Source organism: Phocaeicola faecicola (genome assembly GCF_013618865.1).
Classification (GTDB): Bacteria; Bacteroidota; Bacteroidia; order Bacteroidales; family Bacteroidaceae; genus Phocaeicola; species Phocaeicola faecicola.
The window spans coordinates 1-41134 of record NZ_JABSOE010000039.1; the positions used below are offsets into that span (position 1 = coordinate 1).

Annotated in this window: 44 protein-coding genes and 1 pseudogene; 41 read left to right on the plus strand and 4 right to left on the minus strand. The window is 44.4% G+C overall.

The features are described 5' to 3' along the window. The 4 genes from H3001_RS11425 to H3001_RS11440 all read left to right on the plus strand — a co-directional run. On the plus strand, positions 1 to 995 hold a 995-nt coding region (locus H3001_RS11425; RefSeq protein ID WP_449578835.1), incomplete at its 5' end, for a TraM recognition domain-containing protein. Positions 996 to 1212: 217 nt separating this feature from the next. After that, on the plus strand, positions 1213 to 1479 hold the full coding sequence (locus H3001_RS11430) for a hypothetical protein (RefSeq protein WP_181214979.1): 267 nt from the start codon (positions 1213 to 1215) through the stop codon (positions 1477 to 1479). Beyond that, positions 1472 to 1726 (plus strand): DUF6926 domain-containing protein, encoded by a 255-nt coding sequence (locus H3001_RS11435; protein ID WP_181214980.1) that lies wholly within the window; start codon positions 1472 to 1474, stop codon positions 1724 to 1726. The genes H3001_RS11430 and H3001_RS11435 overlap by 8 nt, the downstream gene beginning before the upstream one ends. Positions 1727 to 1737: 11 nt before the next feature. After that, the gene (locus H3001_RS11440; RefSeq protein WP_032945885.1) at positions 1738 to 2235 is read left to right on the plus strand and encodes a hypothetical protein; all 498 of its coding nucleotides are present in this window, start codon (positions 1738 to 1740) and stop codon (positions 2233 to 2235) included. 170 nt (positions 2236 to 2405) lie between these two features. On the opposite strand, the gene H3001_RS11445 is transcribed toward H3001_RS11440, so the two are convergent. From H3001_RS11445 to H3001_RS11460, 4 genes are all read right to left on the minus strand, one after another. Beyond that, positions 2406 to 3281 (minus strand): Abi family protein, encoded by an 876-nt coding sequence (locus tag H3001_RS11445; protein ID WP_229033879.1) that lies wholly within the window; start codon positions 3279 to 3281, stop codon positions 2406 to 2408. A 756-nt stretch (positions 3282 to 4037) separates the two neighbouring features. Then, a complete protein-coding gene (gene tnpC, locus H3001_RS11450) occupies positions 4038 to 5663 on the minus strand; it encodes an IS66 family transposase (protein WP_181214981.1) in 1626 nt (541 codons plus the stop codon). 74 nt (positions 5664 to 5737) lie between these two features. After that, a complete protein-coding gene (gene tnpB / locus H3001_RS11455; protein WP_181214982.1) occupies positions 5738 to 6097 on the minus strand; it encodes an IS66 family insertion sequence element accessory protein TnpB in 360 nt (119 codons plus the stop codon). 14 nt (positions 6098 to 6111) lie between these two features. Beyond that, on the minus strand, positions 6112 to 6939 hold the full coding sequence (locus tag H3001_RS11460) for a hypothetical protein (protein ID WP_165859012.1): 828 nt from the start codon (positions 6937 to 6939) through the stop codon (positions 6112 to 6114). A gap of 219 nt (positions 6940 to 7158) precedes the next feature. Between H3001_RS11460 and H3001_RS11465 the strand changes: the two genes are divergently transcribed. The 37 genes and pseudogenes from H3001_RS11465 (at position 7159) to H3001_RS11640 (ending at position 41021) form a co-directional block, all read left to right on the plus strand. Beyond that, on the plus strand, positions 7159 to 8931 hold the full coding sequence (locus H3001_RS11465) for a DUF3945 domain-containing protein (RefSeq protein ID WP_181214983.1): 1773 nt from the start codon (positions 7159 to 7161) through the stop codon (positions 8929 to 8931). 36 nt (positions 8932 to 8967) lie between these two features. Next, positions 8968 to 9228: a DUF4099 domain-containing protein gene (locus H3001_RS11470; RefSeq protein WP_181214984.1), complete on the plus strand. Its 261-nt coding sequence runs from the start codon at positions 8968 to 8970 to the stop codon at positions 9226 to 9228. A gap of 106 nt (positions 9229 to 9334) precedes the next feature. Then, a complete protein-coding gene (locus H3001_RS11475; RefSeq protein WP_181214985.1) occupies positions 9335 to 11431 on the plus strand; it encodes a type IA DNA topoisomerase in 2097 nt (698 codons plus the stop codon). A 196-nt stretch (positions 11432 to 11627) separates the two neighbouring features. Further along, the gene (locus tag H3001_RS11480; protein ID WP_181214986.1) at positions 11628 to 11864 is read left to right on the plus strand and encodes a hypothetical protein; all 237 of its coding nucleotides are present in this window, start codon (positions 11628 to 11630) and stop codon (positions 11862 to 11864) included. Positions 11865 to 12250: 386 nt separating this feature from the next. Next, positions 12251 to 12469: a hypothetical protein gene (locus H3001_RS11485; RefSeq protein ID WP_032945891.1), complete on the plus strand. Its 219-nt coding sequence runs from the start codon at positions 12251 to 12253 to the stop codon at positions 12467 to 12469. A 107-nt stretch (positions 12470 to 12576) separates the two neighbouring features. After that, the gene (locus H3001_RS11490) at positions 12577 to 13581 is read left to right on the plus strand and encodes a PRTRC system protein E (RefSeq protein WP_181214987.1); all 1005 of its coding nucleotides are present in this window, start codon (positions 12577 to 12579) and stop codon (positions 13579 to 13581) included. Positions 13582 to 13584: 3 nt separating this feature from the next. Further along, positions 13585 to 13806 (plus strand): PRTRC system protein C, encoded by a 222-nt coding sequence (locus tag H3001_RS11495; RefSeq protein ID WP_181214988.1) that lies wholly within the window; start codon positions 13585 to 13587, stop codon positions 13804 to 13806. Positions 13807 to 13810: 4 nt separating this feature from the next. Beyond that, entirely contained in the window at positions 13811 to 13981 is a 171-nt protein-coding gene (locus H3001_RS19495; protein ID WP_246368566.1) for a hypothetical protein, read from the plus strand. Between the two features lie 38 nt (positions 13982 to 14019). Continuing rightward, complete coding sequence (locus H3001_RS11500; RefSeq protein ID WP_246368567.1) at positions 14020 to 14928, plus strand: hypothetical protein; 909 nt, start codon at positions 14020 to 14022, stop codon at positions 14926 to 14928. A 5-nt stretch (positions 14929 to 14933) separates the two neighbouring features. Then, positions 14934 to 15635: a prokaryotic E2 ligase family D protein gene (locus tag H3001_RS11505; RefSeq protein ID WP_181214990.1), complete on the plus strand. Its 702-nt coding sequence runs from the start codon at positions 14934 to 14936 to the stop codon at positions 15633 to 15635. Then, positions 15632 to 16420: a PRTRC system ThiF family protein gene (locus H3001_RS11510; RefSeq protein ID WP_181214991.1), complete on the plus strand. Its 789-nt coding sequence runs from the start codon at positions 15632 to 15634 to the stop codon at positions 16418 to 16420. The genes H3001_RS11505 and H3001_RS11510 overlap by 4 nt, the downstream gene beginning before the upstream one ends. Positions 16421 to 17299: 879 nt before the next feature. Continuing rightward, entirely contained in the window at positions 17300 to 18973 is a 1674-nt protein-coding gene (locus H3001_RS11515; RefSeq protein ID WP_246368568.1) for an energy transducer TonB, read from the plus strand. Positions 18974 to 19070: 97 nt separating this feature from the next. Further along, complete coding sequence (locus tag H3001_RS11520; RefSeq protein ID WP_246368569.1) at positions 19071 to 20576, plus strand: energy transducer TonB; 1506 nt, start codon at positions 19071 to 19073, stop codon at positions 20574 to 20576. Between the two features lie 8 nt (positions 20577 to 20584). After that, positions 20585 to 21235 (plus strand): hypothetical protein, encoded by a 651-nt coding sequence (locus H3001_RS11525; protein WP_181214993.1) that lies wholly within the window; start codon positions 20585 to 20587, stop codon positions 21233 to 21235. Further along, on the plus strand, positions 21232 to 22482 hold the full coding sequence (locus H3001_RS11530; RefSeq protein ID WP_181214994.1) for a TPM domain-containing protein: 1251 nt from the start codon (positions 21232 to 21234) through the stop codon (positions 22480 to 22482). Before H3001_RS11525 ends, H3001_RS11530 begins: the two co-directional genes overlap by 4 nt. A 35-nt stretch (positions 22483 to 22517) precedes the next feature. Next, positions 22518 to 22661, plus strand: a complete 144-nt coding sequence (locus H3001_RS11535) for a hypothetical protein (protein ID WP_229105980.1) — start codon at positions 22518 to 22520, stop codon at positions 22659 to 22661. Between the two features lie 12 nt (positions 22662 to 22673). Then, a complete protein-coding gene (locus tag H3001_RS11540) occupies positions 22674 to 23543 on the plus strand; it encodes a helix-turn-helix domain-containing protein (protein WP_181214995.1) in 870 nt (289 codons plus the stop codon). A 24-nt stretch (positions 23544 to 23567) separates the two neighbouring features. Next, on the plus strand, positions 23568 to 24629 hold the full coding sequence (locus H3001_RS11545) for a hypothetical protein (RefSeq protein WP_181214996.1): 1062 nt from the start codon (positions 23568 to 23570) through the stop codon (positions 24627 to 24629). Between the two features lie 84 nt (positions 24630 to 24713). Next, positions 24714 to 25412 (plus strand): hypothetical protein, encoded by a 699-nt coding sequence (locus H3001_RS11550; protein ID WP_181214997.1) that lies wholly within the window; start codon positions 24714 to 24716, stop codon positions 25410 to 25412. A gap of 218 nt (positions 25413 to 25630) precedes the next feature. Beyond that, on the plus strand, positions 25631 to 26278 hold the full coding sequence (locus H3001_RS11555; protein WP_246368570.1) for a hypothetical protein: 648 nt from the start codon (positions 25631 to 25633) through the stop codon (positions 26276 to 26278). Continuing rightward, positions 26275 to 26928 (plus strand): hypothetical protein, encoded by a 654-nt coding sequence (locus tag H3001_RS11560; RefSeq protein WP_007570426.1) that lies wholly within the window; start codon positions 26275 to 26277, stop codon positions 26926 to 26928. Before H3001_RS11555 ends, H3001_RS11560 begins: the two co-directional genes overlap by 4 nt. A gap of 83 nt (positions 26929 to 27011) precedes the next feature. Continuing rightward, a complete protein-coding gene (locus H3001_RS11565) occupies positions 27012 to 28058 on the plus strand; it encodes a hypothetical protein (protein ID WP_181214999.1) in 1047 nt (348 codons plus the stop codon). 119 nt (positions 28059 to 28177) lie between these two features. Then, entirely contained in the window at positions 28178 to 29260 is a 1083-nt protein-coding gene (locus tag H3001_RS11570; RefSeq protein ID WP_181215000.1) for a hypothetical protein, read from the plus strand. A 41-nt stretch (positions 29261 to 29301) separates the two neighbouring features. Then, complete coding sequence (locus tag H3001_RS11575) at positions 29302 to 30093, plus strand: hypothetical protein (protein WP_181215001.1); 792 nt, start codon at positions 29302 to 29304, stop codon at positions 30091 to 30093. A gap of 77 nt (positions 30094 to 30170) precedes the next feature. After that, positions 30171 to 31097, plus strand: coding sequence for a hypothetical protein (locus H3001_RS11580; RefSeq protein ID WP_181215002.1), 927 nt, complete (start codon positions 30171 to 30173; stop codon positions 31095 to 31097). Between the two features lie 56 nt (positions 31098 to 31153). Continuing rightward, complete coding sequence (locus H3001_RS11585) at positions 31154 to 31990, plus strand: DUF7738 domain-containing protein (RefSeq protein WP_181215003.1); 837 nt, start codon at positions 31154 to 31156, stop codon at positions 31988 to 31990. A 14-nt stretch (positions 31991 to 32004) separates the two neighbouring features. Further along, positions 32005 to 33177, plus strand: a complete 1173-nt coding sequence (locus tag H3001_RS11590) for a hypothetical protein (RefSeq protein ID WP_246368571.1) — start codon at positions 32005 to 32007, stop codon at positions 33175 to 33177. A 57-nt stretch (positions 33178 to 33234) separates the two neighbouring features. Continuing rightward, positions 33235 to 33495, plus strand: a complete 261-nt coding sequence (locus H3001_RS11595) for a hypothetical protein (protein WP_246368572.1) — start codon at positions 33235 to 33237, stop codon at positions 33493 to 33495. Between the two features lie 72 nt (positions 33496 to 33567). Further along, positions 33568 to 34533, plus strand: a complete 966-nt coding sequence (locus H3001_RS11600) for a hypothetical protein (protein WP_246368573.1) — start codon at positions 33568 to 33570, stop codon at positions 34531 to 34533. Positions 34534 to 34679: 146 nt separating this feature from the next. Beyond that, positions 34680 to 35654 (plus strand): hypothetical protein, encoded by a 975-nt coding sequence (locus H3001_RS11605; RefSeq protein ID WP_181215006.1) that lies wholly within the window; start codon positions 34680 to 34682, stop codon positions 35652 to 35654. A 73-nt stretch (positions 35655 to 35727) separates the two neighbouring features. Then, positions 35728 to 36063, plus strand: a pseudogene (locus H3001_RS11610) (hypothetical protein); the annotation flags it as partial. A gap of 42 nt (positions 36064 to 36105) precedes the next feature. Next, complete coding sequence (locus tag H3001_RS11615; RefSeq protein ID WP_181215007.1) at positions 36106 to 37077, plus strand: hypothetical protein; 972 nt, start codon at positions 36106 to 36108, stop codon at positions 37075 to 37077. A 71-nt stretch (positions 37078 to 37148) separates the two neighbouring features. Next, the gene (locus tag H3001_RS11620; protein ID WP_181215008.1) at positions 37149 to 37691 is read left to right on the plus strand and encodes a hypothetical protein; all 543 of its coding nucleotides are present in this window, start codon (positions 37149 to 37151) and stop codon (positions 37689 to 37691) included. Positions 37692 to 37942: 251 nt separating this feature from the next. Next, complete coding sequence (locus H3001_RS11625) at positions 37943 to 38914, plus strand: hypothetical protein (protein WP_181215009.1); 972 nt, start codon at positions 37943 to 37945, stop codon at positions 38912 to 38914. Between the two features lie 62 nt (positions 38915 to 38976). Then, positions 38977 to 39462: a hypothetical protein gene (locus H3001_RS11630; RefSeq protein ID WP_181215010.1), complete on the plus strand. Its 486-nt coding sequence runs from the start codon at positions 38977 to 38979 to the stop codon at positions 39460 to 39462. Further along, the gene (locus tag H3001_RS11635) at positions 39444 to 40313 is read left to right on the plus strand and encodes a DUF7738 domain-containing protein (RefSeq protein WP_181215011.1); all 870 of its coding nucleotides are present in this window, start codon (positions 39444 to 39446) and stop codon (positions 40311 to 40313) included. The genes H3001_RS11630 and H3001_RS11635 overlap by 19 nt, the downstream gene beginning before the upstream one ends. A 12-nt stretch (positions 40314 to 40325) precedes the next feature. Beyond that, positions 40326 to 41021: a DUF7738 domain-containing protein gene (locus H3001_RS11640; protein ID WP_181215012.1), complete on the plus strand. Its 696-nt coding sequence runs from the start codon at positions 40326 to 40328 to the stop codon at positions 41019 to 41021. The last annotated feature ends 113 nt before the right edge of the window (positions 41022 to 41134 follow it).

Consider the following 41134-nt stretch of genomic DNA (forward strand, 5'->3'; position numbering starts at 1 on the left):
GGAAAGTTAGACTGAATGAGAAGGTGGAGAGCCGTGTACGGGGAGACCTGTATGCACGGTTCGGAGGCGAGTGCTTGGAAACCTACCACTGTAAAAAGTGGCAAGGCGCTGGGTGCTTAGCCTATGGCCAGATAGCAAGCGCGAAAATCCCGCTATCGAGGATGATTTCACCGCAGCTTTACTGGGTCATGACAGGCGATGACTTCACGTTGGATTTGAATAATCCTGAACATCCGAAAATCCTATGCGTGGGAAATAATCCGGACAGACAGAATATCTATTCGGCGGCATTGGGGCTGTACAACTCTCGTATCGTGAAGTTGGTAAACAAGAAAGGACAACTCAAGAGTTCCATCATTATTGACGAGCTTCCGACCATCTATTTCCGTGGTATCGACAACCTGATAGCCACAGCACGAAGCAACAAAGTGGCGGTGTGTCTCGGCTTTCAGGATTTCTCACAGCTTACCCGTGACTACGGTGACAAAGAGGCGAAGGTAATCCAAAATACGGTCGGAAATATATTCTCAGGGCAGGTGGTCGGGGAAACGGCAAAAAGCCTGTCAGAACGTTTTGGCAAAATACTCCAGCAACGACAATCCATCTCTATTAACCGGCAGGACACATCCACTTCCATTAACACGCAGTTGGATTCGCTGATACCTGCATCCAAGATTGCCAACCTCTCGCAGGGCACATTCGTGGGCAGTGTGGCGGACAACTTCGGGGAAGAAATTGACCAGAAGATTTTCCACGCACGGATTATTGTCGATAGCGAAAAGGTAGCGGCGGAAACAAAGGCTTACAAGAAGATACCTGTCATCAACGAGTTCAAGGACGAGAATGGCAACGATATCATGCAGCAACAAATAGACCGGAACTATTCCCAAATAAAGGCGGATGTGGTGCAGATAATCGAGGATGAGATGTTTAGGATAAAAAATGACCCTGATTTGAAACATCTGATTCCACAAGATGAAGGCGATAAGGAATAATATAGACCGCTTTTTTATTTCAGCCTGCAAAGGTAGCCCCGTGCCTGTCTGGATTGAGCAAGGCCGGGCCCTTACGGGTTTCCGCAAAAATCTTCCGCGCTGCGCTTGCGGTATTTTTCCGGAAAGCCTTGCACAATCCGGCACGGGACAGCGAGGCAAGCAAGAAATAAAAAATCGGCTCAAGAGCCGTGAAATGTTTAACTTAAAAATAAAAGATATGAGCAGAAGCAACTTCACCCCGATGAAAAGATTCCACGAAATCATTGGCCGTTATGGTCTGAGACTGACGGAAGTCGGAACAAATCACCTGAGAGTATTTTCCGGAGGCCGGAAACTTTTCGATTACTATCCGCTGCGTATGAAACTCTTCGATTACCGGCAGTGGCAACAACTGACCTACCCGTCAATCATTGAGGGGACGGACAAGTGGGAAACGGAGCTTGACGAAATTATAAACAGACTTAATCAGCAGGACTATGAATGACAACAACAGTAAAACGCTCATTTGGGATAATATTCCCGAATGGGCGATTTATTCATTGGAATATGGTGTTGAAGAGGATTTGTTTCTTACCGACGAAGACAAAAAAATGATAACCAAATTTATCGGTGAAAATTTTCCAAACGGATATGCCATGTCAGTGGATTGGGAATCATATAAGGAGTTCGACCGTTTTCCTGCATTCGGGAAACCGTGCAAGACTTATACGGTCAGGTTCTGCAACCTATAAATCAGAAAAATATGAGAAAGATAACATTGAGCGAATACAATGCCATTCCGGAAAACTATCGTGGGATTTGGACTGTCGAACGTTGGGATTTGCCTGATTGGGCAGAAATACGCAAAAGACATATCGGCAAACGTACCATGATGGTTTATGATAAAGGTACATGCCTGCTGGTAGAGGGAATCGGCTTTGAAATCGTGGATGATTCCGGCTGGAAAAAGCCGGATGAAATCAGAAAAGACATAGATATGCTTTACCAAGAGTTCTGTAACATGCGTAAATGCGAACCGCATTATGCAGATTGCATCATACGTTGGCAGGACACTCTGGATACATTGGAAACAAGAATTGCATTGTCCATGGATTCCGATACGGAATGGGATGAAGAAATCTTCTATTATTGCAACAGCCGGAACGAATTGAAATCACTCACAGAAAAAGGTTGCTCAGATTTTGTCATTGCTGATTGCTTCGGCTTCGGAATGTATGAAAAGCCGATGCAGGAAATCTGAACATATTGAAAAAAGTAATGAAATACCAATAAAAACAAGAAATCTCAGCCATAATGACCGAGATTTCTTTTCTTCCTTTTTATAGTGCAGATGCGACGACTAAGCTCGCACGGGCACTTTTAGTATTGCAAAGGTAAGGATTCTTTTTTATTCAACCAAATAATATGAATTCAACTTTCTATTTTGGAAACCTGCGCTATAACTTTTTGGGCTTCGGGAGTCTGAATGGAACTGACAAGATTTTGAATATCATTCTCCAAATCCTTTTTCCGCGATTGTGAGATACACCCCAGCATATACCTAACAACATCTATGCCACCTTTAATATTGTGTCTGCATTCGGCAGAAATGTCAGCAGGCAGACGTTTGATTCCTTTAGGAAAGTCCATACGGTAAATACAACCTCCGTGTGCACATTTGTTACGAAGTACACGTATAGTTTCCATATAGTTATAAAAAACACCTCTTGAACAGCCATAGGCATTAGCGACCAGATCTTTCGCTTCCGCTTCTTTCAGCGAATCATATAATGTTATGATATTGCCTATTGTCATAAACTCGATGGTTTTCCATGCAGGAGCATATATCCCCGGATGGTTGGCATGATGACGTTGGATAATGGGGTTTTTACGCATAACCGCATATACCTGTTCTTCAAAATCGTTAACGAATTTAGAGGTTACATACTTACGATTGACAAACCAACAGGGGTCATCAATGTATTTCAGCGATATGTTGTAGATGAGTTTTGTACGGATATTGACCTCAATACGGTCAAGAGCATTGAGCAACAATCTCCTGAGTCTGGTATCAAACTCATAAAGGTCATAGACACTTTTAAATGTAGTACCCGGTTTTAACTGATGGTCACGATGTTCCAGACATGGGAACTTTATTTCGTATGGAAAAGAATAGAATCCAAGTCGGTAATAACCCACATCAAGGAGAATCTCTTTCGCTTTCTCCTCATCATCAAATGTCATTCCATTTGATTTCAGTCTGGCTATTTGTTGGTCTATCGTATATGCTTTTTTCATTGAATTCATTGAATATTTATTTTAAATGCGAATTTACTCATTTTTCTTAAAACATATATCCAATGTGCTGATTGATTTATAGAAAGATAAATCGTGCCAAGCATTATTCCATATTCCTCCATAAAATTCCATCATTATTCCGCTTCACTTGGCAAGTCCCTTCGAGAAGATAACTCGGAGGATGATACCTTCCACGTTCAAGCCTCCGGTTTTCGGGACACAAAATTCCCTTTGGTAATTTTCCGCCCGAAAAAACGCTCCGGTATCATCGTCCGAGTTGGGGGAAAAGGTCCGGGACTTAGCAAGCGAAGCGACCTACGACGCATAGGACAAAACCAAAAAGACGGATGACGGCGGTCTTTTGCCGGTACCGATGTTGCAATGGATAACGCTGTCGATATCTTCCATACAAAAACAATCAGCCGGTCTTATGGAGCAAAAGAAGGAAGTAGGGACTAAAGACAGCTCGCTCTCCACTCTGCATAATACTATTTTTCTTTATCGCTTTTGTTTGTGGCTTTCCTACCGTTTCCCTTTTCCTCTTTCCTACCATGTGTCCATCCTCTTTTTCTTTTATCATCCGGGTAGGTTCTTCTCACTTTTATCCCTGATTCTTCCGTTTTTCTGCCTTTCGTCTGTAAGCGTCTCCGCGATGACGCAAAACAATGTAAAATAGTCCTATTAAGATACGCAAAAGCACTTGATAACATTATCGTTATCAAGTGTAATTAGGTCAGACAAGAGTAATCCTGCTGAAAAGTATAATTATGATTTATGCCACTTGTCAGGCAAAAGTTCCCGATACGCTTCAATAGATGCAGTAGGTGGTAATGTTGCCGAACGATTCATTATATCAGAGATATACTCGAAGAAGTTTATCCCTCTTTGGCGGCATGAACATGCCAGTGAATAATAAATAACAGCCCGGTTTGCCCCGGCGTGGCTTCCGAAGAACAACGAATTGTGCCGCATAAGTGATATGCAACGATTAACCCGCTCGATGGCATTATTATCAAGTTGGTAATTTGGTGAGGTAAATATATTCCATATATCCGACATTTCGTTCTGCATATACGTAACGGCTTCATAAATATCGGTATCAGGAATGTAACCGGGGCGTTTTGTAATTTTGGAAAGCTTTTCTTGAATCTCATCAAGTATCGGCGGAGCGTATTTTTGTCGGAAACGTAGTTCTTTTGCCTCGGTCCACCCATCCACTCCAATTGTATGAAGGTGATTGTTGTGATAAAGCCGGTTAATGAGACTTACAATCTCCTCCGCATCGGGATCTTTTTCGCAATCCTTGAATTTTCTTTTTATATGTTGGAGGCATGGCAGCCTCATTATATTCGGAAATCCTTGTTTCCCCAGTTTACGATAAGCGGTCAGTCCGTCACTTTGAATAGTTCCTTTATAGTCCTTCAAAAAATCAAAGATAATTTCCTCTTTTCTGGAACCGTCTTCATAGAAAAAATAAACCAGTCCCAAATTATGAGCTACCGCCACCCAGACATAACCTTTTTTGACATGTAGACCGTTCTTACCGGGTTCTTTAATGAGGACTTTGGCGTAGGTCTCGTCACATCCCATATATTTGTCTGATAAGACAGCCATGCGCATAGTATTGTAAAGATTGTCAAGAAGTACTGCCGCTTTCTTGAGCAGGTTATGCGCAGTCGACATGGGCAATTCAAATCCGTTGTCCTTGAAATATTTAACGATACGCTCCACCGGCATTGTGTACATATAGCGTAACTGCGCCATTCCCGCAATGAACGAACCGTCATAGTTGGAATTGAATAATGGCTTGGCCGGAAGCTTACCGGAATATACCGTACCGTTCTGGCTGTAGAAATATTGCCGACGTATGCGCTTGATGAATTTCCCCGGTATATATTCATAGGATATGGAATCCCTGAATTTCATTAAACGGGCCAATACCGGATTAAAATCCTTATCTATGGGATACAATTCCTCCATGACAGTCTCAATATCGAAATATTCCTTACGTTTTACGCCGTTGTTCCCTCTTTCTTTGGGAGCATAGGCACTCTTGGTCGGAGAAGAGGAGGGCATGGTTTTATTTTCAACTTCCGAGGAGGTCATAACGGATGGTTTGTGCTTTTCAGACTTATTGGATATAAGCTTTGACAGTCCCTTGTTTATCCTCTTCTGCTTGTTTACGTCCGCATCCTTTTCCAATAATGCTTCCTGCATGGATGTTATGGTCGACATCAGTTCCTCGCGTTTAAGATTGGCTATGGCGAGTTCAGTCCGGAGTTCCTCTATGGTCTTTCCCAGGTCGTCAATGCGCGCCAGCAAGACCCGGTTGGTCTCGTTGGCGACATCCAACTGTTGTTGTAGAACCAATGTAAAATCAGAACTTTTCATACCATAAAAATAATGAAAAAATCTGATTTTACCAAGTGATTTTTGATATTATTTCTTTGTATATCAAATAATTATCAGCTGTTACAGGCAATTCTAAAGCGTTTTTTAAAACGGAGTTCTTGAGCAGTTATCCCTCGCATTATGAAATAAAACGTGTACCAGTCAAGTTCGTACACGCCTTTTTCCGTGCTATAACGAGGAAGGTCAAAAGTGCCTCTTGTGAGTCGTTTATAATATAGGATAAAACCGTCTCCGTCCCAACGAAGAAGTTTTATACGTTTCCGGTCATGGGAAAAGAATACAAATATATCTCCTGAAACCAATGAAAGTGCAGGATGGGCATAAACCAGTTTGGAAAGGCCGTCAATACCATAACTCATACGGACAGGTTCCGGAAAGAAAAAGTACCGGTTGTTTTCTGATAGTTCAAACATGGTGTCGGGAGTATTTATTTTCGTCTTTGGTCTTTATCATAAGTATACAGGAATGTACACAATTCTATGACAGAGCATTCCTCCACATGAATGCTCTTCCCGTCAGGACAGCTAATAGTCACTCCTCTGAACATATCAGAGCGGGTCCCACCATTGGGCCGGAACTGAACCATGACCATGGAAGACTGCCGGGGAATCTTCGCATTGAGGCTTGCTGCCTTTTGCAATTGTCTGACGCTAACCTTCATAAATCTCATCCAGCGTAACATGTCATAATAACTTGTTCCCATTCTGGCGCAATGAACTTTCAACGAATAACGTGGATTGGAATCCAGCTCTTTCCGGTATGTATCCAGTGTCTTTCCGAATCTTGCTTGTGCCTTGTCCCCGTTGGAAGGGTGCGGAATATAAGGCTGTCTGCTGCCTTTGGGAACCTCTATGCCTTTGGCTGCACATATTTGCGCCCGTATGGAGAAAAAATCCATATTGTTAATTGCCAGCCAATTCGCCATTCCCCTATAACTGATATTGTGCCTTTCACAAAAATCAACGAAACGTAGATTAATATCATTATCAAGTTCAGTCTTCAAGAGTCCGAGGCTGTTTAAGTACAATTCATTTGAATTTTGAGGCAGACCGGTCTTCAGGCGTACTTCATTGCATAGTCTGGTGAAGCTTCTTCCGGTGGTTCGGAGCCATCTGTTAAAATGGTCATAATTGATTGAATGCTTTTCGCAGAACGATACTAAGGATTTTTTAGGATCTTGAGCCAGTTCTTTTTTTAGAACTTCCAACAATGTAGGATATTCCAAGGGAATCGGGTTGGGATTTTCTATTACCATGATTCGTTTTTTTATTGATTTATGCAAAAGTAAAAGTCGTTTTTGAGATGCGCTATACGTCATCGCGGAGACGCTTACCTTCGTCTTCTTCCCTGTGGTGAAACGTGATGACATACGATGAAACGGATAGCCCAACGCATTGAGATATAATGTTTTATCAAAATTATGCCTATATATTTGCGGTGACAACAATAGTTTTCAACTCTAAAAATTACAGTTATGGCAAAGAAAAATGTAAGGGACGAACCCATGAAAACACAAGTCACCGAGAATGACCAGCTGAGTGACATTGTCTTTATTCTCGACAAGATGGAACTGCTGTTGCAGGCTATATCCGAAATTGACAAGAACGGCAGGTACAAGACGGTTCCGGCAGACAAGGAACACCGGAACTCCTTTCTGAAAATAGACCGCTATGCCAGCATGTTCGAGAATTTTCTGAAAAACTTCTGGAGCCAGCTCAAGGACCCGACCCGTTTCGGACTGCTCACCATCAAGGAGGACACCCTGGACAGCCCTGAAGTCAGACAGGCGGTGGAAGACATAGCCGCAGGCAGGAAGTCGGATGCGGTGGATGAATTTCTGAAAAAATACGAGATTGTACCACGCACCAAGGAAAACCAAAGTATAAACAATCAAAATCAAGAAGAAATGGCAAAGAAAGACCAGACACAGCAGCAGGCCGCCCCGGAAACCGGGCAGCAGCCCAAGTACCGCTACAATGAATCAATGATCAACTGGGAGGAACTGAAACACTTCGGACTGTCCCGGGAGGAACTTCAGGAGCGCGGACTCCTTGACCAGATGCTCAAGGGATACAAGACCAACCAGGTCGTACCCATCAGCATGAATTTCGGCTCCGCCGTATTGCGTACGGATGCCCGATTGTCATTCCAGCAGTCCGTGGGAGGTCCCATCGTATTGGGTATCCACGGTATCCGTCAGAAACCCGAACTTGACCGCCCTTATTTTGGACACATCTTTTCCGATGAAGACAAGAAGAACCTGCTTGAAACAGGCAACATGGGGCGTGTCGTGGAACTGAAGGGACGTAACGGGGAATACATCCCTTCCTTCGTGAGCATAGACAAACTTACCAACGAGGTGGTTGCCATGCGTGTGGAAAATGCGTTCATCCCGAAGGAAATCAAGGGGGTAAAGCTGACCGAACAGGAACAGAACGACCTGAGGGAAGGCAAGAAGATATTCGTTGAAGGGATGATTTCCAACGGTGGAAAGGAATTCGATGCCCATATCCAGATCAATGCCGAGCGCAGGGGTATCGAATACATCTTTGAGAATGACAAGCTGTTCAACCGCCAGTCGCTGGGTGGCGTGGAGCTGACTAAACAGCAGATTGAAGACCTCAATCAAGGAAAGGCCATCTTCGTGGAGGGGATGGCACGCAAGGACGGTGAGCTATTCTCCTCTTATGTAAAGCTGGACGAAGCCACCGGCAGACCATCTTATACACGTTACAACCCGGACTCTCCGGAAGGCGCACGTGAAATCTACATCCCGAACGAAATCAACGGCGTGAAGATTACTCCGGAAGAACAGCAGCAGCTCCGGGAGGGCAAGGTCATCTTCCTCAATGACATGGTCAACCGCAAGGGCGAGGAATTCTCCTCATTCATCAAGGCAGACCTGGAAACCGGACGGCTCAGCTATTCACGCACACCGGACGGCTTCGAGCAGCGTGCGGAGTTCAAGATTCCGGACAAGGTGTGGGACGTGCAGCTGAACCGCCAGCAGCGTGCCGACCTCCAGAGCGGCAAGGCCGTGTTGGTAGAGGGCATCAAAGGCTATGACGGAAAGACCATCTCCCAGTATGTCAAGGCGAACTTCAACCAGGGCAGGCTGGACTTCTACAACGAGAATCCGGACCGCAAGCGTGACGCTTCACAGCGGAATGTCGTGCCCAACGCCCAGAAACAGGGACAGGAGGCAAAACAGAGCGGCCGCAGGTCCAAAGGTGCAAGCATGGCCTGAAGTAAAATGAATGTATAATCCAAAAGAATCTGAAACATGAAAATGAACAATGGAAACAACGCGCCTTTCAAGGCGGAAGACGTGAACTGGGAAGAACTGGCCGGAATCGGCATTCTCAAGGACGAACTGGAAATGTCGGGAGAACTCGAAACGCTGCTCAGCGGGGCGAAAACGAAAGTAATCTCACTCAGCCTTGTACTTCTCGGTGTGGACGTGGTGATGGATGCCACTCTGCAGCTGATACGCAAGGACGGTGAACCGCTGATGGAAATCCTTGGCGTAAAGCCGGTGGCATAGCATCCGCTTTTCACCCGATACGACGATCAACCATCAAATGTCAAACCGCCGTTCCCCGTCATCCATGGCGGTCACGGGGAACGGCTTTAAATTACAGGAAATGAAAATGAAAGCAATCATAGCAGAAAAACCGAGTGTGGGAATGGATATAGCCCGTGTAGTCGGGGCTACTGAAAAGATGGAAGGCTACTGTACAGGCAACGGATACATGGTGACCTGGGCTTTGGGGCACCTCGTGCAACTTGCCCTGCCCGGCACGTATGGCTATACGAAGACAACTGCCGCTGACCTTCCGATGCTGCCGGACCCGTTCCGGCTTGTTTCCAGACTGATCCGCACGGACAGGGGTACGGTGACAGACCTGGCCGCTTCCAGGCAGTTGAAAATCATTGAGGGGGTATTCTCCAGATGCGAGAGCATCATTGTGGCAACCGATGCCGGCCGTGAGGGTGAACTGATATTCCGTTGGATATATGACTATCTGGGATGCACCAAGCCGTTCATGCGTCTGTGGATTTCATCGCTGACGGACGAGGCTATCCGGGAAGGTATGGCCAATCTCAGGAACGGCAGCGACTATGACAGTCTCCATGCGGCCGCTGACTGCCGGGCAAAGGCTGACTGGCTGGTGGGCATGAACGCCAGCCGAGCGTTGGCGATAGCCACAAGTTCGGCCAATAATTCCATCGGACGGGTGCAGACTCCGACACTCGCCATGATATGTACCCGTTTCAAGGAGAACCGGAATTTCGTGTCCGTCCCTTATTGGCAACTGCATATCACGCTGACACAGGGAGAGGCGCACCGGCAATTCATCCATACGGAGGAATTCAAGGACAAGGCAGCAGCAGAAGCGGCATTCGGCAACATCGGCACCGGTTCTCAGGCGACAGTCACACGACTGGAACGCAAGAGGGTCTTCCGGCAGCCACCGCTTCTCTACGACCTGACATCCCTGCAGAAAGACTGCAACACCCATTATGACCTGACGGCAGAAAAGACCCTTTCCATAGCCCAGTCCTTGTATGAGAAGAAACTCATTTCCTATCCGAGAACCGGCAGCCGCCATATTCCGGAAGATGTCATGCGGATCATTCCTTCCCTGCTGGAAAAAATCACATCCATATCGGATTTCAAGGCATACGGGGAATCCTTCGACTTGTCAGACCTCAATACCCGGTGTGTGGACGGTACCAAAGTGACGGACCATCATGCACTGATCATTACCGGTATCATCCCGAACGAACTCTCCGAAGCGGAATCGGCGGTCTATACCCTGATAGCCGGCAGGATGCTGGAATCCTTTTCGCCCCCCTGCGAGAAAGAGCAGCTGACCATGGAATGCACTTGTGAGGGAATGGTCTTCCGTTCACGTTCCTCTTCCGTCATCCGTCCGGGATGGTGTGGCGTTTTCTCACGGAGCGAGGAAAGAGACGGTAACGAACCGGAAGGGAAAGTCGGTACGGCCGTGTTTGCTGAAGGAGAAGCCCTTCCCGTCATGGGCCGGGGACTGGCGCAGAAGAAGACCATGCCCAAGCCGCTCTACACGGAAGCGACCCTGCTGGGTGCCATGGAGACTTGCGGAAAGGACATTACCGATGAAGAGGCGAAAGAGGCCGTAAAGGATTCCGGAATCGGTACACCTGCCACACGGGCAGCCATCATTGCCACCCTGTTCAAAAGAGATTATATTGAACGCTCCGGAAAGAGTATCCGTCCTACGGAAAAAGGGCTCTATCTGTTCGAGGCCGTAAAGGATATGCAGGTGGCGGATGTGGAAATGACAGGCTGCTGGGAGAAAGCACTGGCTCAGATTGAAGGGCATACGCTCGATACGGAAACGTTCATGCGTTCTATCCGTGACTACACGCACAAGGCAACCGGTGAAATACTCCGTCTTGAATTTCCTCTGCCTAAATCACGTTCCTTCACCTGTCCCAAATGCAAGTGTGGTCATGTCATCATCCGGGGGAAGGCAGCCAAATGTGACAAGGAAGGTTGCGGACTGATGGTATTCCGCCGTTTTCTGAACAAGGAACTGACCGACCAGCATCTGGAACAGCTTTTTTCTTCAGGCTCCACCCGGTTCATTAAGGGGTTCAAAGGGAAAAAGGGGATCTCATTCGATGCCATGGTCGCCTTTGACGAGAGCTTTAACCTGAAACTTGTTTTTCCAAAGCCCAAAGGTGGAAAAGGGAAATGATCCAGTCATTCCATTTCCGAGACAAAGGTAGCGGACCGCCGGTTTCCACCTGCAAGGTCGGGCCTTGCAGGTTTCGGGGAAAATCATCCTCGCCGGGCTCCGGTATTTTCCCCGAAAACCTTGCCTGTGAAGGCGGTCCGCTTTCCGGCCCCCGAAATAGGAAATGACATGTTTCACCGATTAACACTGTACGGTCATGAAAACAAGAGAATTTATCGCGAGGTTGAGAACAGACAAACGGATCAGGATGGCGGCATTGGTGCTTGTTGCCTTTGCCGTATTCAGTTATCTGTATTCACGGGGAATATCCCCCGTATGGGCAGCAGTAGCCATCGTCTGCTTCAGGGGATTCTTCAGATTCCTGTATAAGATAGCCTGCCTGCTGGTGGCCGCTATCATACTTTTCTGCATCCTCAGTTATCTGGTCTTTTAGCAAACAGGAGGAAACATGAACCGGATATGCTTTACCTATTATAATATAAGATTCCGACAGAAACAGTGTACGGAACGGAGCTGCCTTGGGGGCGGCTCTTTTTGTATCTGCCATGTCCGTCATATCGGAAAAGTAGAAACAGCAGGAACAGGAAGGATGGAAATACAGCCATTGACAGACCGAAGAACTACAGGGCAAAGATGGCAAATGCTTCTGTACGGACGACAAGGTCAGGCCCCTTGCGGGGTTTCCCGGGAAAAATCATCCTCGCTCTGCTGCGGTATTTTTCCCGAAAACCTTGTCTTTCCGGAAGCATTTGCAGTAAAGGCCCTTGTAGTTCAACGGGCTGCCAAAGCCCGGATATTCACAATTTAAATAAAAGAAGTATGCAACAGACAATCATCGCAAGACAGTCACCGGCTCCGGCATGGATTCCGGTGATAGAGAAAAAGAGAAAAATCCGGATGCCGGAACCGCACATCAAGCTGCCCGGCAGGGGAGCGACAGGTCCCGTACCTGTCTCCACGCTGTTGAATCCGGTATTGGAAATCTGCAACCATCCCGACAGGAACAGACTTTTGGCTGAATTTTTCCGGGAATATTAGACATTATATAGAATAAGATTTTAGGGTACTGATAATCATAAGCCCTGTTTCTTATTCTGTATAAACTCTATTGAAACAAATCGTTTTACCATTAAATAATTTAAGTTATGTTTTTCACAGCAATTCACCAGATGATGACAGAAAACGTGGATCTCACGATTGTCATCCGCAAAGCGAACGGACAACTGACCGTTGCCACATTACCCAAGTCAAACGGGCTCAAGGACGAGGCTCAGAACCAGATTGTACCGCTGACCGTTACAGGTACACCGCAGGAACTTGACGCAGGATTCCTTCAGACCGTCACACGGCCGATACAGAAAGCCAGTGGTCTGATTGCGAACATGGTTCAGTTCGAGGCACAGGCGGACAAGGCGGCAGCCAACAGCAAGGTCGCCAAGGAAGCAAAGTCCAAGGAGTCAAAGGAAGAGAGAGAAAAACGGGAAAAATACGAGAAGCTGATGAAGAAGGCGGAAGAAATGACTACCGCCAAGAATTATCGGGAAGCCCTCAACCTGCTCGGACAGGCAAAAGCCCATGCAAATGAAGCACAGCTGAAAGGGATTGAAGAAAAGATTCAGGCTGTCGACAAGGAAATGAACAAGGGAAGCCTCTTTGACCTGATGGAGCAGCAGCCCCAACCGGAGCAGCAACCGGTAGTACAGAACCGTACTCAACCGCAACCGCAGCAGGTCATGCAGCCACAACCGGCTTATGCTCCGGCCCGGCAAGCTCCAGCAAGCAGGCAACCGCAAAGACAGGCCCCAATGCGACAGCCGGAAAGACCGGAATTCGGACAGCCTCCTGTACAGCAGACACAACAGACCGGGCTGTGGCCGATACAGCAACCGGAACAGCAGCCGGTACGCCAGCCCTTGCAACCGCATCCTCACTATGCTTCACAAAATACGGGAGCGGGACAGGATATGTATGGAACGCATCCGGCAACGGGAGGATGGCAGGATGAATCCTTCCCACAGGAGGATGAACAGCAGCAGCCTTACTTCTCCGATTCTGAACAACCGGCCTACAATCCGAAAGACTACGAAGATTACATAGACTTTCCGCAATCCATGCTGGAACCGAAATATTCACCTTATCAAACCCGATAAACTATGGCACTTCAAATCAAAGGGATGTCACGTACATTCAAATTCAAGAAAGGAACAGAGTATGTAACCCTTCAAGACCCGGATCCGAACCTTTCTCCGGACATGGTCATGAGTTATTATTCGAACTTCTATCCGGAACTGACTACGGCAACCGTACATGGTCCTGTCATCCGGGATGACAGGACGGAATACGAGTTCAAGACAACCATCGGGACAAAAGGCTGACGGTATGGATAAAGACAACAACAAGAAACAGAAGAAATCATGTGTACCATTGGACGAACAGCAGGCGGAACGGCTGGCAAGGCTCATCATCGGACAGACCGTGCGCAATATCCGGTATGGAACGGACAGAAAAGAAAGGATAACGGCGCCAAGCGGTGCCGTTCCTCTTTTCTGAACACCACGTTTCTGCCCAGACCGCTGCCGAGTCTCTTCATGGAAGACACCGGAGGAAACAGGTACAATCTCATCACGCAGGAAAATTACGAATTCCTGCGTGATTCTTATTTCAGGTATGCCTGCCTCTTGGGAAAGGAAGCGGTACATACTCCGGGACGTACATTCGGAGAAGGAATCGCAAAACTGCACGAAGAAATGGAAGTCCTTGTCGGAGAAGAACTGAATGTCAATATAGAAGAGCAAAACGGACGGTTGCTGTTCAGGCTCTGGAAAACCCATCGTTGGGGTGTACTGACATTGTATTATTTCCCGGTGAAATTCCTGGAAGCTCTCGACCCGGAACTGAGACGTATCTCCATCACGTTTATCCATAAACTGATGAAGGCAAACGGAATACAGACCGTGCTGGACGAGGATGACACGGACTATGTGCTGATTTGGCTCTCGGAAGAAGTTCCGGACGAGACAGCGGAGGAAAGGAGAAAACGGCTGAAACTCCTGCGCTCCTACGAGAACGGCAAGGTACAAGCGTTGCTCCGGAGGGTGGAAAACAGGTGTTACTACAAGAACCTTCCGAAAGCACTTGACCGGTATGAGCCCCAAAACGACTATGAGCGGTCGCTGGTCTCCGCCATGAAGGAGGGATTGGACTTCCTGTCACCGGAGCATGGCATCATGGAATACAGTTACGACCCTTTCTATGAAGAGGAGCCTGAATGCCTGCCGATGTATCTCCACCAGCAGATTCGTGTAGTCTATGACAGCAACGATATGGTGACAGACTACCTGGTAGATTACTACAATTCATACAGCAGGGAGACCTACGACATCATACCTGCAACGACACTCGCCCTGTCACCGGAAACTGAAAAGTTGTTCTACATGGATGACTATCCGGAGCGATTTCTCCAATGGGCGGACAAATTCATCAACATAATCATTTGAAAATCATGATAGAGACAAACGAACTTACAAGGACCTTAAAGAGCTTGCTTATTCCCAAGGCGGCACTGATTGCCTACGCCTCGGAAAATGAGAGGAATTTCTTTCTGGAGGTACGGGATATAGACGAACGGGGGAATATGACGGAAGGAAGACCGGTGACCCTGGAATTCATGAACGAACTGGTGAAGGGGTATTCGGAAAGGCACGGCAGCACGCCCTACGGAAAAATACCGTCCAACCTGATGTATTGTGATTCACGCAAGGGAAGCGAACGCTATGTATGGTACAATCCTCCGGGTAAAAGGATGATGTTCTTCGGTCCGGAGCTTAAAATCGACAATGCGGAATACAACCTGCCTGGAGTGATTTACGAGGCGGGGGAACACGGGATGAATATATATGCCTACAAGGGCGATACACCCGACAAGGATACGCCACTATATGCCGCACCGTTCTTCAACGTGACCGGATCCGGCGTCTGCCTGGGTTCTGCCAATTTGGAGAAACCGAAAGATATGACCTACGAAAAGCTGCTGCAATACTGGGAAAAGAAATTCTGGCTGACGGAGTTCTCCCACTTGGGAGGCAACGGAAACCCGACCCGATCAAACCTTGTATTGGTGACGAAAGCAGCCAGGAACAGACCTTTCGACCTCGAAGAGTTAAAACCATTTAACAACCTGAAACTTAAAGACATCCTGAAATGAAAAGAGTACACTATATTGACAACTATCTGGTAAACCCGCAGCATCCGGTAACGGTAAATCTGATTGGAGCGGGAGGAACAGGCTCGCAGGTACTAACCTGTCTGGCCCGGCTTGATACTGCATTGAGGGGACTCGGACACCCGGGACTGTTCGTGACCCAGTATGACCCCGACATCGTGACGGAAGCCAACATCGGCCGTCAGCTTTTCGGTCCGTCTGATCTGGGACAGAACAAGGCGCAATGCCTTGTCTCCCGGATAAACAATTTCTTCGGCAACGACTGGAAGGCGCAGCCGGACATCTATCCGACCGTATTGAAGGATGCCCGACGGGATAATCTGGCCAATATCACAATCACTTGTACGGACAACATCAAATCCCGGATAGACCTGTGGAACCTGTTGAAGGCTTTGCCACAACCGACATATTGCACTTACGAAACCCCTTTGTATTGGATGGATTTCGGAAACACGCAGACCACGGGACAGGTCGTTATGGGTACGGTGCCGAAAAAAATAAAACAGCCGGCATCCAAACTGTATGAAACTGTCAGTTCCCTGAAGGTAATCACCCGTTTCGTGCGATACTCTCGGGTAAAGGAAGAAGAGTCCGGTCCAAGCTGCTCGCTGGCGGAAGCATTGGACAGGCAGGACCTGTTCATCAATTCCACGCTGGCACAACTCGGCTGCAATATCCTGTGGAAGATGTTCCGCAACGGGATAATCGAGCATCACGGGCTGTACCTGAATCTGGAAACGATGAAAGTGAATCCGATTGGAATATAACTGGAAACTATGAACAGATTTTCGGAAAATAAAACAGAAAGCGTAAGGATACAAATAAAAATAATCTCTAACTTTGAAAAATTACAGTACCCAAATAGCTGCTATATCGAAAAACAGACTATCTTTGTAAAGTCGTGCAAACGACAGACATATATAGTTGATGTGTTTCGCTAACACCTTGTATTAGAAATCTGGTAAATTTCAAAATGGAAGCAGGGCTGAGCAGTAACACTTGTCACATGTATCCGTATGCGAATGACATGCGATATAGGTGTGGGGTACTGTTTTCATTTATTTGCTTCCGGGTTTTACCAGAACCTCTAATACAAATAAGTAAACCGGCTCCACACTTTCTTGTCAGATAGTGTGGCATTCAAGTCCGATGGCGAAAATCGGAACAGTCCGAATGTCAATTTTCAATAAGGGAATCCATGTGTGTTGGATAATTGACGGATATGAACAGAAATCCGTAAAATTTATCAGCATTCATAACTCTCATATGTAGAATATAGCTATTTTTATGCAGAAAAAACGGATAAGATTATGAAAAACGTAATTGCTATAATAAAAAACGCTTGGGGTGAGAGTCCGCCACCGAAAGTCAAAACCGGATTTATCCCCAATCTCTGTGATTGGGAGAAGAAAAATTATCTGACGAATCCCGGCTCTTACTACCGGCAAAAGGCATCGGTCGGATATATAGCCATGAAAGGATGGCTTTTCACTATTTTGCGTTTGCCGAACTGTACCTGTGCTAACCAAGTGTTTTCCTACTTCCCTTTTCCATTCTCTATCCTGAATAATCAGATTCTCGCAATATATAAATTCTACAATCACCTTTGGAATGATATCAAGGTGTCTTATCCTGTAAAATCTGCTATGAGAAAAACAGCATTCATAGCATTGTTCTCAGGCATGGTATTGTCAGCCGGAGCTCAGAATACGAACCGGATAACCGAAGAGGAGCCTGATATAAAGGTGACAAATGATACGGTATGGAATATGGCGACTGAAAAGAAAGCGGCACCCAAGGTACAATTCCCACAACCGGGAGACAAAATTGATGTACTGGATCCTATCGTGTACAGTTTATGCTATACCACCGCCTATGATAGGCTCGCCCGAAAATCCGTCAAGGTGAAAACTTACAGGAAAGAGTACGCCCCGTATATCCACGCCGGCTATGACTTTGGCGTAAAGCATTGGAAAGAAATCGTTCTACAAGACTATTCCTCGCTCCGGAAACAATTGCGGGGCATTGCAGAGAGTACCGGAATGGAAAGGATCTGCTTCCGCAACGGAGCCCTTATGGGAGCATACTCAACAAATCCCTATCCGGAACTGGATTATATCGATGCCGCAATTTCCAATGTGCTGAAACAGGTAAGGAAGCATATCGCTTCTGAAAATGAGATATCCCGGCACTATTACACCTTATCTGATAAATGGTTTTCTTTTTTCAATGGAGAGAAAGAACGCTATTACGACATCGCAAATCACAACAGACCTTATTTCCTGTGTCAAGAGCATGCCGATGATGCCCTTATTCTTCCAGAGTGGATAGATACCGCCACAGCAAGCAATGACATCACCCAATCGGAAGCCCTGGCTTCGGCAATTGCAAAATTTGATTCTCCTGCAGCCCCGGACGGCATCCACAAACTGAAAGACAACATGAAGCTTACACCCGACGAACGGAATGCCTTGCTGGCACCTAATGATATGATTTCGTATGCAGTGGGAGTAGCACAGGCTGGCTGGATTATGGAATATAAGTGGTTTATAGGAGAAACTCACAGAGAGGAGTTTGATGCAATGCTACTTTCCCGGGGTAACAGTCCTGCCATCATGGCCGCTTTTGGAGACGGACTGAGGAGTGCCATGGATATAACGGAACGTTTTAAAAATGCGATTCTGTGTCAGGACTGCGACTCGATATGTCTTATGAACAAAGTCATCAAAGCAGAATTGAACAAAGCATACAGACAAAATGTAGTTTATGGTTATGTCTTTATGAACGGAATGGATGCCGTTGAAATATACAGGGCCGGTGCCGAGTGGGATATTCCTGAAAAACAATCAGCCAGCGGATTGCGGCTTGATAAGGACCGGGTGCTTGAAGGTTTCAGGGATTATCTGGAGGGACATTTGAAAATGGGTGTCGAATATGCCCGGACACTGACCAAGGGGCGCAATGCCATTGACTGGCATTTATATGAAAAAGATACGGAGACAATAGACTTGTCCGAAAACGGATTCCAGCCTGCCATTCCGCTTAATTTAGAAACTGGCTCTCAAAGTGAATTAAGTGCAGAACTGTCGCAGATGCTTACACTCCCACAAGAAGTTGCCGGGCAGAACATTACGGGCAAGGTAATGGCTACGGTGGTAATTGAGGCCGATGGTGCTGTCAGCAAAGTGGAAATTACAAGCTCGCCGCATCCGGCTTTGAGCGAAACTGTAACGGATTGCATCTACCGCATGCGGTTCATGCCGGCAAAATATGACGGAGAATGCGTCGCATCCGTTGCCATTATTCCTGTATTATTCTAATGAAAACACAATATCACCATTCACCATGAGAAGAATATTATCAACCGTACTGCTTGCATGTCTCGTACTGGGAGCATGGGCACAAAACAAGACGAAAATGACAGAAGAAGAGAAAAAAAAGACCATGGAAGGACTTGAAGCGCTCTATCAGTTAGAGACAGGAGCGGCATTCGGCGAACTTGGTTCATTGTCAGGAAACAAAGAGTTCAAACTGTATAGACTCCCTTGGGAGGAATGGGCGGGCAAATTCAAATACGCAACAGGAGGTCTGCTAGTATTATTAAGGTGCTTTAACAAGGCATTCATAGAGCCTAACAAGGATTCTTCTATCTTCTGTAACCTAATGCTAAGAGGCAAATTTGAAGATTTATCTTCAAATTTCGACATTCGGAAAGAATCCGAACTGTGGATGTTTGATCATCAGGATGAGAACGGGAACTTCACGGGATTCCGCAAATACCTTTTCTTCGACCTGGAGACTGATTTACAGATTCATCTGACGGATAAGCAGGGTAAACCGGTCTATATACACCCGGATGAAAATCTCTATCTGCTTGAGGGCGGATACAAAGTCCAGAACAAAGATACATTAAATATATGGTACGGGTTGCAGATACCGTTAACTGCCCCTTATCAGGAAATTGCAGGAGGACACATCTCCTTGTCTTTCTATATGCCTGAGAAATACAACCGCATCACAGTACCCATTAAGGAATTTGGAAACAAACCTGTACAGGTGACTTGGGGCAGCATGACTTTTTCCATAGAAAAGGTTGACAGCAACGGCTTCATCATTTCCACAGACGCAGAGAAGATCGACAAACTGAGACGCATGGGTTGCCTTTATCACAGAGACGGTAACTGGTACGAGCCGTCCTCTCAAACAGCCATAACAGGAGATTTGGACAAGATTCTGAAAAATAGTATAAGGAAAATCTCGTTTGAAGAGTGGTTGAAAAGAAAAAACATTGACCCGAACAACCTTGAAGAGACTATGGAACACTATATGGAAGATGAAGTTTCAGAGGTAAATGACGGAACAGACGCTACCGGAGTTATGGGAAAGCACTACACGGTTGCCTTGCAGGGGGATAGTCTGTTGCTCTATATGCCGGATGAAAAGAAACGGAAAATTGCAGAGATAACTGCATTTGCCCCATCGGAAGGCAAAGCATCGCGATTATTAATCAACCACGAGCGATGTAGTGAACTTATAGAATGGTTGTGCTCAGAGAAATCACCTGACAATACAAAACAGACCGAACCGGAAGAGATGGAGGAAGTGGATTATTTCAGTCCTGATTTACAGCCAGCCAAGCCCATCAACCCGCAGACAGGAATGCCGGACGATTGGAACATGGTCTTGGAACAATTGCTCAGGAAGCCCGAAGAGGCCGTCGAGCAAGGAATTACAGGAAGTATGACGGCGGAAATAACCATCGGAACTGACGGCGTTGCCAGCAACGTAAAAATAGACGGAGACCCCCACCCGCTATTGAAAAAAACGGTCTGCGACTGCCTCTACGGCATAAAGTATGTCCCGGCAAAATGGAATGGAAAGGCGATCCCCTTTGTCTTTACACTCCCAGTCTTTTTTAACTGACCGAGCCTATGGAAGGATATATCCTGATTGTACTACAGATTCTGATAACCGGACTGATTATCTGGAGAAGGAAGCAGGACTCCAAAGAGCCGTCAGGCTGTCTGGCAGCGGGTGTTATTTTCATGATTGTATTTGCTCTGACCACCGCACTGTTCAGTCTGGGGCATCTTATCATCAGTGAAGGACTGTTTGCCAATATCTTTGCAGAGAGCAGAGGGTCGCTCGCCGCCGCTTCACCAATGAAATGGCTGATGGCTGGATTTATCTGTCTGATAATGATACTGGTATCTGCCACCGTTTGCTCTTTGGCTGGCTATGCTGTCACAGGCCGTCACCCCAAATTCTGCAAACTGATATGGAAAACACTGGCAATAATCCTGCTGTTTCCCGTCATGGCATTGGGAATATTGGTTGCGGCATTTGGGTTTGCCTATATTATCTGCATGAGGTTTGCCTCACCCATGTTTGACAATATCGGCTGGGGCTGGATGCTTCTGCTCTTATTTTTCAGTGTGATGTGCCTGCTTGGATTTTCCGGATTCGTCGTTTACCTGTTGGAAATGAACAGCGAAAAATTAAAAAAATACGATGAAAAGGACAGCAGACGTTCTTTCAGACCGGTCGATATGAATAACCATGAGAAAGGAGGCACTATATGATACGAAAACTTATAATCTGCATAGCCGTTCTGGTGGGTTTCTGCCCGATGGCATGGGGAACGGTCGATGATGTACCTAATCCCAAGACATACGATGCGGACAATTGGGTATCCGACCCTGACCATATATTGGACAGTGAAACGAAGAATAAAATCAACGATATATTGCAACAACTGGAGGACTCACTGACCATAGAAGTGGCAGTTGTCGCCTTGAACAGCATCGGAGAAGAGGAACCGCATAAATTTGCCGTTACGCTGTTCAACCGGTGGGGTGTCGGCAAGGCGGAAGATGACAACGGACTGCTGATTCTGCTGACCCGGGATATACGGGATATCACCTTCAAGACCGGGTATGGTCTGGAAGGAGTATTGCCGGATGCCATTTGCAAAAGAATACAGATGGAAACCATGGTGCCACATCTTCGGGAAAATGACTGGAATACAGGAATGCTTGAAGGTGTCAAGGCGGTGGCGGCAGTTCTGTACGGAAGTGACTATCAGGCAGCACCGCCGGAAGCATGGATAAAAAAGTTCCGGCGTACCACCCCCTCCCTGGTCTTTATCGTGTTTGCCCTGATGCTGATACTTATAAACTGGCTTGTCTGGAAATCGGCGGTACACAGGATGACGCCCAAAGACGAAGGGACGGAAGCCGCACTAACCTTGCTGGCGACCCGAAACCCCTTTACTGTACGCACCCTGCTCGGACTGTGCTGGCTGGTACCGGTGTGGCCCGCCATGCTGGGTATTGCCTGCTGGTATTTCGGCATACAGAAACAAAAGACCCTCAGGCGCAGCCGGACATGCCCGAAATGCAACCGGGAAACCCTCCGGGAGATTCCTTTGCACGAGTTGATACAGGATACGAAACGGCTGACTGAAAGCGAACGCAAAGAAACAGAACTGAAGACGGCCTACATCCGCATCTACCGGTGCTCCGCTTGCAGCGAAGAGGTGAAAATCCGGATACCGCTTGAAAAGGACGGCTATGAATGCTGTCCCTCCTGCGGGCACATGACGCTGCACAAGGAAGAAAAATATCGGACTATAATTAAAGCCACCACTTTATCAGAAGGACTGATGGAGGCTCGCCATCGATGTATGCATTGCGATGCCGAATACATGGTAGGCTATACAATACCGAAAATCAACACCTCTTCCAGACGTTCGGGAGGCTCAGGCGGTGGCGGAGGCAGTTTCGGAGGAGGATCGTCCGGAGGCGGAGGTTCATCCAGCCGTTTCTAATACAGTATATCAATATTAACAAAAACATGCAAATCATGAAAACTATTTTTATCATGGGAATCTTGAGTTTCTTTTGTGGCATCAGTGCCGCACAGCCTCAATACTGGGGTGAGGAAACATACGATTTGGAAAATGTGGCATTCCGCATGACGGTGGCCCTCAGGTTTGAAAACCGATAAATTTTCTCTGCTATGGACAAAGACTTTTCAATAAACGGTTATCTCCTTTCACGCCTGCAACCGGACGATCCCCGGGAAGCACGTCTGCGTATGCTTTGTGTGACCATATCCAAGGATATGCCGGAGGAGAGAAGAGAGCGGCAACTGCGTCCCTTTGCATCGGACATGGAATTCATGAATACGATTGCCGGATGGATGAACAGGCTTCCCGAAGCGATCACCCATGAACAGCCGGACTTTGAGAGATGGCTGGAGCTGTTCATGACTGCCGGTGAAGCAGAATCCACCCGCTATGTCATGCGTTTGCAAATATGGTACACACATTATTGCTACGTAGAAGAGTTACTGACCTTATGCCGATTGCTGCAAAAGCACCGTGAAGAGCATCTAGAAGCCATCTATCACAGAATGCACTACTACTTCCGCGAAGCGAGAATACAATGCGGAATGCCTTCCGCCTCCGAGCCGGCAGAAGGTATTGAGGTATCATTCAAACTGCTCGATGCCTCCTACGAACACATCAATCGTAAAGTCGTTTTGCAAGCGGAAGAACTGCTCGGTATCCATACCGACCATTCTTTCATTCAGAAAGTGATGGAATGCCATACTGAAGCGAAGACAGCAGAAGAACTGGCGGAACTATGCGGAGCAAACAGTACCGTTACCTTCCGTCGGACATTCCTGAGATTGTTTAACTGTCCTGTAGCCCAGTGGCTTCGGCAAAAACGTGCCGAGCAGGTGCTGAAACTGTTGAGGACTACACACCGTCCCTTATCGGAGATTGCCGAACAATGCGGGTTTGCGAACCAGTCTTACCTGTCTGATTTCTGCAAGCGGAATCTCGGTGATACACCGGTTAATATCCGGAGAAACAGGAGCTGACCATTTATTATAAAATGAACGAATATGAAAATTAAAACACTTATCATTATGGGACTATTAAGTACAGCAGGTTCAAATTTATCTGCACAAGACGAAAAATTGACAAAAGAAGAGATTCAAGAGTTGAAGGAATATTTCAATTGGGAACAATCCACATTTAAAGATCCGATCATAAATCCCCAATATAATAATTCCGAAAATCTTAAAGCGGTGGATAAAAAAAAGCCATGGGAAGAACAAGTTTCCGTTCCTTTGGATGTATATGACAAAATTTTAAGCACTGTTTCACTGTCAACTTCCTCCAATGAAGATGACAACCATGAAATCAAAGTAAACCTGCATTATGACTTCCCTTCGGCATGGACAAACCAAAACGACTTTACAGGCTACCAAAGCGGTTCATATAAATATGAGGAATGGCCTAAAAACAATGGTTTTGACCCTGCTATTGGTATCCAGGCAGAGCGAAACGATGGTGTAAAAATCAGATTCATCTCACGAATGACCGACAACGAAAACAAGCCCATGTTATTGGGAAACAGCCTCCACTATGACCGTAAGCCGATAAGAGATGACCAAGGACGCCAAAAAGGTACTGATGAAACCTATACATTGCGCACAGAACAACCATTATCGCAAGTGAAAGGGGATTTATCGGTCTGTATCCTTCAAACAGAATGGAAAAAGGTCAAAATCACCGATGCAGACATAAACAAGGAATTTACTCTTGACGGAATACCTTTTGAACTGCTGTCTTTCAAAAACGGAGTCATAGTCATTGCGTTTGATTACAAGCATTATGACAAAGTACGTGATAAATGGAAATACATCGGAATGAAAGGCGGTGTGTGGTGGAAAAACAACAGGGCCGAGAGATCCATTACTTCTTATACAATATATAACGACATCATCAATAATCCCGATTATTCTTTCCAAGACTGGATGAAGCATATAGATAATGAGGATTCAGAACATAGGGCTGTATGCGCATTTGTTTCCTATGCTCCGATAGATGAAGTATATTTTTATATTGACCCGAAATATTGTGAAACGATTTTATTGGAAAAAGTTTTAAAAGTAAAGTAACTACAAAAAATATAAATTACCGGAGAGCATTTCCTATTAAGAATTGCGACCTAGTAATTTGCAGCAGTGGAAAATACAAGGAATATGAAAATTAAAACACTTATCATCATTGGATTGACAGCATTTTTATGCTTATCCGGCGCAACAGCCCATGCACAATCAGACAAACAGATTATCAACATGGATAACCCAGACTATGACATCGATGTGGAACGTTTTTGCTCTCCATATATTGATTTCGATAATCCCAAAGAGACCCGCAAAGAAGTAAACTATGGCTATGTGAAATACACAAAAGACATGTATGTTTCGCGGACTGAGAAATATCCGATTTTAGTATATTATATAAGTATGGACAGTCTTGCTACCAAGAAAGCAACTTTTTGTGATACCGATTTTGGAAAACTGAATTTGATAACCAATGCACAAAGCAAATTAATATCGATGGCCTGCGAAACGAAGATGAATAAAACAGGCTTCGAAAAACTGGTAGAAACTGCCAGGCAGAAATATGGTAAACCTGCCCTGCAGAAAGCAGAAACAGGTAAAGACGAACTTAAAAAGATTCTAATAAACTCGATGGTATCAAAGGGCAAGGACATACCCGTGTATCTTTGGAAACCGGATGACGAATATATCGGACTGTTCATGGAAGGCGAGGATGTCGTAAAGCTCTTCCGGGCAAAAAAAGAATTTGAAGATTTACTCATCAAAGTAGATGGCCCTTACATTGAGGCAACAATGGAGTTGCAAAAATTGGAGAGAAAAATGTTCAAGAGATAAGAAACAGGCTATAATAAGCTAATTTTAAATCACATGAAAATGGCAAAAATGTGGGATACGGGAACACCGCGAGAAAGCAAGTTCAAACATATTCTACAACACATTCCGGTGAAAAACACCCCATCCATAAAATACTGAAAAAAAACATTTTTCTATATTTGCCACATCACCAATCGGCAACAAGCCATTAAACACACATGCCTATGGAACAACAAACAATGACCGGTTCTGGACTCTATATCTTTATAGCTGTCCAGCTGCTGTTCTCCATGCTGATACTGTTGCGGATACGCCAGTACCGCAAAAAGCCGACAGGCTGCCTGCCGTCCGTTCTCGTCATCCTCTCCACAGCAGGCTTCACGTCTGTGCTGTATTACTTATGGCAAATCGTGTGTGATGAAAACAACCATTGGACAGACCTCGGCGGAATGCTTGCCGCAGGCTCCTGGCAGGAGTGGGTGGCATGGGCATTTTTCGGACTGTTCGTTGTGCTGTTCACTGCTGCAGGCTGCTCACTCTTCGGGTTTGCCCTCACCGGTCATCACCCCAAGTTCTGCAAAGAAATGTGGCGGAGCCTCATAGGAATGATACTCATCCCATTCCTCACACTCGCCCTGCTGGCTGCATCCACCCTGTGCATCAGCCTTTCAGGGATGACACTTTTCACTTGGCTGTTTTCCGGAGCAGCGTTCAGCGACGTGGCGATGCTGGTACTGAGTGCCGCCCTGTTCACCTTCGGATATATGGGACTTCTGGCCTTCCTGTTCAAGTTCAACGGCAGTAAGCTGGACGCATACATTTTAGAAGACATAGAGCGTTCTTACAGACGCATCGAAGAAACCAACGAGAAAGGAGGCAAACAATGACCACACTACCTTTGCTTATATTGGGAAGCCTTTCCCTTCTTTCCCTTCTTCTCCTCAACTGGCTGACATGGAAAGGACTGAAAAATTACCTGCAACCCAAAGGCAAGACGGCATCCACTGCTTTGGAACAGCAACTCACGGAGCAGGCATTTGCCTGGCGCACTCTCATCGGCCTGCTGTGGCTGGTTCCCGTATGGCCTGCCATTGCAGCTGTGATGCTATGGTACAGACTGAGATTACGCAAACAGATACTCAGCCAGAGCCGCACTTGCCCGAAATGCGGAAAAGAGACCCTGCGCGAGATGTCGGCACAGGAGATAAAGAAAGATGCCCGGCTCTTCACCCCACAGGAACGAATGGAACTCAATCTGCAAACCGTCTGCATCCATGTGTACACCTGCACCGACTGCGGAGAAAAGGTGAAAGTGCGCATCCCTCTTGCAACAGGTCTCTACGAATATTGTCCGGATTGCCAAGGTATCACCTTACACCGGAAAGAAGCATACACTGTGGTGAAATCTCCTACTGAATTCTCCGAAGGACTGAAGGAAGCGCGTCATGAATGTAAATACTGCGGTGCTAAATACATCGTAGGGCATAAGATTCACCGTACACATACATCTTACCGCCACAACTCTTTTGATTTTTGAACAATACAAATCAATCTGTCAGTTTAGTTTATAGAGTACTTAGAGTATGTAAAAAAACAAGATAATTTTAAAAATAGTAGAATATGAGAAAACTTGTTATTATTTTTATGTTGGTTGGTATTGCCAATATCGTTAGAGCACAAAGTCCGATTAATAGTATATATAAGGAAATTCGGGAGAAGTGGGAACAGTACAACAAAGATTCCATTACCATAGAGGTGGGGAGAATGCTTGATCTGTTTGAGAAAGGTGGCGTTTTTACCCAAGATATTGTAGAGAAGAAATATATGGGATTGGTTTATGTTCTTTCAGATGATGAAGACTGTACATCAGTATCCTGCTCTGATCCTGCCGTTTTCCCAGCGGTGTGGTATGGTACCGATCAGGGTATTTGTATGATGGGCTTACGCACACGAGGCATACATGAATCTAAAAGACCCTTATCGAATTATGTAGAGGCTTACCTAAAACGTATGCCCATAGTCAATGAATCTGCTACAAGATACGCCGTGATGACAGACTTCAGCAATGGTTTAGCCCCCTATGAAGAAGAAGACCAGTGTTTTGTGATTGACAACAACGGTTCAGTCAGCTATGTACGAAAGAACGGCGATTATATCATCGGTCTGAGTATTTCATACGATAAGAGTAATATCATGATTAGTGTTTTTGACGTTACCGGACAAGAGAAGCTGTTGAATCTTGAGAGCTTTTTGGAAAACTCAACACCGCAGTCAGCGCAGTATAGCGAACAAACAAAACAGAAGTTGGAGAATTTAAGGGCTGAGGAGAAGGAACGTAACGAATTCAGTGAAATGATTGAAGCTATCGTAAACAGCAAAAAGCTTAGTACGTATTATCATAACCGCGATATGTTCATCCTCAGTTCGGGACTTTTTAGGGATGATCTGGAAGTGAAATACGGAAACAAAGATATGCTTATTCTTGCCATGCCACTTGATGGAATTACTGATTACATTGAATTTACCCGACAAACGTTCGATGGCGAGACAGATCATCCTGTCATATTCGAGTTTAATATTCGAAAGGAAGGATGTTATGGTAGTACTACATTCAACTATGAAAAAGGGAAATGGGTGCTTGATTCAATACAAGTTGTTGAAAATTAAACTCTTTACTGATTACAGATTACAGCCATTTAGGAGATTATACAGAAGCCTTGTTTTTTGATAGTGAAAGCTGGCTTATATTTGCTATACTTACTGACATTAACTTCACAGCAAAAATCATGAAACAGAATACAGATATTCCATCCGCCCGTTCAAGTCTGTGGAAACGGTGTTGGCGTTTCGTAAAAAACGCCCATCTGCCGGAGTTTTTTCTCTATGCAATCGTACTGCCCTGCTTTGCCCTGCAAGTGTCGGTAGTGGCAGGCATCTTTCTCCTTCTCGGTGATATGTCGGTTACGGGCATAGGTTGTACCTACGACCCGGTAGGGTTCGTGCTGCTCGCCTTGTTCGCCCTCATCGCCATAGCGGTCTTTTCGGCATTACTGCTCCTGCTGCTGAAGGTAAACAGCAGCAAGACGAGCCGTTATCGGGAAGATAACCCCCGACGCTCTTACCGCCGGATAGCGAGCGTACTTCTGTTTCTGTTGATGGCAGGTGTATCCCATTCTTCTACAACGGCACCGGAACATCGGGAAGGAATTATCCTTCCACAGAAATCGTGGCTGGAAGAGACTGCGATACCCGTTTACCTTTCCATCTTCGATTCACGGACAGGACGGATTACACTTTTATTGATAAACCTTGCTACCTTTGGAGTAATGCGTCGCAAACTATGTCTCAAATCCGATACTCCGGAAGCTGCCCTCGAACTACTTGCTACCCGTCGTCCGTTTACGGTACGCACATTAGTGGCCATGCTATGGCTCTTCCCCGTATGGCCCGCCGTGCTGGCGGCAATACACTATCATCGTTTACAGAAAATCAGACTGCTGCGCCGCCACTATCCCTGTCCCAACTGTATGGGAAGGAAAGTACACTCCCTGCCCCTGCCTGTTGGAGAAGAGAATCTGCCGCTCCTCACCGACGGCGAGCGGCTCGAACTCAAACTGAAAACAGCCTATATCCTCGTCTGCGAGTGTCCGGACTGTGGCGAACGGTTCAAGCTGCGTATGCCTCTCACTAAGGAAGGCTACGAGCTTTGTCCCGAATGTCTCCACCTCACTCTGCACCGCACGGAAGACTATCACGTGGTAAAGCCGGCCACCGGCTCGGGCGAAGGCTTGCACGAAGCACGCCACCAATGCCGCTTCTGTGGAGCGGAATACATGGTAGGCTACCCAATGCCGAAAACCAGTGTCTAATATGAATATTAACCTAAATACAAAACAATCAACTTCATCACATGAAACAGAAAATACTTATCGCTCTTGTACTGACGGGAATGTCAGGCTTGGGCAGTTGCGTCAATGCACAACCGGGAAAACAAATCATCGACTTGGACCGTCCGGACTACAGTCTCGACGTGGCACACTTTTACTCCGAATCTCTCGGAGCGGACCATTCCGCCTCCGGCGAAGGCGGAACGGAAGCGGGCTACAGAAGAGACACAATTAATACACTCGGTGAAAATCCCCGTCCGGTCATCGTGTTCTACCGCCCCCAGAGCGACTCCCTGTATAAGGAAGCCACCTTCTTCGGCCTCGATTTCGGGAAGCTCGAGATGGCGGTAAACATGCAGGGCAGGTTGATACGGACGGACGCCCAAACGGAGACAGACGAGGAAGGCTTCGACAGGATGATGGAAGCCGTAGTGCGGAAATACGGCGAACCTGTGGGCAAGACGATGGAGACGGGCAAGGAAAACCTCGACAAGATACTGAAGCAGGCACTCGAGGAGCTTTCCGTATATCACTGGGATGTGGGCGACGATGAATACATCGAACTGGCAGCCGAGCGGCGGAGCGACCCGGCCGAGGACGAAGAAGGAGAGCCGGTGCAAGAGGAAACCGCTTCCCCCTGCGTGGAGGTAACCTTCAGCCGGACCAAGAAAGAGTTCGACCTCCTGTTCAAAGAGGTATTCTCTCCCCTCGCGGAAGACACCGAGGAACTGCTGAAAGACTTGAAAGAGGCGGAACAGGAAATTCGGCAAAAATGGGAAGAATCCCCAAAAGCAACATCGGAAAAAAAAGAATAACCCATGCCCCATCCGTATGAAACCGAAAATGCTGCTGCCAACGGCAGCCGTCAAACCCTAAACCCCAACCCAATTATATGAAGCAGATCAGGAACAGCGATAAGAAGCGACACTACGAAGAGACCATCCATGACAGACAGTATCGAAGCATGGTAAAGCGATACAAATGGAAAAACCATGCCATCATAGCGGGTGCTCTTCTGGGATTCTGCGTGCTGTTATTATTCACCATAGTTAGCGACATTCCGCTCACCGCAGCCAATGTGGCGGTTGGGCTGGCGGTCCTCAATGGTGCAAGCTGGCTGCTTCTGCGGCTACTCTGCAGACCCGCCTATAACCTCAGCATCCAAATACCAATGAAGAACGACGGACACTGGCTGTGGCGGGGCGGAGAACTGATATACAGAGAACTGACGCACGATGATGCTACCTGCCCGATACCACCGGAATATCTGGTCCGGGTAGATGACCGGCAAATCATTATCGACAACGACAGCACGAGTGGAAGAATCCTCGTTTTTCTATTATTTTCCTTCATGTTTGGCCTTTTCATCTATTGGTCATTCCTATCAGACTCTACTGTTCCGCCAGAAGATTACGGCTCCGCATTGCTTTTTGCAGAAATGGGCGTTATATTGGCATGGGGAATGGCCTATACCTTGCTGAATCCCCGGCAACGCATTGTCTTCGACCGTACTGCCAAAACCGTAACCATTCCCGGCAGTCTGCTGATGAACAAAACAGAGACCATTCCCTACGACCAAGCGGAGCTTTCATATTACCACGACATGAGAAGCAAGATTGACGAGGTGAAAATCTATAATCCCTCAGGACTACCGCATGGAATCTCCGTGATGCCGGGCCGCACCGACGAAGCCTTGCGCCTTGCACGCTTCATACATCGCTATATGGAGGAAGAAGTCGTAGATAAGGCAGAACTTGAGAAATTCAAGAACAGGGAAAAGCCACAACAGGAAGAAATGGAATATTTTAATACTTGGTAAATATAGCTCATAATATAATGTTGGAATGTATATGTAAAACTATAAATCACAATAATATGAACAAGCATCCATTCCTCCCCGCTCCGACAGCCGTTGCCCTATGCTTCGGACTGCTTTGCCTGTCCGCACTCAGCTCGTGTACAGGGTGCAGTTACAACCACGAAAAGGCGATGGGAAGCATAGATAACATTTTGGGCAAAGTAGATACACTGATGAAAAAAACAGACCGGTTTTTGGAAGAATATCTGCCGGAAGAACCGCCTATAGACTACGAAAAAGAGGGGGTGAATATGGAGCACCTGTTTGTATTTACAGATACGACAATGACCTACAACGGCAAGCCGTTCATGCCGGGAATGTCAATAGGAGAACTGTGTGAGATATTCGGACATTACGAACGTCTTGCGGAACCCGGAATATTTATATGGGATTCGATGGGAATCACTATGGTATCAGACGATGAAAGCGGAAAAAACAGTGCCCCTGTAAGCAGGATGCTGATTGACTGGAATATAGATTTATACGGAGCTATAAGCGAGGACAATATAAAATGGCTAAAGAACCGTTGTCCACGCCAGTATTTTACTGGTAAAATAGTTGTCGGTGGAGCGGTTTTGGGCAGAGGTATGCACATTGATGATTTTCTGAAAAAAACAAATCTGAAATTCGATAACAATCCGTTCCCTCTGCTTTATTACTGTGACTTGTATGACTGGGACTACACCAAAGCGCCTATACACCGCAGAGAAGAATATTATACCTATATGATTAGAAAATCTCGAGACGGTACTGATATTGAAACATTTGATATTGCCATTAACTCACGAGGTTTTGGTAACCCACCGTACGAAGGTCCTGAATATGAAAAGTACATAAATGTAGATGTAGAATAAAAACAGAAAGAGATATGAAACCAAAAACAGACAGTAACAGACCATCTACAATCAGAATTGTAGCCGGAATCGTTGTGTTATTATGCTCATGTCCAATTTCTGGAATATGTTTTCATGGAATGGAGTATCTTATAGAACATTACCCTGCCCGAAAGTTCTCAATTTTTGAACACTTATGGGGAAAACTATTGATAATATTTATATCCGGTATGATATTTCTAATATTCATAGGAATATTGATGTCATTGATATATGCCGCTGTGAAAATATGGAGTGGGAAAAGAGAAAAGCCGGGACATATCATATACCCGTTCCCAGCCGTATTGACAACTGAAATTGCCGATTTCTACAAGGTGGAAAGGGCAGATGACCAATTTCTTATTTTCACTACACCTTCTCAAATACGCGGATTTCTGACAGGTATCGGAGCAGCTATTTTATGCACTGGGATATTCTTGTTCTGCAAAGAAATAGACAACCCATACAGTAAAATTTATTTGCCTGTTTCAAGTGCAACATTTATTTTAGCTCCATTTATTCTGCTGGTCAGCCAAGTATTTGCACATAAACGTAGGTTTGTACTGGACAGGATGAACGGTACTGTAACATTTCCACGCCATTTGTTCTTTCCTCGTTGTACTGTTCCTTTCTCGAAGGTCATTCCGGGATATTCAAAAGGTACTATGAACCTTGCATTTAGGTTTTGTTTTTTACATCCGCGAACTAAAGCAGCCATACCTGTTCTTGCAGAATATGATTCCGATTGGTGGCCATTCTATGTACTCTATATGGACAAGAACCGCCCGCTGCCGCAAGGCGAAGTGTTCGACCCCTACCGCGAGAAAGACTTCCTGCGCAGAAAGGCGGCAGGCTTCCCAAAACCGATATATCCCAATACCATCCTCGTTACCGACGCATATATGGGATATATATACGGTACGGATGAGTTCAAGCAAAGGCTCTCCAAGATAAAACACAGGATAGTGCATTATTACGACAGAGTATCATGGTATTGTCAGGAGCATGGAATTGAAATACCGAATGACAACGATTTAGTATTAATCGGTCTTTGGAAAAAACAGTTTGTGTTCAAACTCTTCGCTCCGGAAAACGTAGAATACATCGTAATCCCGGACGATACAGTATTGACCGACTGTTTTCTATGCACAGTGAAACGGATGAAGTAAAATATATCAAGTAAACTAAAAATCAACAGAAATGAAACAATGAAAATGAATTTTAATATGAAACTGAAAATACTGGTTATCATGGGACTTGTCTGTTTATCTTGCGGCTACCATGCGGAAGGCAGGGTGAATCCGGGTGTAACAGAACTTACCAGAGAACAGAAAGAAGACTTAAAGAAAATGTACGGAAGGTACCAGCTTTTCACTACGACTTCCGGTATTCCGGAAGACGCCGTGGCTAAGGCAAGAACCGAACCTCTTCCGTGGGTAAAAGCGGAAAGGGAGTTTGACCCGACTCCGGAAGTACCGTCTGAGTAATGCATAGCTTTTTATAGAGAGAGTTAATTAAAAAATATTGCGAAAATTCAAATATCAAATATGAGAACAATTATGGATATTACAACACTTTTGATTATGGGATTACTTAGTTTTGGGCTTGGCGGATGCTCCAATGCTCAAAATAAGCAAGAGTACTCGAATGTCAAGGAGATTGGTAATGTACCCAAAGAAAATGTGGACTCTTATGTTTATAAAAATGAAGGCAGACCTGTATACTATGCCAAATATGGTAATCGGGGTTGCTTATTTGAATTGAGAGTAAATGATATATTGATGACAGAAATAACCTATCCGACTAATATAGGTGAAGCTCTGATAACCGTTAATCCTGCAATATTTAAATCAGGGAAGCAAACTATTGAAGTCCATTTGTCGCCCATAAAAGGAGAAGAAGTCATAAGTAATAAAAAGCCGTTTCGCTTGGAAATTGGTTATTATGATTTTACAGAAGAAGTAGATGAGTCAGGAGAAGCGACTTGGCATACTGTTTTTACTCTTCCAGATATTGAAATACCGGAAAAAGGGTTGCCATACATTGATATGAAGGGGGAGTTCGAAGCAAATGTACCATATCAATATACTTACTGGGATGATTGCGTTGATTTAAGAACAATACCTGATATTGAACAGAAAATCGTCAAAGAGTATAAATATGTCAGAAAATTAATAGCGCAGAAAGATTTAGAACAGTTAAAGAAATATTTTATGCCCTCCTATCGAGAATTTGCAATTACCATATATCAAACAAAAGAAGATATAGACTTGAGTTGGAACAACACCTGTAAACTTATAAAGAAATACTCAACAAGTGAACTTCAATCAATAGAAGAATATCGCATCGTGTATTCCAGTAATGGTCGGAGCGTATCTTTACGGTCAAATAAATATGGTGGATTCCCAAGCGCATTAGTTTTTGTTAAAGAAGTAAATAGTGGGGCTGAGTTAGAATGTGGATATATTGAGTTACATCTCGGGATGAAAAAAGGAACTGATAAGCTGATTCCTCTTATGATATAAATTCTATTTTATGAGCACTCAAGGTTAAAAAAACGAATGCTACTTTATTTCTACTTTGAACGGTTAGCAAAAAATAATTGGAAAACGAAAAAGGGAGTTTTGGGGTGGCGATATAACTTTGAAACAGCAACTAAAAAATTAAAGATATGAAGATGAAAAGCAGTATGAAACTAAAAGCGATAATGATTATAACGATGCTGGGCATGAACCTTGCAGGATGCGCTCAAGCACAAAAGAAAGACGGTACATTCGCTTCTGAATCAGGTATGGAAATACAGGTGGACTCTATGGTTTACAAAAATGAAAGTAGACCTGTTTATTATGCGAGATACGGAAACAGAGGGTGTCTATTCGAACTAAGAATAAACGACAATATATCAGCAGAAGTTACAGAACCTGTAAATATCGGTGAAACATCCATAGCTATAAATCCGGTAATATTCAAATCCGGCAAGCAGAGTATATCAATCAGTCTGAAACCATTTCCGGGTAGGAAAACTATAGTTAATGATAAACCTTTCAGACTGGAAATTGGATATTATGATTTTACAGAGAAACCGGATAGTATGGGTAACAGAATATGGCATAAGGTATTTGAATTACCAGAAATAGAGATTCCCGAAGAAGGGTTACCGCAGATTGAAATAGAAAAAGAGTTTGAAGCACAAGTGCCATACGAAATCACAACATGGGACGAGTATGTCGATTTGCGTGAAATATCTAATATAGAACAGAAAGTGGTAGAAGAGTATAAGCGAGTAAGACAAATGATTGCCGAAAAAAAGATAAACGAATTGAAGGAATATTTTTGGCCTTCTTACCAAGAAATAGGTGTTACATTGTATCAATCTCAAAAAGACATAGAGAGAGACTGGAAAGGTAATGTTGATATTATTAATAAGTACTCTGTAAATGAGTTACAAGCAATTGAAGAATATAGAATGGTATTCTCAACTGACGGGAAAAGTATAACTTTAAAATCAAAAAAACTTAATGGATTACCAAGTGCTTTAGTTTTCATAAGAAAAAAAGAGAATGGTAATGGTTTTAAATATGGATATATCGAACTCCATTTAAGTATGAAAAAAGGAACAAACAAATTGATTCCCGTTATGATTTAAAGTATATCAATAGATAAACGATGGTTTCTTTGTATTGAATAATCATTTCTTAAACCAACAATCAAAGAGTAATATGAACAAACATCCATTCCTCCCCGCACCGGCAGCCGTTGCCCTATGCTTCGGGCTGCTTTGCCTGTCCGCACTCAGCTCGTGTACAGGGTGCAGCTACAACCACCAAAAGGTGATGGGAAGCATAGATAATATTTTGGGAAAAGTAGATACACTGATGAAAAAAACAGACCGATTTTTGGAAGAACATCTGCCGGAAGAACCGCCTATAGACTACGAAAAAGAAGGGGTGAACAGGAAGCACTTGTTTGTATTTACAGATACGACAATGACCTACAACGGCAAGCCGTCCATGCCGGGAATGACAATAGGAGAACTGTGTGAGATATTCGGACATATGAAAAGTACATAAATATAGAAAACCAATAATACACATAATATGAAATCAATGATTCTTGCCCTGCTCGTTGCTACATTAAGTTTCAACGGCTATGCACAAGTAAAAACAGAAAAAGACATGAAACAGGAAATAAAGAAAATGGAAGAACTGATACAGGAGAGATTAGGAATGGTGAAGACCTACCCGGAGAAACCTGCCTACTATCTACAGGTAAACAAGACAGGATGCAGACTGCTTGTCAGGGTAAATGACATTCCGGTGGGGTATCATTTTGTAGAAGATGAAGGTGAGTCTATGCTATATCCTATCAATGATTTGCTATTAGGAAGCGGTAAACATACCGTAAGTATACAGGTCTATCCTCGAACGGGAGAAACGGAAGTCACCAAAGATGCCGGTGTAAATATTAAGGTTGTGCATTATAAAGAAAAACTGGTTGGTATGCCTGAAACATTGGTGGAATTAGACACTCCGACAGATATTGGGATGAAAAAAATCCCGCTCTACACTGATTCCATAAGCTTCAATGCCACACTCCCCTTTAACCATAAAAGAATACTTGCAGAAGCAACGGATTTGCGGACAATACCCGATTTGGAAGAGAAGGTTCTTGCCCATTACAATAGGGTGCGTCAAATGATGATTGATGGAAATTGTTATGAGTATAATAAAATGCGCCTTGCCAGTACATGGGTTTTGACGGATATGAATTATTTGGGAAAAGAGTCTTTGGAGAAAGTATATATCGATTCAGACTATTTATTCCGTTTTTTATGCAATCCTATAGATTGGATTGCAGAACCAATACAAAACTATGAGATGGTCGTTTGTGGAAATGGAAAATTGGTTTATCTAAGAAGAAAATTTGAGCTCGATGATGTTTTACGGGTTGATTTCTATGACACAGAGGAGGAGAAAAGACTATCACCTGAAGAGCGTACTGTTACAGCATATAAGTTCATCCTCCTTTATATGCCACAAGGCAGTGATGAATTAGTGGAGCTATATTAATCCATAAGCCTCTATTTGACAATGTATTATATTTTATTCCACAAGAAACAAAATGTCTTTTAAATTTCTATATGAGAAACATTATTTTCTATATTGTTTGCTGTTGTTTCATTGGATGCGTTTCTAATGTAAATGTTGTATCTGTAAGACAAATTAAAGATACAAATCCCATAGTATTAAGAATTGGAGAAGATAAATCCAAAATATTTAGTCTTAAATACCCTTTATCTTTTGAGTTTAAAAAGAATGATAAAAGAGAGATATATTATTTTGAATCCTCTTACTTTGCTAAACATGATGAATTATGTCCTGGAACTGGCGAATGTTGGTTAAATTCAGAGAATCAAAATGATAATTTAGCTTATTCTTATAAGAAGTTTTATGGAGGGGTATTATTTACCATTGAAAACAATGATACAATCCAAACACATTTATATAAGTATTATAAAAAGATGATTAAAGAAAATAAAGATACCATTCATGTTTCTTTAAAAGAATTCAATAACCATTTTAAATATATTATTGATAATTTCTTTGAGGGAGATTCTATCTATTTGCATTTTCATGATCACAAAAGATGGATTGATGTTCCTTTAAGAGTTTCTTTCAATTGATAGCCCATGCAACTTATGGATGTGGGCTGGCACGTAAAAGAACAGGAGACAAACGTGGAGCCTGCGAGGGCTGGATAAAAAGTAGCGAGTTAGGGTGTATACAGGCAAATGTCCTGCTGCCGCTGATAACATTTTGGGCAAAGTAGATACACTGATGGCCGCCATTAACTCACGAGGTTCTGGTGACCCACCGTACGAAGGTCCTGAATATGAAAAGTACATAAATATAGAAAACCAATAATACACATAATATGAAATCAATGATTCTTGCCCTGCTCGTTGCAATGTTAGGTTTCAACGGCTATGCACAAGTAAAAACAGAAAAAGACATGAAACAGGAAATAAAGAAAATGGAAGAACTGATACAGGAGTATTTAGGAATGGTAAAGACCTACCCGGAGAAACCTGCCTACTATCTGCAGGTAAACAAGACAGGATGCAGACTGCTTGTCAGGGTAAATGACATTCCGGTGGGGTATCATTTTGTAAAAAATGAAGGTCAATCTATGCTATATCCTATCAATGATTTGCTATTAGGAAGCGGTAAACATACCGTAAGTATACAGGTCTATCCTCGAACGGGAGAAACGGAAGTCACCAAAGATGCCGGTGTAAATATTAAGGTTGTGTATTATAAAGAAAAACTGGTTGGTATGCCTGAAACATTGGTGGAATTAGACACTCCGACAGATATTGGGTTGAAAAAAATCCCGTTCTACACTGATTCCATAAGTTTCAATGCTACACTCCCCTTTAACCATAAAAGAATACTTGCAGAAGCAACGGATTTGCAGACAATACCCGATTTGGAAGAGAAGGTTCTTGCCCATTACAATAGGGTGCGTCAAATGATGATTGATGGAAATTGTTATGAATATCGTAAAATGCGCCTTGCCAGTACATGGGTTTTGACGGAAATGAATTATTTGGGAAAAGAGGCTTTGGAGAAAACATATATTGATTCAGACGATTTATTCCGTTTTTTATGCAATCCTATAGATTGGATTGCAGAACCAATACAAAATTATGAGATGGTCGTTTGTGGAAATGGAAAATTGGTTTATCTAAGAAGAAAACTTGAGCTCGATGATGTTTTACGGGTTGGTTTCTATGACACAGAGGAGGAGAAAAGACTATCACCTGAAGAGCGTACTGTTACAGCATATAAGTTCATCCTCCTTTATATGCCACAAGGCAGTGATGAATTAGTGGAGCTATATTAGAGAGAAATGAATGTAAGAATGACAAAAAGCTGTATGACTCGACTATATTGCGCAACAGGAAAATGAATAAAGATAGAATAGAACAAAATAAAAGACGCTTGTTTTTACCTTTGGCATTGTTATATCTGTTCTGGATTGAGTCCGGTGTGATTGCCCCGTGCTCAGCAACTCCCGGCTATGATGATTCAGGAGTGATTGCATGGGTGTCATTTCCATTCGTAGCTGGAATGTTGCTTTACTGGTGCTTGCATGAATACAACATCACAGGCACCGCAAAATATCTGATATCAGCTCTGTTGCCGACAATCATACTATCAGTCTCAGCCTTAACCGTTACTTATTTTCTGTATCGTATGGAGATAGAATTGAGAGATACGGAGATGTGGAATTTCATCTATGATGCAGGCTGCTATCAGGATGCAGAGCCCCAAAAACTTTTGTGGTTTACAGCAATTTCCATTGTGTTTTATCTGCTCATAAACTTGTTTTTTCATACTATTTCGTACCTTTACAAACAAAACGCACGCCTATGGAACAACAAACAATGACCGGTTCGGGACTCTATATCCGCAAGCATCCATTCCTCCCCGCTTCGGCAGCCGTTGCCCTATGCTTCGGACTGCTTTGCCTGTCCGCACTCAGCTCCTGTACAGGGTGCAGCTACAACCACGAAAAGGCGATGGGAAGCATAGATAACATTTTGGGCAAAGTAGATACCCTGATGGCCAAGACAGACCGGTTTTTGGAAGAACATCTGCCGGAAGAACCGCCTATAGACTACGAAAAAGAGGGGGTGAATATGAAGCACTTGTTTGTATTTACAGATACGACAATGACCTACAACGGCAAGCCGTTCATGCCGGGAATGTCAATAGGAGAACTGTGTGAGATATTCGGAAATTACGAGCGTCTTGCGGAACCCGGAATATTTATATGGGATTCTATGGGAATCATTATGGTATCACACGATAAAAGTGGAAGAGACAGTGCCCCTGTAAGCGGAATAATGATTAACTGGAATATCGAATTAAGCGGGTTTATAACCGATGAAGACCTAAAATGGCTAAAGAACCGTTGTCCACGCCAGTATTTTACGGGTAAAATGATTGTTGGTGGAGCGGTTTTGGGCGGAGGTATGCACATGGATGATTTTCTGAAAAAAACAAATCTGAAATTTAATAACAATCCGTTCCCTCTACTTTACTATTGTCATCTGCATGACTGGGACTACACTAAAGCGCCTATACACCGCAGAGAAGAATATTATACCTATTGTATCAAGAAGTCTGATGACGGAAATGATATATCACACTTTGATATTGCCATTAACTCACGAGGTTTTGGTGATCCACCGTACGAAGGTCCTGAATATGAAAAGTACATAAACCACCCTGATTAAAACATAGTTATCATGAAAACACGAATCAACCTCTCAGTCTATCTTATAGCATTGTTCTTCACGCTAACAGCCTGTGGTGAAAGAACGGACGGTCTGTATGGCACTCGCTACAGCCGTTCGGAACTGGAAGAAATGGGTGTAAACACCGAGCATCTGTTTATTTTCGACGGTGATAAAATAACTTATAACGGCAAAGAGTTCTGGCCGGGAATGAGTATTGAAGAGGTGACGGAGATCTTCGGTGAACCTTATACACGTACATATAAAGGAAAGGCTTTCTTTCATGAGTATATAACTTACTTTTGGGATGACTGGGGAGTAATGGTCAGTACTCAATTGAGAGATAGTATTCAAACAGTGATGATGGTGGATATTCGCTGGAATTTGACAATAGACGAAGGTCTTGAATTTGCGAGTAGTGAAAATTTACGGAATTTAGCACAAAGTATGAAAGAAGACAATCCCAAGACTTACTTTAAGGGCAATATTCTGGTGGGTGGCATGCCATTGGGAAGGATGACAAATGTAAAGAAGGATTTTATGAAAGAGAATGAACTTCTCTTTTTTCACCGACATAGAGGAGACCGGATTGCAGAATATATGGTTACAGATTCTTATGATTATACCAAGCTTAAAAATTTTAATATAGAGGATCGGTATATTTTTTATTATCTTGTCTTGATGTCTATGGATTATGTCTTTTCCTGATTTAGCTAGACGCTTTTTCTTTTTATAACCGATATCAGTAGACGGTTCTTGGAATGTTGTACTGGTTCAGTAGTCACTTCTTCCCAAGCCCTGCTGATATAGTAGACACAGCA

Excerpts from the sequence above, each read along its gene's own strand:
- H3001_RS11640 (WP_181215012.1), top strand. The coding sequence starts at position 40,326 with ATGAAAACACGAATCAACCTCTCAGTCTATCTTATAGCATTGTTCTTC.
- H3001_RS11600 (WP_246368573.1), top strand. The coding sequence starts at position 33,568 with ATGGATATTACAACACTTTTGATTATGGGATTACTTAGTTTTGGGCTT.
- H3001_RS11560 (WP_007570426.1), top strand. The coding sequence starts at position 26,275 with ATGACCACACTACCTTTGCTTATATTGGGAAGCCTTTCCCTTCTTTCC.
- tnpB (WP_181214982.1), bottom strand. The coding sequence starts at position 6,097 with ATGTTTGAACTATCAGAAAACAACCGGTACTTTTTCTTTCCGGAACCT.
- H3001_RS11555 (WP_246368570.1), top strand. The coding sequence starts at position 25,631 with ATGACCGGTTCTGGACTCTATATCTTTATAGCTGTCCAGCTGCTGTTC.
- H3001_RS11465 (WP_181214983.1), top strand. The coding sequence starts at position 7,159 with ATGGCAAAGAAAAATGTAAGGGACGAACCCATGAAAACACAAGTCACC.
- H3001_RS11575 (WP_181215001.1), top strand. The coding sequence starts at position 29,302 with ATGAAACAGAAAATACTTATCGCTCTTGTACTGACGGGAATGTCAGGC.
- H3001_RS11620 (WP_181215008.1), top strand. The coding sequence starts at position 37,149 with ATGAGAAACATTATTTTCTATATTGTTTGCTGTTGTTTCATTGGATGC.
- H3001_RS11535 (WP_229105980.1), top strand. The coding sequence starts at position 22,518 with ATGAAAACTATTTTTATCATGGGAATCTTGAGTTTCTTTTGTGGCATC.
- H3001_RS11495 (WP_181214988.1), top strand. The coding sequence starts at position 13,585 with ATGGCACTTCAAATCAAAGGGATGTCACGTACATTCAAATTCAAGAAA.
- H3001_RS11615 (WP_181215007.1), top strand. The coding sequence starts at position 36,106 with ATGAAATCAATGATTCTTGCCCTGCTCGTTGCTACATTAAGTTTCAAC.
- H3001_RS11530 (WP_181214994.1), top strand. The coding sequence starts at position 21,232 with ATGATACGAAAACTTATAATCTGCATAGCCGTTCTGGTGGGTTTCTGC.
- H3001_RS11585 (WP_181215003.1), top strand. The coding sequence starts at position 31,154 with ATGAACAAGCATCCATTCCTCCCCGCTCCGACAGCCGTTGCCCTATGC.
- H3001_RS11445 (WP_229033879.1), bottom strand. The coding sequence starts at position 3,281 with ATGAATTCAATGAAAAAAGCATATACGATAGACCAACAAATAGCCAGA.
- H3001_RS11565 (WP_181214999.1), top strand. The coding sequence starts at position 27,012 with ATGAGAAAACTTGTTATTATTTTTATGTTGGTTGGTATTGCCAATATC.
- H3001_RS11630 (WP_181215010.1), top strand. The coding sequence starts at position 38,977 with ATGAATAAAGATAGAATAGAACAAAATAAAAGACGCTTGTTTTTACCT.
- H3001_RS11500 (WP_246368567.1), top strand. The coding sequence starts at position 14,020 with ATGGAAGACACCGGAGGAAACAGGTACAATCTCATCACGCAGGAAAAT.
- H3001_RS11550 (WP_181214997.1), top strand. The coding sequence starts at position 24,714 with ATGAAAATTAAAACACTTATCATCATTGGATTGACAGCATTTTTATGC.
- H3001_RS11605 (WP_181215006.1), top strand. The coding sequence starts at position 34,680 with ATGAAGATGAAAAGCAGTATGAAACTAAAAGCGATAATGATTATAACG.
- tnpC (WP_181214981.1), bottom strand. The coding sequence starts at position 5,663 with ATGAAAAGTTCTGATTTTACATTGGTTCTACAACAACAGTTGGATGTC.
- H3001_RS11625 (WP_181215009.1), top strand. The coding sequence starts at position 37,943 with ATGAAATCAATGATTCTTGCCCTGCTCGTTGCAATGTTAGGTTTCAAC.
- H3001_RS11580 (WP_181215002.1), top strand. The coding sequence starts at position 30,171 with ATGAAGCAGATCAGGAACAGCGATAAGAAGCGACACTACGAAGAGACC.
- H3001_RS11590 (WP_246368571.1), top strand. The coding sequence starts at position 32,005 with ATGAAACCAAAAACAGACAGTAACAGACCATCTACAATCAGAATTGTA.
- H3001_RS11510 (WP_181214991.1), top strand. The coding sequence starts at position 15,632 with ATGAAAAGAGTACACTATATTGACAACTATCTGGTAAACCCGCAGCAT.
- H3001_RS11480 (WP_181214986.1), top strand. The coding sequence starts at position 11,628 with ATGAAAACAAGAGAATTTATCGCGAGGTTGAGAACAGACAAACGGATC.
- H3001_RS11485 (WP_032945891.1), top strand. The coding sequence starts at position 12,251 with ATGCAACAGACAATCATCGCAAGACAGTCACCGGCTCCGGCATGGATT.
- H3001_RS11515 (WP_246368568.1), top strand. The coding sequence starts at position 17,300 with ATGAGAAAAACAGCATTCATAGCATTGTTCTCAGGCATGGTATTGTCA.
- H3001_RS11430 (WP_181214979.1), top strand. The coding sequence starts at position 1,213 with ATGAGCAGAAGCAACTTCACCCCGATGAAAAGATTCCACGAAATCATT.
- H3001_RS11520 (WP_246368569.1), top strand. The coding sequence starts at position 19,071 with ATGACAGAAGAAGAGAAAAAAAAGACCATGGAAGGACTTGAAGCGCTC.
- H3001_RS11545 (WP_181214996.1), top strand. The coding sequence starts at position 23,568 with ATGAAAATTAAAACACTTATCATTATGGGACTATTAAGTACAGCAGGT.
- H3001_RS11540 (WP_181214995.1), top strand. The coding sequence starts at position 22,674 with ATGGACAAAGACTTTTCAATAAACGGTTATCTCCTTTCACGCCTGCAA.
- H3001_RS11595 (WP_246368572.1), top strand. The coding sequence starts at position 33,235 with ATGAAACTGAAAATACTGGTTATCATGGGACTTGTCTGTTTATCTTGC.
- H3001_RS11570 (WP_181215000.1), top strand. The coding sequence starts at position 28,178 with ATGAAACAGAATACAGATATTCCATCCGCCCGTTCAAGTCTGTGGAAA.
- H3001_RS11635 (WP_181215011.1), top strand. The coding sequence starts at position 39,444 with ATGGAACAACAAACAATGACCGGTTCGGGACTCTATATCCGCAAGCAT.
- H3001_RS11505 (WP_181214990.1), top strand. The coding sequence starts at position 14,934 with ATGATAGAGACAAACGAACTTACAAGGACCTTAAAGAGCTTGCTTATT.
- H3001_RS11490 (WP_181214987.1), top strand. The coding sequence starts at position 12,577 with ATGTTTTTCACAGCAATTCACCAGATGATGACAGAAAACGTGGATCTC.
- H3001_RS11435 (WP_181214980.1), top strand. The coding sequence starts at position 1,472 with ATGAATGACAACAACAGTAAAACGCTCATTTGGGATAATATTCCCGAA.
- H3001_RS19495 (WP_246368566.1), top strand. The coding sequence starts at position 13,811 with ATGGATAAAGACAACAACAAGAAACAGAAGAAATCATGTGTACCATTG.
- H3001_RS11460 (WP_165859012.1), bottom strand. The coding sequence starts at position 6,939 with ATGGTAATAGAAAATCCCAACCCGATTCCCTTGGAATATCCTACATTG.
- H3001_RS11440 (WP_032945885.1), top strand. The coding sequence starts at position 1,738 with ATGAGAAAGATAACATTGAGCGAATACAATGCCATTCCGGAAAACTAT.
- H3001_RS11475 (WP_181214985.1), top strand. The coding sequence starts at position 9,335 with ATGAAAGCAATCATAGCAGAAAAACCGAGTGTGGGAATGGATATAGCC.
- H3001_RS11470 (WP_181214984.1), top strand. The coding sequence starts at position 8,968 with ATGAAAATGAACAATGGAAACAACGCGCCTTTCAAGGCGGAAGACGTG.
- H3001_RS11525 (WP_181214993.1), top strand. The coding sequence starts at position 20,585 with ATGGAAGGATATATCCTGATTGTACTACAGATTCTGATAACCGGACTG.